Annotated in this window: 59 protein-coding genes (2 of these 59 running past the window's edge); 31 read left to right on the forward strand and 28 right to left on the reverse strand. The window is 53.5% G+C overall.

Going from position 1 to position 57,423, the window contains the following annotated elements:
- The 6 genes from Q8A57_RS06740 to tkt all read right to left on the reverse strand — a co-directional run.
- Positions 1–138 carry the 5' end (the start) of an alpha/beta hydrolase gene (locus Q8A57_RS06740; RefSeq protein ID WP_305170225.1) on the reverse strand. 879 nt of this gene lie to the left of the window's left edge, so the window shows 138 of its 1,017 coding nt (coding positions 1–138); its start codon is at positions 136–138; the stop codon falls past the left edge of the window.
- Positions 122–355: a DUF2798 domain-containing protein gene (locus Q8A57_RS06745; protein ID WP_305170226.1), complete on the reverse strand. Its 234-nt coding sequence runs from the start codon at positions 353–355 to the stop codon at positions 122–124. Before Q8A57_RS06745 ends, Q8A57_RS06740 begins: the two co-directional genes overlap by 17 nt.
- An 83-nt stretch (positions 356–438) precedes the next feature.
- Positions 439–1,509 carry a class II fructose-bisphosphate aldolase gene (gene fba / locus Q8A57_RS06750; RefSeq protein ID WP_305170228.1) on the reverse strand — a complete coding sequence of 357 codons (1,071 nt, stop codon included), beginning with the start codon at positions 1,507–1,509 and terminating at the stop codon, positions 439–441.
- 36 nt (positions 1,510–1,545) lie between these two features.
- A complete protein-coding gene (locus Q8A57_RS06755) occupies positions 1,546–2,715 on the reverse strand; it encodes a phosphoglycerate kinase (RefSeq protein ID WP_305170229.1) in 1,170 nt (389 codons plus the stop codon).
- A gap of 21 nt (positions 2,716–2,736) precedes the next feature.
- Positions 2,737–3,759, reverse strand: coding sequence for a type I glyceraldehyde-3-phosphate dehydrogenase (gap, locus tag Q8A57_RS06760; RefSeq protein WP_305170231.1), 1,023 nt, complete (start codon positions 3,757–3,759; stop codon positions 2,737–2,739).
- Positions 3,760–3,802: 43 nt separating this feature from the next.
- On the reverse strand, positions 3,803–5,797 hold the full coding sequence (tkt, locus tag Q8A57_RS06765; protein WP_305170232.1) for a transketolase: 1,995 nt from the start codon (positions 5,795–5,797) through the stop codon (positions 3,803–3,805).
- A 150-nt stretch (positions 5,798–5,947) separates the two neighbouring features.
- Here tkt and Q8A57_RS06770 point away from each other — a divergent pair, with 150 nt between their 5' ends.
- From Q8A57_RS06770 to Q8A57_RS06795, 6 genes are all read left to right on the forward strand, one after another.
- Positions 5,948–6,961: a metalloregulator ArsR/SmtB family transcription factor gene (locus tag Q8A57_RS06770; protein ID WP_305170233.1), complete on the forward strand. Its 1,014-nt coding sequence runs from the start codon at positions 5,948–5,950 to the stop codon at positions 6,959–6,961.
- Positions 6,962–6,993: 32 nt separating this feature from the next.
- Positions 6,994–8,148 carry a methionine adenosyltransferase gene (metK, locus tag Q8A57_RS06775; RefSeq protein WP_305170234.1) on the forward strand — a complete coding sequence of 385 codons (1,155 nt, stop codon included), beginning with the start codon at positions 6,994–6,996 and terminating at the stop codon, positions 8,146–8,148.
- Positions 8,149–8,183: 35 nt separating this feature from the next.
- On the forward strand, positions 8,184–9,539 hold the full coding sequence (gene ahcY / locus Q8A57_RS06780) for an adenosylhomocysteinase (RefSeq protein ID WP_439651656.1): 1,356 nt from the start codon (positions 8,184–8,186) through the stop codon (positions 9,537–9,539).
- A 43-nt stretch (positions 9,540–9,582) separates the two neighbouring features.
- Positions 9,583–10,422, forward strand: coding sequence for a methylenetetrahydrofolate reductase [NAD(P)H] (gene metF / locus Q8A57_RS06785; RefSeq protein ID WP_305170236.1), 840 nt, complete (start codon positions 9,583–9,585; stop codon positions 10,420–10,422).
- A 4-nt stretch (positions 10,423–10,426) separates the two neighbouring features.
- The gene (locus tag Q8A57_RS06790) at positions 10,427–11,161 is read left to right on the forward strand and encodes a 16S rRNA (uracil(1498)-N(3))-methyltransferase (RefSeq protein WP_305170237.1); all 735 of its coding nucleotides are present in this window, start codon (positions 10,427–10,429) and stop codon (positions 11,159–11,161) included.
- 97 nt (positions 11,162–11,258) lie between these two features.
- Positions 11,259–13,004, forward strand: coding sequence for a putative bifunctional diguanylate cyclase/phosphodiesterase (locus tag Q8A57_RS06795; protein WP_305170238.1), 1,746 nt, complete (start codon positions 11,259–11,261; stop codon positions 13,002–13,004).
- A gap of 87 nt (positions 13,005–13,091) precedes the next feature.
- Here the strand turns inward: Q8A57_RS06795 and secB are convergent, their stop codons facing one another.
- From secB to Q8A57_RS06815, 4 genes are all read right to left on the reverse strand, one after another.
- Positions 13,092–13,553 carry a protein-export chaperone SecB gene (secB, locus tag Q8A57_RS06800; protein WP_305170239.1) on the reverse strand — a complete coding sequence of 154 codons (462 nt, stop codon included), beginning with the start codon at positions 13,551–13,553 and terminating at the stop codon, positions 13,092–13,094.
- 262 nt (positions 13,554–13,815) lie between these two features.
- Complete coding sequence (locus tag Q8A57_RS06805; protein WP_305170240.1) at positions 13,816–14,316, reverse strand: acetone carboxylase subunit gamma; 501 nt, start codon at positions 14,314–14,316, stop codon at positions 13,816–13,818.
- A 95-nt stretch (positions 14,317–14,411) separates the two neighbouring features.
- The gene (locus Q8A57_RS06810) at positions 14,412–16,739 is read right to left on the reverse strand and encodes a hydantoinase B/oxoprolinase family protein (protein WP_305170241.1); all 2,328 of its coding nucleotides are present in this window, start codon (positions 16,737–16,739) and stop codon (positions 14,412–14,414) included.
- Positions 16,740–16,812: 73 nt separating this feature from the next.
- A complete protein-coding gene (locus Q8A57_RS06815) occupies positions 16,813–18,957 on the reverse strand; it encodes a hydantoinase/oxoprolinase family protein (RefSeq protein ID WP_305170242.1) in 2,145 nt (714 codons plus the stop codon).
- 462 nt (positions 18,958–19,419) lie between these two features.
- Here Q8A57_RS06815 and Q8A57_RS06820 point away from each other — a divergent pair, with 462 nt between their 5' ends.
- Positions 19,420–21,387, forward strand: coding sequence for a sigma-54-dependent Fis family transcriptional regulator (locus tag Q8A57_RS06820; RefSeq protein ID WP_305170243.1), 1,968 nt, complete (start codon positions 19,420–19,422; stop codon positions 21,385–21,387).
- Between the two features lie 72 nt (positions 21,388–21,459).
- On the opposite strand, the gene Q8A57_RS06825 is transcribed toward Q8A57_RS06820, so the two are convergent.
- From Q8A57_RS06825 to Q8A57_RS06835, 3 genes are read right to left on the reverse strand one after another with little or no spacing between them, the layout of a single operon-like run.
- Entirely contained in the window at positions 21,460–21,930 is a 471-nt protein-coding gene (locus tag Q8A57_RS06825; protein WP_305170244.1) for a DUF2721 domain-containing protein, read from the reverse strand.
- A gap of 9 nt (positions 21,931–21,939) precedes the next feature.
- Positions 21,940–25,065, reverse strand: coding sequence for an efflux RND transporter permease subunit (locus Q8A57_RS06830; RefSeq protein ID WP_305170245.1), 3,126 nt, complete (start codon positions 25,063–25,065; stop codon positions 21,940–21,942).
- On the reverse strand, positions 25,062–26,225 hold the full coding sequence (locus tag Q8A57_RS06835) for an efflux RND transporter periplasmic adaptor subunit (RefSeq protein ID WP_305170246.1): 1,164 nt from the start codon (positions 26,223–26,225) through the stop codon (positions 25,062–25,064). The genes Q8A57_RS06830 and Q8A57_RS06835 overlap by 4 nt, the downstream gene beginning before the upstream one ends.
- A gap of 184 nt (positions 26,226–26,409) precedes the next feature.
- Between Q8A57_RS06835 and Q8A57_RS06840 the strand changes: the two genes are divergently transcribed.
- On the forward strand, positions 26,410–27,219 hold the full coding sequence (locus Q8A57_RS06840) for a UDP-2,3-diacylglucosamine diphosphatase (RefSeq protein ID WP_305170247.1): 810 nt from the start codon (positions 26,410–26,412) through the stop codon (positions 27,217–27,219).
- Here the strand turns inward: Q8A57_RS06840 and Q8A57_RS06845 are convergent.
- Positions 27,216–28,571 (reverse strand): UDP-glucose dehydrogenase family protein, encoded by a 1,356-nt coding sequence (locus Q8A57_RS06845; RefSeq protein WP_305170248.1) that lies wholly within the window; start codon positions 28,569–28,571, stop codon positions 27,216–27,218. The two genes, Q8A57_RS06840 and Q8A57_RS06845, sit on opposite strands and share 4 nt — an antisense overlap.
- 351 nt (positions 28,572–28,922) lie before the next feature.
- On the opposite strand from Q8A57_RS06845, the gene gshA reads away from it, so the two are divergent.
- The 6 genes from gshA (at position 28,923) to rsd (ending at position 33,215) form a co-directional block, all read left to right on the forward strand.
- Positions 28,923–30,509 carry a glutamate--cysteine ligase gene (gene gshA, locus Q8A57_RS06850; RefSeq protein ID WP_305170249.1) on the forward strand — a complete coding sequence of 529 codons (1,587 nt, stop codon included), beginning with the start codon at positions 28,923–28,925 and terminating at the stop codon, positions 30,507–30,509.
- Positions 30,506–31,099 carry an acyl carrier protein phosphodiesterase gene (locus Q8A57_RS06855; RefSeq protein ID WP_305170250.1) on the forward strand — a complete coding sequence of 198 codons (594 nt, stop codon included), beginning with the start codon at positions 30,506–30,508 and terminating at the stop codon, positions 31,097–31,099. The genes gshA and Q8A57_RS06855 overlap by 4 nt, the downstream gene beginning before the upstream one ends.
- Positions 31,100–31,113: 14 nt before the next feature.
- Entirely contained in the window at positions 31,114–31,590 is a 477-nt protein-coding gene (locus Q8A57_RS06860) for a disulfide bond formation protein B (protein ID WP_305170251.1), read from the forward strand.
- Positions 31,591–31,592: 2 nt separating this feature from the next.
- Positions 31,593–31,949: a CidA/LrgA family protein gene (locus Q8A57_RS06865; protein ID WP_305170252.1), complete on the forward strand. Its 357-nt coding sequence runs from the start codon at positions 31,593–31,595 to the stop codon at positions 31,947–31,949.
- Positions 31,946–32,650 carry an LrgB family protein gene (locus tag Q8A57_RS06870; RefSeq protein ID WP_305170253.1) on the forward strand — a complete coding sequence of 235 codons (705 nt, stop codon included), beginning with the start codon at positions 31,946–31,948 and terminating at the stop codon, positions 32,648–32,650. The genes Q8A57_RS06865 and Q8A57_RS06870 overlap by 4 nt, the downstream gene beginning before the upstream one ends.
- Positions 32,651–32,744: 94 nt before the next feature.
- Entirely contained in the window at positions 32,745–33,215 is a 471-nt protein-coding gene (gene rsd, locus Q8A57_RS06875; protein WP_305170254.1) for a sigma D regulator, read from the forward strand.
- A gap of 90 nt (positions 33,216–33,305) precedes the next feature.
- Here rsd and Q8A57_RS06880 read toward each other — a convergent pair whose 3' ends face one another.
- Genes Q8A57_RS06880 through elbB form a run of 3 tightly spaced genes read right to left on the reverse strand, consistent with a single transcriptional unit; the run spans position 33,306 to position 35,265 of the window.
- Complete coding sequence (locus Q8A57_RS06880) at positions 33,306–34,049, reverse strand: FKBP-type peptidyl-prolyl cis-trans isomerase N-terminal domain-containing protein (protein WP_305170255.1); 744 nt, start codon at positions 34,047–34,049, stop codon at positions 33,306–33,308.
- Between the two features lie 47 nt (positions 34,050–34,096).
- Entirely contained in the window at positions 34,097–34,609 is a 513-nt protein-coding gene (locus tag Q8A57_RS06885; RefSeq protein ID WP_305170256.1) for a TIGR02444 family protein, read from the reverse strand.
- Positions 34,609–35,265, reverse strand: coding sequence for an isoprenoid biosynthesis glyoxalase ElbB (elbB, locus tag Q8A57_RS06890; RefSeq protein ID WP_305170257.1), 657 nt, complete (start codon positions 35,263–35,265; stop codon positions 34,609–34,611). Before elbB ends, Q8A57_RS06885 begins: the two co-directional genes overlap by 1 nt.
- Before the next feature lie 115 nt (positions 35,266–35,380).
- Between elbB and Q8A57_RS06895 the strand changes: the two genes are divergently transcribed.
- Complete coding sequence (locus tag Q8A57_RS06895; RefSeq protein ID WP_305170258.1) at positions 35,381–36,214, forward strand: universal stress protein; 834 nt, start codon at positions 35,381–35,383, stop codon at positions 36,212–36,214.
- A gap of 127 nt (positions 36,215–36,341) precedes the next feature.
- Here the strand turns inward: Q8A57_RS06895 and trmB are convergent, their stop codons facing one another.
- The 6 genes from trmB to ftsY form a co-directional block, all read right to left on the reverse strand.
- Positions 36,342–37,040 (reverse strand): tRNA (guanosine(46)-N7)-methyltransferase TrmB, encoded by a 699-nt coding sequence (trmB, locus tag Q8A57_RS06900; RefSeq protein WP_305170543.1) that lies wholly within the window; start codon positions 37,038–37,040, stop codon positions 36,342–36,344.
- Positions 37,041–37,048: 8 nt separating this feature from the next.
- Positions 37,049–37,438, reverse strand: a complete 390-nt coding sequence (locus Q8A57_RS06905; RefSeq protein ID WP_305170259.1) for a DUF423 domain-containing protein — start codon at positions 37,436–37,438, stop codon at positions 37,049–37,051.
- A 70-nt stretch (positions 37,439–37,508) separates the two neighbouring features.
- Positions 37,509–38,363: an RNA polymerase sigma factor RpoH gene (rpoH, locus tag Q8A57_RS06910; protein WP_305170260.1), complete on the reverse strand. Its 855-nt coding sequence runs from the start codon at positions 38,361–38,363 to the stop codon at positions 37,509–37,511.
- 101 nt (positions 38,364–38,464) lie between these two features.
- Positions 38,465–39,502 carry a permease-like cell division protein FtsX gene (gene ftsX / locus Q8A57_RS06915; protein WP_305170261.1) on the reverse strand — a complete coding sequence of 346 codons (1,038 nt, stop codon included), beginning with the start codon at positions 39,500–39,502 and terminating at the stop codon, positions 38,465–38,467.
- Positions 39,489–40,169 (reverse strand): cell division ATP-binding protein FtsE, encoded by a 681-nt coding sequence (ftsE, locus tag Q8A57_RS06920; RefSeq protein WP_305170262.1) that lies wholly within the window; start codon positions 40,167–40,169, stop codon positions 39,489–39,491. Before ftsE ends, ftsX begins: the two co-directional genes overlap by 14 nt.
- 15 nt (positions 40,170–40,184) lie before the next feature.
- Positions 40,185–41,282, reverse strand: coding sequence for a signal recognition particle-docking protein FtsY (gene ftsY / locus Q8A57_RS06925; RefSeq protein ID WP_305170263.1), 1,098 nt, complete (start codon positions 41,280–41,282; stop codon positions 40,185–40,187).
- Positions 41,283–41,341: 59 nt separating this feature from the next.
- Here ftsY and rsmD point away from each other — a divergent pair, with 59 nt between their 5' ends.
- Both rsmD and coaD read left to right on the forward strand, forming a co-directional pair.
- Positions 41,342–41,956: a 16S rRNA (guanine(966)-N(2))-methyltransferase RsmD gene (rsmD, locus tag Q8A57_RS06930; protein WP_305170264.1), complete on the forward strand. Its 615-nt coding sequence runs from the start codon at positions 41,342–41,344 to the stop codon at positions 41,954–41,956.
- Positions 41,957–41,997: 41 nt separating this feature from the next.
- Complete coding sequence (coaD, locus tag Q8A57_RS06935; protein ID WP_305170265.1) at positions 41,998–42,480, forward strand: pantetheine-phosphate adenylyltransferase; 483 nt, start codon at positions 41,998–42,000, stop codon at positions 42,478–42,480.
- Here coaD and mutM read toward each other — a convergent pair whose 3' ends face one another.
- Positions 42,481–43,296: a bifunctional DNA-formamidopyrimidine glycosylase/DNA-(apurinic or apyrimidinic site) lyase gene (mutM, locus tag Q8A57_RS06940; RefSeq protein ID WP_305170266.1), complete on the reverse strand. Its 816-nt coding sequence runs from the start codon at positions 43,294–43,296 to the stop codon at positions 42,481–42,483.
- A 101-nt stretch (positions 43,297–43,397) separates the two neighbouring features.
- Between mutM and Q8A57_RS06945 the strand changes: the two genes are divergently transcribed.
- A complete protein-coding gene (locus tag Q8A57_RS06945; protein WP_305170267.1) occupies positions 43,398–43,808 on the forward strand; it encodes an ExbD/TolR family protein in 411 nt (136 codons plus the stop codon).
- Between the two features lie 110 nt (positions 43,809–43,918).
- Here Q8A57_RS06945 and rpmG read toward each other — a convergent pair whose 3' ends face one another.
- The 3 genes from rpmG to radC all read right to left on the reverse strand — a co-directional run bounded on the left by rpmG (position 43,919) and on the right by radC (position 45,175).
- Positions 43,919–44,086, reverse strand: coding sequence for a 50S ribosomal protein L33 (gene rpmG, locus Q8A57_RS06950; protein ID WP_036858763.1), 168 nt, complete (start codon positions 44,084–44,086; stop codon positions 43,919–43,921).
- 11 nt (positions 44,087–44,097) lie between these two features.
- On the reverse strand, positions 44,098–44,334 hold the full coding sequence (rpmB, locus tag Q8A57_RS06955) for a 50S ribosomal protein L28 (protein ID WP_305170269.1): 237 nt from the start codon (positions 44,332–44,334) through the stop codon (positions 44,098–44,100).
- Positions 44,335–44,500: 166 nt separating this feature from the next.
- Entirely contained in the window at positions 44,501–45,175 is a 675-nt protein-coding gene (gene radC, locus Q8A57_RS06960) for a RadC family protein (RefSeq protein WP_305170270.1), read from the reverse strand.
- A gap of 96 nt (positions 45,176–45,271) precedes the next feature.
- Between radC and coaBC the strand changes: the two genes are divergently transcribed.
- Genes coaBC through slmA form a run of 4 tightly spaced genes read left to right on the forward strand, consistent with a single transcriptional unit; the run spans position 45,272 to position 50,397 of the window.
- Positions 45,272–46,474 (forward strand): bifunctional phosphopantothenoylcysteine decarboxylase/phosphopantothenate--cysteine ligase CoaBC, encoded by a 1,203-nt coding sequence (gene coaBC / locus Q8A57_RS06965; protein WP_305170271.1) that lies wholly within the window; start codon positions 45,272–45,274, stop codon positions 46,472–46,474.
- Positions 46,471–48,855, forward strand: a complete 2,385-nt coding sequence (locus Q8A57_RS06970) for a phosphomannomutase/phosphoglucomutase (RefSeq protein WP_305170272.1) — start codon at positions 46,471–46,473, stop codon at positions 48,853–48,855. The genes coaBC and Q8A57_RS06970 overlap by 4 nt, the downstream gene beginning before the upstream one ends.
- Positions 48,856–48,883: 28 nt before the next feature.
- Positions 48,884–49,786, forward strand: a complete 903-nt coding sequence (gene argB, locus Q8A57_RS06975; RefSeq protein ID WP_305170273.1) for an acetylglutamate kinase — start codon at positions 48,884–48,886, stop codon at positions 49,784–49,786.
- Between the two features lie 5 nt (positions 49,787–49,791).
- On the forward strand, positions 49,792–50,397 hold the full coding sequence (gene slmA / locus Q8A57_RS06980) for a nucleoid occlusion factor SlmA (RefSeq protein ID WP_305170274.1): 606 nt from the start codon (positions 49,792–49,794) through the stop codon (positions 50,395–50,397).
- Here slmA and Q8A57_RS06985 read toward each other — a convergent pair.
- Positions 50,369–50,998 (reverse strand): hypothetical protein, encoded by a 630-nt coding sequence (locus Q8A57_RS06985; RefSeq protein ID WP_305170275.1) that lies wholly within the window; start codon positions 50,996–50,998, stop codon positions 50,369–50,371. The two genes, slmA and Q8A57_RS06985, sit on opposite strands and share 29 nt — an antisense overlap.
- Before the next feature lie 118 nt (positions 50,999–51,116).
- Here Q8A57_RS06985 and Q8A57_RS06990 point away from each other — a divergent pair, with 118 nt between their 5' ends.
- The 9 genes from Q8A57_RS06990 to phoR form a co-directional block, all read left to right on the forward strand.
- Complete coding sequence (locus Q8A57_RS06990; RefSeq protein WP_305170276.1) at positions 51,117–51,893, forward strand: exodeoxyribonuclease III; 777 nt, start codon at positions 51,117–51,119, stop codon at positions 51,891–51,893.
- Between the two features lie 107 nt (positions 51,894–52,000).
- Positions 52,001–53,158, forward strand: a complete 1,158-nt coding sequence (metX, locus tag Q8A57_RS06995) for a homoserine O-succinyltransferase MetX (protein WP_305170277.1) — start codon at positions 52,001–52,003, stop codon at positions 53,156–53,158.
- Entirely contained in the window at positions 53,155–53,751 is a 597-nt protein-coding gene (gene metW / locus Q8A57_RS07000) for a methionine biosynthesis protein MetW (RefSeq protein ID WP_305170278.1), read from the forward strand. Before metX ends, metW begins: the two co-directional genes overlap by 4 nt.
- Before the next feature lie 47 nt (positions 53,752–53,798).
- On the forward strand, positions 53,799–54,239 hold the full coding sequence (locus tag Q8A57_RS07005) for a DUF4426 domain-containing protein (RefSeq protein ID WP_305170279.1): 441 nt from the start codon (positions 53,799–53,801) through the stop codon (positions 54,237–54,239).
- Positions 54,240–54,313: 74 nt separating this feature from the next.
- Entirely contained in the window at positions 54,314–54,913 is a 600-nt protein-coding gene (locus Q8A57_RS07010; protein WP_305170281.1) for an XTP/dITP diphosphatase, read from the forward strand.
- Positions 54,914–54,965: 52 nt separating this feature from the next.
- Positions 54,966–55,520 carry a chorismate--pyruvate lyase family protein gene (locus tag Q8A57_RS07015; RefSeq protein WP_305170283.1) on the forward strand — a complete coding sequence of 185 codons (555 nt, stop codon included), beginning with the start codon at positions 54,966–54,968 and terminating at the stop codon, positions 55,518–55,520.
- A 19-nt stretch (positions 55,521–55,539) separates the two neighbouring features.
- Positions 55,540–56,412 carry a 4-hydroxybenzoate octaprenyltransferase gene (gene ubiA, locus Q8A57_RS07020; protein WP_305170285.1) on the forward strand — a complete coding sequence of 291 codons (873 nt, stop codon included), beginning with the start codon at positions 55,540–55,542 and terminating at the stop codon, positions 56,410–56,412.
- 84 nt (positions 56,413–56,496) lie between these two features.
- Complete coding sequence (gene phoB / locus Q8A57_RS07025; protein ID WP_305170286.1) at positions 56,497–57,198, forward strand: phosphate regulon transcriptional regulator PhoB; 702 nt, start codon at positions 56,497–56,499, stop codon at positions 57,196–57,198.
- A 9-nt stretch (positions 57,199–57,207) separates the two neighbouring features.
- A protein-coding gene (gene phoR / locus Q8A57_RS07030) for a phosphate regulon sensor histidine kinase PhoR (protein ID WP_305170287.1) crosses the window boundary here: on the forward strand, positions 57,208–57,423 show its start. It continues 1,074 nt past the right edge of the window; the window shows 216 of its 1,290 coding nt (coding positions 1–216); the start codon lies at positions 57,208–57,210; its stop codon lies off the right edge, out of view.

Genomic DNA, 57,423 nt, shown 5'->3' on the forward strand with positions numbered 1-57,423 from the left:
ACGCCAATCCACAGACACATCAAAGGCGAGGTTCTGCAAGCTGGCCCGCAACGCTTCGAGCTGCTCCTGAGCCTTTCCGCCAGAAGCCGTCTCGACGGGATCAACCCGGTTCGGATCGTTTTCAGCGCTCGTCATCATGAACCAACAAAACCACCAGGCGCCTGACCAGGGGCGCCACCACCATCACCGAGGGGAATGCCACAACAAAAGCAAAAGCCCAAGCATGCAACCAGATCTCAAGAATATCTTCGACCAGTCCGACATTAAAAACACTGATCACCAGTGACATAAAGCAGGACATGAACAGCGCCATCAGAAACGCGAACAGAACGTGCTGATATTTACGATGAATCATCGGCTTGAAACTCCTGACTCCCGGGTTGATCTACGGCCACTTTCAGTCAAAAAAGGGCGGTTAAACCGCCCTGATGATTTGACTTACCCGGCGTTGACCTTTGGGTCCAGTGCTCCGCTCTGGTAGCGGGTAGACATATCCTCCAGCCCAATCGCGGTAATTTTTCCAGCATTCCCTGCTGTGCCAAAGGCCTCATAACGAGCCAGGCAGATTTCCTTCATGGCTTTGACGGTTTCTTTCAGGTATTTGCGGGGATCAAACTCGGCCGGATTATTGGCCAGGAAGCGCCGCACAGCACCGGTTGACGCCAGACGCAGGTCCGTGTCGATATTCACCTTGCGCACGCCGTGTTTGATACCTTCGACAATTTCCTCTACCGGTACGCCGTAAGTTTCGGGAATCTCGCCGCCGTATTCGTTGATCACCGCCAGCCAGTCTTGGGGTACCGAGGAAGAGCCGTGCATCACCAGATGGGTGTTGGGAATGCGGGCATTGATTTCCTTGATACGCTCAATCGCCAGGATATCGCCCGTTGGCGGACGGGAAAACTTGTAAGCCCCGTGGGAGGTACCAATGGCAATAGCCAGGGCATCCACGCCGGTTTTGGCCACGAAGTCAGCCGCCTCTTCCGGATCTGTGAGCAACTGGTCGTGGGACAGTGTGCCCTCGGCACCAACGCCATCTTCTTCACCGGCCTGTCCGGTCTCCAGCGAGCCAAGACAACCCAGCTCACCTTCCACGGAAACACCGCAGGCGTGAGCCATCTCCACCACCCGCCGGGTCACGTCGACGTTATAGTCATAGGAAGCCGGCGTCTTGCCATCTTCCTGCAGTGAGCCGTCCATCATCACCGAACTGAAACCGAGCTGGATGGAGCGTTGGCAGATTGCTGGGCTGGTGCCGTGGTCCTGGTGCATACACACCGGAATGTGGGGAAATTCTTCGATTGCTGCCAGAATCAGATGCCGCAAAAAAGGTGCCCCGGCATATTTTCGAGCGCCAGCAGAAGCCTGCACGATCACAGGGGAATCCGTTTCATCGGCGGCCTCCATAATGGCGCGCATCTGTTCCAGGTTATTCACGTTAAATGCCGGTACGCCATAACTATGCTCGGCAGCGTGATCCAGTAATTGGCGCAGTGAAATAAGTGCCATGAAATTATCCTTTATTCAGTAACTGTTTTTTGCTGTTCAGTTTTGGGCTCGGGCTTCAAGGACGGCTACCGCTGGCAGAACCTTGCCTTCCACATATTCCAGAAAAGCGCCCCCACCTGTTGAAATATAGGAGACTTTATCAGCGATACCATATTTATCCACTGCTGCCAGGGTGTCACCACCACCGGCAATGGAAAAACCCTGGTTGGCTGCGATCGCCTCGGCAATGGCCTGGGTACCTGCACCAAACTGGTCAAATTCAAACACCCCCACCGGGCCATTCCAAATAATGGTGCCAGCATTGCGCAGGATATCGGCCAGCTCGGCAGCGGTTTCCGGGCCGATATCAAAGATCATATCGTCCGCACCTACTTCAGAAGCCTGTTTCAGCGTCGCTGTCGCTGATTCAGAAAATTCAGTGCCCACCACAACATCGCTCGGCAGGGGAATCTGAGTTTTCGCCATCAGCGATTTAGCCTGAGGAATCAGTTCGTGCTCGCAGAGTGATTTACCCACGGGCAACCCGGCGGCAGCCAGAAATGTGTTGGCGATGCCGCCACCGACAATCAGTTGGTCCACTTTCTCCGACAGAGTTTCCAGTACGGTGAGCTTGGTGGAGACCTTGGAGCCGCCAACAATTGCCACCATCGGTCTCGCCGGGTTGGCGAGGGATTTTTCCAGGGCATCCAGCTCGGCGGCCAGCAACGGACCAGCACAGGCGACCGGCGCAAAGCGGGCAACGCCGTGGGTGGAGGCCTGGGCGCGGTGTGCCGTGCCAAACGCATCCATTACGAATATATCGCAGAGGTCGGCATAGGCGCGGGAGAGGGTCTCATCATCTTTTTTCTCGCCCGGATTGAAGCGGACATTTTCCAGTAATGCCAGCTGACCATTTTCCAACTCGACGCCATGTTGCCAGTCCGACAGGACAGCAACTTCTCTTCCCAGCAGTTTGCCCAGGTGATCGGCAACCGGCTGCATGGCGAACTGCTCTTCAAACTGTCCTTCCGTGGGACGGCCCAGGTGTGACATGACAATCACTTTGGCCCCCGCGGCAAGCGCCTGCTTGATCGTGGGCAATGCGGCGCGGATACGGACCTCGGAGGTCACCACGCCATTCTTAACCGGCACATTGAGGTCTTCGCGGATCAGGACACGCTTGCCCGCCAAGTCCAGATCCACCATTTTCAATACATTCAATGCCATCTTGAAATTACCTTCTTATACTCATCTTTTACTCGACATGGGGACCCAGTGCTTCACCAGTTCCACCATGCGATTGGCATAGCCCCACTCGTTGTCAAACCATACCAGCACCTTCACCAGCCGCCGCTGGCTGACCCGGGTCTGGCTGGCATCGACAATACCGCTGCGGGGATCGTGATTAAAGTCGCAGGAAGCCAACGGCTCCTCGGTGTAACCAAGGATGCCAGCCAACCGATTTTCCGCCACCGCTTGTAATACCTGATTCACGGTACCGGCATCCACATCCACTTGCAGCAGGATAGACAGGTCGATGGCGGACACGTTCAGTGTCGGCACCCGCATGGCCTGTGCTTCAAAACGCCCACTCAATTCCGGCAACAGTCGATCAATACCTCGGGCCAAGCCTGTGTCCACGGGAATAATGGACTGCATGGCCGCACGGGTTTTTCGTAAATCCGTGTGGTGATAGGCATCGATCACCGGCTGATCATTCATGGCCGAGTGGATGGTGGTAATCACGCCACCCTCCACACCGAAAGCCCGATGAAGTGCATCTATAACCGGGATCACGCAGTTGGTTGAACAGGAGGCATTGGAAATTATCGTTTCCTGGCCGGTCAGGCGGTGCTCGTTGACCCCCAGCACCACCGTCGCGTCAACGCTGGGCTCCGCAGGCTGTGAAAACAGCACTTTGCTCGCCCCTGCAGTCAGGTGTTGTTCCGCGGTATCGCGATCTGTGAACGCACCGCTGCACTCCAGCACCACGTCCACAGCCAGCTCCCGCCATGGCAGGGCCAGAATGTCCTCACTGTGGAATACCGAAATCGGGTCACCGTTAATGGTCAGCAGGTCATCCTCCACCGCCACGGAACCGGGAAAGCGACCGTGGGTGGAATCGTATTTAGTCAGGTGTGCAATGGTTTTACAGTCGGCCGGCTCATTGATGGCCACCACCTGAATCTCGTCACGGGCTCCCGATTCATAGAGCGCCCGCAACACCGAACGACCAATGCGCCCGTATCCATTAATGGCTGCGCGAATCATAAATCGTGCCCACTCAAAGGCGCTGTCTGACAGTCAGGCGCTATCACAATATCGCGTTGACGGCCTTGATGACGTTTTCCGTGGTGAAACCGAACTGCTCCATCAGCAGACCGCCGGGTGCCGACTCACCAAATGTGGACATACCCACGACACGGCCATCGAGACCCACATATTTATACCAGTAGTCTTTGTGCCCGGCCTCAACGGCCACCCGAGCCCGGACCTGGGGAATCAGTACGCTGTCACGATAGGTTGAATCCTGGGCATCGAACACTTCGGCGCAGGGCATGGACACCACTCTGACAGCTACACCCTGTGCACCGAGGGCTGCCGCCGCTTCAATGGCCAGGGCCACTTCCGAGCCGGTGGCAATCAGAATGGCCTGGGGTTTGCCCTCGCAGTCTTTCAGTACATAGCCACCGCGCTGCACATTGGCCAGCTGTTCATCGTTGCGAGGCATAGGCGCCAATCCCTGCCGCGAGAAAATCAGGGCGCTAGGTCCATCTTTACGCATAATGGCCTGCTTCCAGCACACGGCCGACTCAACGGTATCGCAGGGACGCCAGGTTTGCAGGTTGGGAGTGGAACGCAAGGCCGTCAGTTGCTCAACTGGTTGGTGGGTGGGGCCGTCCTCACCCAGTCCAATGGAGTCGTGGGTATAGACGAAAATAGTCTTTTGCTTCATCAGCGCGGCCATACGCACTGCGTTGCGGGCATATTCCATGAACATCAGGAATGTTGCGCCATAAGGAACAAAGCCACCGTGCAATACAATACCGTTCATCATGGCGCTCATGCCGAATTCGCGCACGCCGTAATAGATATAGTTACCAGAGGCGTCATCCGCTTCCACGCCTTTGGCTCCGGACCACAGCGTCAGGTTGGATCCTGCCAGGTCGGCAGATCCACCCAGCAGTTCCGGCAATAACGGGCCATAGGCATTGAGACAGTTCTGGGAGGCCTTGCGCGAGGCAATTTTTTCCATGGCCTGCTGGCACTCATGGATATAAGCATCCGCCTTTTCAGAAAAGTCTGCAGGCATCGCACCTTTCAGTCGACGGGAAAACTCGGCTGCCAGCTCCGGATACTCACTTTTGTAGTTCTCAAAAGCCTGCTGCCAGGAAGACTGTGCTTTCTGACCTTTTTCTCTGGCATTCCAGCCGGCGTAAATTTCCTCGGGCACTTCAAAGGGGCCGTGGTTCCAGCCCAACTGTTCTCTTGCCAACAGAATTTCATCCGCGCCTAGGGGCGCACCGTGACATTCTTCCTTACCCTGCTTGTTAGGCGAACCAAAGCCAATAATGGTTTTGCAGCAAATCAGGGTCGGTTTTTCTGTTTCCAGGCGAGCCATTTCAATGGCGGCCTTAATAGCTGCCGGGTCATGACCATCGACGTTGGGAATCACTTGCCAACCGTAGGCCTCGAAACGACCGGGTGTATTGTCTGTAAACCAGCCCTCAACTTCACCATCGATGGAGATGCCGTTGTCATCGTAGAACGCGATCAGTTTACCCAGCTTCTGGGTACCGGCCAGGGAGCAGGTTTCATGGGAAATACCCTCCATCAGGCAGCCATCACCCAGGAAACAGTAGGTGTAATGATCCACCACATCATGACCGGGGCGATTGAACTGGGCTGCCAGAATTTTTTCTGCCAGCGCCATGCCGACCGCATTACTGATGCCCTGCCCCAATGGCCCGGTGGTGGTTTCAACACCGGGGGCATAGCCATATTCCGGGTGACCGGGGGTGCGTGAATGCAACTGACGGAAGTTCTTCAACTCCTCCAGGGGCAGATCGTAGCCGGTGAGATGCAATAGTGAATACAACAGCATCGAACCATGGCCGTTGGACAGGACGAAGCGGTCACGGTTGGCCCAGGCGGGATCGGAGGGGTTATGTACCAGGTAGTCATTCCACAGCACTTCGGCGATATCCGCCATACCCATCGGGGCGCCGGGATGGCCACTATTGGCCTGTTGAACGGCGTCCATACTCAGTGCTCGAATGGCGTTGGCGAGATCACGTCTGGAATGCATCGGGGGCTTGCTCCTGCAGGATAAATCGGGGATTTCAAAAGGGGCGCTATTTTCTCGTACTCGCGCTACTCAGTAAACAGCCAGTCGGCGCCTTTTATCTATATCAATATTTTTTGATATAGATTTCCTGCTGTGATAAGGTGCTGACCCATGTCACATGCATTACTAAAAACCGACACTCCCGCGTCCTTTCCGGATGCCAGCGAACTGGCGGCCTACTGCAAGGCGGCAGGGGACGGCCTGCGCCTGGAGATTCTGCGGGTATTGCGGCAGAACGCCTACGGGGTACTGGAGCTGAGCCAGATCTTTGATATCGGACAATCGGGGATGAGCCACCACCTCAAGGTGCTGTCAAAATCCGGACTGGTGGCAACGCGCCGTGAAGGCAACAGTATTTTTTACCGCCGCGCGCCCGCTATCGAAGGTTCCGGCGGTAGGGAATTCCAGCTGGCCCTGTTCAGCGCGGTTGATCAACTCAGCATACCCACGGCAATTCAAGAACGTATACAGCAGGTACACCGCGAACGCACCGAGGCCTCACAGGATTTCTTCAGGCAAAATGCGGCACGCCTTCATGTTAACCAGGACCTGATCGCCAGTTTTGAACAGTACGGCGAACCCGCCACCGAACTCCTGGATAGCACAGCCGTCAGCCGACAGCACGCTCTGGAAGTTGGTCCGGGTGAAGGCGGTTTTCTACCAGCCCTGGCAAGCCGCTTTGAGCGGGTCACCGCACTGGACAATTCCGCTGAAATGCTCGACCGGGCCAGGCAACTTGTCACTGAGCAGCAACTGGATAACGTTCAGTTGCTTCACGGAGATACCGAGTTCGCCCTGTCGCAATCACTGCACGCAGACTGCGTCACCCTGAACATGGTGCTGCACCACACGCCGGACCCGGCAAAAATATTCTCTGACCTGGCCCAGCTATTGAACCCAGGCGGTGCACTACTGGTCACGGAACTCTGCCACCACGACCAGAGCTGGGCGAGGGAGTCCTGCGGCGACCTGTGGCTGGGCTTTGACCCTGAAGACCTTTCCCATTGGGCCGGAAATGCCAGCCTGAAAGAAGGCGAAAGCCTGTTTCTGGCACAACGCAACGGTTTTCAGATCCAGTTGCGACAATTTTTCAAACCTACAGTTGCGGCCGATACCGGCCTATAGCTTGCTGATAAGCACTAAAAGGACCACCGACCATGTCGAACTACAGTATTTTCACTTCGGAATCCGTTTCAGAAGGCCACCCCGACAAGATGGCAGACCAGATCTCAGACGCCGTTCTGGACGCTATTCTTAGCGATGACCCTAACTCTCGGGTCGCTGTAGAAACCCTGGTGAAGACCGGCATGGCTATTATTGCCGGCGAAGTACGCACCAATACCTATGTAGACCTCGAAGAGATTGTACGCGGCGTTATCCTTGATATTGGCTACGACAGTTCGGATGTGGGTTTTGATGGTGCCTCCTGTGCCGTACTCAATGCCATAGGTAAGCAATCTGGCGATATCGCCATGGGTGTCGATGAAGCAGAAGCCAAGGATCTGGGCGCCGGCGATCAGGGATTAATGTTTGGCTACGCCACCAACGAGACTGACGTGCTGATGCCCGCTCCCATTTATTACGCCCACCGATTGGTGGAGCGGCAGGCTCACCTGCGCAAAAGTGGTGTTCTCCCCTGGCTTCGCCCCGACGCCAAAAGCCAGGTAACCCTACGCTATGCCGATGGTAAGCCGGTGGCCGTTGATGCCGTGGTTTTATCCACCCAGCACGCCCCGGATATTTCCCTTTCTGACCTGCAGGAAGCCGTACGTGAAGAGATCATCAACCACGTACTGCCGGAGGAATGGCTGCACAGCGACACCCTGTATCACATTAACCCCACAGGTCAGTTCATTATTGGTGGCCCCATGGGCGATTGCGGCCTCACCGGACGGAAAATCATTGTTGATACCTACGGTGGTATGGCCCACCACGGTGGCGGCGCATTTTCAGGAAAAGACCCTTCCAAGGTTGACCGTTCTGCCGCCTACGCTGGCCGCTATGTTGCAAAGAATATCGTTGCTGCTGGTCTTGCCGAGCGCTGTGAAATCCAAGTGTCCTACGCGATCGGAGTCGCTGAACCCACGTCAATCAGTATCAACACATTTGGCACCGGGAGGCTCAGTGATGATGAGATTGCCAGCCTGGTGCGTGAACACTTCGATCTTCGCCCTCGCGGTCTAATCGAGATGCTTGATCTGAAGCGCCCCATCTACCGGCCCACTGCCAGTTACGGACACTTCGGGCGGGAGCTGGAAAATTTCACCTGGGAAAAAACCGATAAAGCCGCTGCTCTACAGTCAGCGCTGTAACCCCATACTGCGAAAGGAACGAATCCATGACTTCGATGAAAGACTATAAAGTTGCCGACATTAGCCTCGCCGAGTGGGGTTTCCGTGAAATTGCCATTGCCGAAACGGAAATGCCGGCACTGATGGCTCTGCGCGACAAGTACAGCGCCGAGCAACCTCTTAAAGGTGCCAAAATTCTTGGTTGCATCCACATGACCATTCAGACTGCCGTGCTGATTCAAACACTGGAAGCCCTGGGCGCCCAGGTGCGCTGGACGTCCTGTAATATTTTTTCCACCCAGGATCATGCGGCAGCGGCCATTGCAGCCAGCGGCACCCCCGTTTTTGCCTGGAAAGGTGAAACCGAGGAAGAATACGACTGGTGTCTGGAACAGCAAATTCTGGATGGCGGCAAACCCTGGGATGCGAACATGGTCCTGGATGACGGGGGCGATCTCACGGCCAAGCTCCATGAGAAGTATCCGGAAGTCCTGAAGAATGTCCACGGCATTACCGAGGAAACCACCACCGGCGTTCACCGCCTTTACGACATGCTGAAAAAAGGTGAACTGAAAGTCCCTGCCATCAATGTGAATGACTCGGTGACCAAATCGAAAAACGACAACAAATACGGTTGTCGCCACAGCCTCAACGATGCCATCAAGCGCGCCACCGATCATTTGCTGTCAGGCAAAAAAGCTTTGGTGATTGGCTACGGCGATGTCGGCAAAGGTTCAGCCCAATCACTGCGCCAGGAAGGCATGATCGTCAAGGTGACAGAAATTGATCCCATTTGCGCCATGCAGGCCTGCATGGACGGCTTCGAAGTGGTATCACCTTACCAAAAAGGCGACCCCGTTCAGGGCGTCAACGCCGACCTGCTGGCCACGACGGATCTGGTAGTGACCTGTACCGGCAACTACAACGTCTGTGATGCCGATGTGCTCGCCGCCCTGAAGTCCGGTTGCGTGGTATGCAATATCGGCCATTTCGACAATGAAATCGATACCGCCTACATGCGAAAAAACTGGCAGTGGGAAGAAATCAAACCCCAGGTTCACAAGGTCTATCGCAATCGTGAAGCCAATGACCACCTGCTGCTGCTCTCAGAAGGCCGCCTCGTAAACCTTGGCAATGCCACCGGTCACCCAAGCCGTATTATGGACGGCTCGTTTGCCAACCAGGTTTTGGCGCAAATACACCTGTTTGATCAGAAGTTTGCGGATGCCGATGCCGATACCCAACGCGAGATGCTACGTGTCGAGGTCCTGCCGAAAAAGCTGGATGAAGAAGTAGCCGCCCATATGGTCGCCGGATTTAATGGCGTGATCACCATACTGAAGAAGGAACAGGCCGAATACATCAATGTCCCTGTGGAAGGTCCCTTCAAGGAAGACAGCTATCGCTACTGATAGCCGTCCTCGCTGTTACTGAATGACTGGAACAAGAATGATTATGACTGACCATCACCTCAGCTTTGAGTTTTTCCCGCCCAAAACCCCAGAGGGGCAGGAAAAATTGCGAGCCACACACACGAAGCTCGCCCGCTTTCAACCGGAGTTCTTCTCTGTCACCTACGGTGCCGGCGGCTCGACCCGTGAACATACCCGTGACATCGTGTTTGAAATCCAACAGTCCGGCTCCATGGCCACACCCCACCTTTCCTTCGGCGGGGACAGTCGCGATGCAGTAAAAAGCCTTCTGGAAAGTTATCAGGCCGCCGGCATCAAGCGTATTGTCACCTTACGCGGCGATCTTCCCTCTGGCATGGGAGGCATGGCACAACTGGTATATGCCAATCAGCTGGTGGAATTTATCCGCGAACATTTTGGTGAAACGTTTGAATTACTGGTTGCCTGTTATCCGGAAATTCATCCCCAGGCCGAAAGTTACGATCGCGACATTTATTGGCTTGGACAAAAATTTGCGGCCGGTGCCAGTCGCGCTATCACGCAATATTTTTTCAATCCCGACGCCTATTTCTATTACCTGGAACAGTGTCAAAAGCAGGGAATTAACCAGCCGATTATTCCAGGCATTATGCCCATCACCAACTTCCAGAATCTGGTACGCTTTTCCGATAATTGTGGTGCAGATGTCCCTCGCTGGATTCGCCAACGGCTTGCGCAATTTGGCGATGACAGCGCCAGCATCAAGGCATTTGGCCTGGAAGTCGTCACCAAGTTATGCGAAACACTCCTGGCCGGCGGCGCACCTGGGCTACACTTCTACACCATGAACCAAGCAGATACCTGCACGGCGTTGTGCCGCAATCTGGGCTTTACTGAAAGCTGACCCCATGCGTGAGATCCGGGTTTTTACCGATCAACCCCTGACAATTGGCGCAGAGCTCACTCTGGAAGACCATGTCGCCCGTCATCTGGGCGCTGTTTTACGGCTGAAAGCAGGCGACCCGATCACGCTATTTAACGGCCTTGGTGGCGAGTATCCGGCCACCCTGACTGACTGCAGCAGTAAACGTGCCCGAGCCCGGGTTATGGATTTCGTCACTATTGAGCGTGAATCGCCACTGCAGATTCACCTTGGCATCGGCCTCTCGCGGGGCGACCGCATGGACTGGGTCATCCAGAAAGCCACAGAAGCTGGGGTCAGTGAAATTACTCCACTTTTTACCGACCGCACAGAGGTGAAACTCAAAAGTGATCGCCGTGAAAAGAAACTGGGCCACTGGCAGCAAATCGTCGCAAGCGCCTGCGAACAGTGTTATCGCAACCGACTGCCCGTTATCCACGAGCCCCGCAACCTTCAACACTGGCTGAATGAAGTTTCTTCCGATAAAAAACTGGTGCTTCACCACCGTAGCGAACAGTCCCTGCGCCAATTACAGGATGAAACATGCTCCTCTGTCACCCTGTTGATAGGTCCGGAGGGCGGATTGTCGCCGGAAGAGATCGAATCTGCCATTCAACAAGATTTTCAGCCACTGACACTGGGCCCAAGAGTCTTACGAACAGAAACTGCGCCAGTTGTCGCTATCAGCATCCTTCAGTCAATTTGGGGTGACTTTATCTAGCCACACCCGCCCTCTTTGTCTATCCTCCATGCTCTATATTAATTAGCCAAGAGCATACCAATGCATCTATTCAGCTTATACCCAAGGAAGGGGTAGCATGATGAATGTGAACTATCGTACTGTTTTTATTCTCGTTATTGTTTTCATTACGCTTGTATTCACCGGCGTTTTATCCGCGGGCTTTCTGGGTGAGAACGACGTTTTTTCGATTGACTGGAAATTCCTTACCTATACGGTGATCTCAATTTTCTCCATTTCCATGGTCGCCCTGATCACGGCAATACATCGTCTTTTTATCAAACCAATCAATGCAATCACCCAGGCGATTGAACAAAAAGCTAAGGATGAGCACAGCCCGTTTGAGCTGTCTGGTATGGCCGGCGAGGTGATCTCACTGAACAATGCACTGTTCAATGTGTTTGATGCAGAAAGCAAAGCCAAGGCACAAATCAAGCATCTGGCCTTCTATGACAATCTCACCGGCTTAGCGAACCGGCGCCTCTTCAAATCCTATCTCGGCAGCTCGATTGCCTCCTGCGCACGCAACCAGAAAAAATTGGCTTTGTTATTTATTGATCTGGATAACTTCAAAGTCATTAACGATCACTATGGTCACCAGATCGGCGACCGGGTTCTGGCCGAGTTTGCCAATCGTATCAAGCGGATCACCCGAGGAACTGACCTGGTCTCAGTCATCAATCCGGATGAAAGCAGCAATATTGCGCGCTTGGCGGGCGATGAATTCGCTATTTTACTGTCAGGACTGACAGACACCATGGCGACGGTTTCAGTTGCTGAGCGGATTCTTGAATCTACACACCAGCCTGTTGAAATTGAGAATCACAAGCTCTATGTGCAGGCATCCATCGGTATTGCCACTTACCCCGATGATGCCCTCAATGCCGACGAGCTGATTCGCCATGCAGATGCTGCCATGTACCAGGCTAAAACTTCCGGCAAACATACCTACCACTTCTTCTCCAAAACGCTGTCTAAAATTCTCCAGAGGCAACGTCAGGTTCAGGAAGCCCTGCGCACAGCATTACTTAACGATGAATTTTATCTGGAATTCCATCCCTATGTTGATTCCAAGGAATTCAAACTGGCTGGCGTAGAGTTACTGTTGCGCTGGCAGAGCCAAACCCTGGGCAATGTTTCGCCGGAAGAATTTGTGCCCATTGCCGAATCCTGCGGCTTGATGAAAGAGATCGATGCCTGGGTCATCAGTGAAGGCTGCGAAATGCTGAGCGACTGGCGAAAGCGTGGTTTGCCCCCTGTTCGCTGCTCTATCAACCTTTCTGCCAGCGAACTTCGCAACCGCGCACTTCCGGCCTTTATCGATGCGTGCCTTAAGAGCCATGATTTGTCTCCATCAGACCTGGAGCTTGAGATTACCGAGACAAAACTGGTGGATCACGATGATCGTACTATTCAAGTACTGGAAGGACTGAACAGAATGGGTCTGTCGCTCGCACTGGATGATTTTGGCAGCGGCTTTACCTCATTGAACCAGCTTGTGGCTTTTCCAGTTCATAAGCTGAAAATTGACAAGACATTTATTGCTGAACTCAATGACAAAGAACGCCTGTTTAAAATTGCCGATGTCATTCTGATGCTTAGCCGATCCTATAATCTGTCAGCGACTGCTGAAGGTGTAGAAAATATTCACCAGGCGCACTACTTGTCACAGTCTGGCTGCCAATATTTGCAAGGCTATTATTTCAGCGAACCAGTTTCTCGGCAGTCATTCGAGGCAATGCTGGCAAAAGACAACCGCACCCTTCCCTTGCCCAGCGCCAGTATCACATCTATTGATAGCGGGACTACATGCCGAACTTATTAATACTGATGAAGCTCTCGGTTCCCATAAATTTTATTCAACAAAAAGCCGCTTTCCCAAAAGAAAACGGCTTTTCTTGAGTGAAGCGGATTAATTAGTTTTTTCTTCTTTAGCCGCTTTTTTCTCCTGGTACAGCGCATCAAAATTGACAGGCGCAAGCATCAGGGGAGGGAAACCACCCTTGATCAACATGTGATCAACGGTTTCCCGAAGATAGGGGAACATGATAGCGGGGCACGCTGATCCAAGCGCCTCTTCCAGATGCTCTTTGGAGAATCCGCTGATCATAAAAAGTGCAGCCTGTTCAACAACCAGTTTGAAGGCCCCGATATTACTGGATGTATTGTGGGCTTTGATCGAGACAGTCAGAAGCACTTCATAGCGACCTTCTTCAATCGTATTGCTTTTAATATCCATATCCAGCGCAATTTCCGGTTTCCAGTCATCACGGAATACCGTCGCAGCATTTGGCGCTTCATAGTCAGTACGCTTTATATAAATTTTCTGCATTGAAAAATGCGGCCCGTTATTAGCTTGTTCAGCTTGAGACATAGTAATTTCCTCAATTTCTACACATATGAACTACGGCTCTAACAGCAGTCAGGCCATTGAATATTGTTCAATAATTTCTGGCTAGTGGTTCAGACAGATAGGCCGCTGAAGGCGGCAGGAGGGGAAGTATAGTCTCCCTGCTATCTCAAGAAAAGTCAGCTGATTATCGGGAGCAAACTCACTGGCAACACGACTATTTCAACGCTTGAGCCAGAAATAAAAAAGGTCCCGACCCTAAGGTCGGGACCCATAGCAACCACCATTAAATTTTGGCGGGAGCTGGCATTTCCAGCCACTCGAAGAAAGTCTTCAAGTCGGGCTGAATGTCGTGCATGACGGGGTACCAGGGAGTAGGTGCTTCCACGTCGTGCTGAATGCCGCAAGACGGGCAGTAGTACTCACGGTATACCTGCCAGTTAGTGTCGGGAGCCATGATGGCAGGATAAATCTGTTCCATCTTCTCTTCACTATCGCGAACGTAGATCAGAGCATTCAGCTTCCAGTTTTTACGGTAATCACCGAAGTCGTGACCACAGTCACACATAACTACGATTTCTTGGTCAGCTTTGCGCTCAACAACGTTCAGACGTGGACCCAGAGCCAGGATCACTTTGTCGTCATAATCAACGTTCTCGTTAAGCACTTCCATGTAAAGCTTGTAGCGATCGTTATCTTTCGGCATGGAAAGCATCAGGTGGACGGTATCCCAGTCCAGATCACCTTTAACCAGGTCAGCGACCTGTTTCTTAGTGTAAGTAGACATATCTAAACTCTCTTATGTTCTGTCAATTCATCAAGTGATAGAGCGGGGGCCGGGACTCGGGCCCCGCTCTTCCTATCTCGGCAAACAAGGTTGCCTTATTCTTCTACCATGACAACTGGGGTTACGTCGGGCAGGTCACCAATTTCCATGGTGATACGAGCACCGTACATAGGAGTACCCAGTTCTTCTTCAGGCAGTTCCCAAGACTCAGGCAGATCCCAGAATTCTTTGAATTCCGCCAGGAATGTGGGAGACAGATAGAAGCTTGACGCAAACATTTGTTGAACGGACAAAGACGCTTTCTTGTCGATGATGTTCTGACGCTCACCTTTCATCCACTCACGAACAGGCTGGCCGCGAGCGATACGCTCTTTGCGGATTTCAGCTTGACGAGCTTTAGTCTTGTCAGCATCAACGGTGTAAACACCTTCTTCATCTTTAGTGAATACAGCGCCGTAGATCTTGATGGCGAACTCTTCGAGAATGAAGTTTTGGTTCAGGTCATCTTCAATCGCTTCGATTTCACGATCAAGAGGATCACCCAGGCCCGGACCACCGCGCAGGTAGTTCAAGTACAGGTCACCGTTGTCATACATTTCTTCAGTGGTAATACACTGCTTGTCACGCTTAACAATAGCACCTGGCTCCAGGTGTTTTTCAAACTCTTTGTCACGAGGATCGCGATCTTGACCCAGAGGCAGAGATTTGCCTTCAGCGATACGCTGCTTCAGACCGGTTTTGTGAGCTTCAAAACGGTAGCCAGTAGCTGACGGATAACCACCCATCAGGCCCCAGTCACTGTTCATGTAGCCGTTACCCATGAAGAACATGGTCCAGTCGGTAGAGTTCCAAACCATACGCAGTGTTTCGTAACCCAGACCACCGCGGTACTTACCGTAACCACCAGTGTTAGTCTTGATACGACGACCCATGTACAGCAGAGGCTCAGCCAGTTCCCAGATCTCGATATCACCCATATCACCTTCAGGGTTCCAGATCGCAGCAGCGTGGTTCAGACCATCTTTAACAGCACATGCACCAGTACCACAAGCAGCAGTTTCGAAGCTGTTAACCGCGTGGATTTCACCGTCCTGGTTTACACCGCCGCCTTGCAGCCAGTTACAGGGGTTGGAGTTTCCAGCGTTAACTTCTTCCAGGTAACCGCGACCGAAGTAGGTACGGCTCAGGCCGCGCCACAAGGAGCTCCAGGAAGATACCAGGAAGTGCCATGCGTCAGCGTGAGCTGTACGACGGTCATCCGGGTTAGTCCAGGTGCCTTTAGGGCAACGGAATTGAGTCGCATAACGAGGACCATCATTGATACGCTCGGTAGGAACCAGGGTCTGAGTCATCATTACCCAGATACCGGAAGTAAATGCAGTCGGGTTAGTGTTATAAGTGTGCCAACCCCAACGGCTGCAGCCTTCGAAGTCCAGACGCCAGGTAGCATCAGCGTTTACAGTGATGGTACAAGGCGCGTGCATGATGCTGTCCACTTTCGCGAAGGTAGACGGAACATGTACATCTTCGTGAGTATAAGGAACGTCAACGAATGCAACGGTCTTAACTTTACCGGGGATACACATCGCTTTGATGCGGCTGATCAGACCACGACGGCCATCTTCAACCACTTCGTACATGAATTGCTCAACTGGTTCTGCACCTTCTTCTTCGATCACTTCGAGAAGCATGTCGCGGATCATGTGAGCACCAGCAATACGGGTTTTCTCATCGAGAATCCAGTATTTGGTGGTACGTACGTTACGTTGAGACTCATGCAGGTAGTCGCGCAGCGGAGTATCTTTACGGCCGGTTTTACGACAGCTGATTTGGATACCGTCACCGAAACGCTGGATTTGGCCGTTGGACATAGAGCCAGGACCTACCGCACCAGTATCGATTACGTGAGTCATACCACCGACCCAACCTACCAGTACACCATCGTGGAAGATAGGTACGATGGTTGCGATATCACAGGGGTGAACGTTACCGATTTGACAGTCATTGTTGGTGAACATGTCACCATCTTCGATGCCGGGGTTCGCTTCCCAGTTGTTCTGGATCATGTATTTGATCGCAGCACCCATGGTACCCACGTGAATGATGATACCAGTAGAAGTTGCAACACAGTCACCGATGGCGTTGTACAAGGTGAAACACAGCTCACCTTCTTGCTCAACGATAGGAGAAGCAGCAATTTTCTTAGCCACTTCACGGGCGTTTACCAGGCCCGCACGAATCTTGGAGAAGATACGCTCGAAACCGATAGGATCCGCATCTTTGAACTCCAGATCCTTCATGCCATTGTAGAAGCCAGACTTGGCAGTACGCTCCAGAACAGCATTACGGTGCTCGTTCAGAGTCAGGCCACTTTTCAGCAGTGAGCCCGGTTTTGTACCCAGGGGGTTTTGTAAAATAGTCATTTTTTATCCTCTGTATCTTTTCGTCTATTTAGTCGACGTTAGCAATTCTCTATGGATAGCTAGTACTCAGTCCTTACACTTCGATCAAGTGGTACAGACGGTGTCCGTCCAACCAGGTTTCGAAGCCAGTAGGAACAACATAAGTAGTAGCATCGGACTCAATAACAGCAGGACCAGTAATGCGGTTACCTGGCAGCAGAGATTCCATTTTGTAGAGTTTTGCTTCAACCCACTCGCGGTTGTAGTAGAACGGACGAGTACCGATGAAGGCTTCTTCCGGAGGAGTCGGACCAGCATCTGGCTCAGAAGGAACAGCAGGTTTCTTGGTTTCAACAGTACCGCGCAGAATGGCGCCAGTGATACCAAAGCCCAGCTCCGGAGAACGAGCAGCGTCGGCGTAAACACGAGCATAGGTTTCGTCGAAAGTCTCAACCAGGGTGTCCCAATCTTCCGCCTTGGAAATAGAAGGCAGAGCAGAGTTCATTTCCAGGTCGTTCAACTGACCCAGGTACTGCATGCGGTATCCGGGAGTCAGAACGACATCTTCTGGACCAAAACCGTTGATACGGAATTCTTCCAGTACTTTCTCAGTCAGCTCATCCCAGGCACTTTGCAGAGTCTGAACAGCTTCCAGTTTGTCTTGAGTAGTGGACTCTTTGGTAATACCGATATCAGTAGATTTATCATAGCGGTATTCGAAGTCAGCAGTCGCACAACCGAAGGCAGAGAAGCCAGCAGCCCAAGCAGGGATAATAGTTTCTTTAAAGCCCAGGCCTTTGGTGTAACCGTAGGCGTGAACCGGGCCACCACCACCGTAGGAGAAGCACACGAAGTCACTCGGGCTGTAACCTTTAGCAGAGATCATCGCACGCAGGTGCTGACGCAGAGACAGGTCAAGCAGCTCGATTACACCGGCAGCTGCATCTTCCAGAGACAGACCCAGCGGATCAGCAACCTGATCTTTAACACACTGCTTAGCACGCGGAACGTCCAGCTCCAGAATACCGCCGAGGAAGTTGTCGGGGTTCAGGTAACCGAGAATGATGTGACAGTCAGTTACAGAAACAGTGTCAACACCGCCGTCAGGCCAGCAAGTACCTACACGGTAACCGGCTGAGTCAGGACCCAGTTTGATGGAGTTACTGTAAGGATCGATACGTACGAAACTACCAGCACCCGCACCGATGGTGTCCATCGCTACCAGAGGCAGAGACAGTACCAGACGCGCCATATCGCCGTCCTGGTAAATAGCGAATTGACCTTTAACGATCAAGGCCATATCGAAGCTGGTACCACCGATGTCGGAACATGCGATGTTGTCGATACCCAGCTGCTGAGCCAGATATTTCGCACCGATTACACCACCGATAGGACCGGATACCAGCGTACGTGCCAGCTCTTTTGCTTTCCAGCTGATGGTACCACCGTGAGAAGCCATAACACGCAGGTCATAGTTAGCACCAACGGCTTTCATACGCTCGCTCAGAGAAGACAGAATCGCACGTGAAGGCTCAGCCGCGTAAGCTTCCAGAATAGTAGTGTTAGTACGGTGAGTTTCTTTACGTACTGGGTAGTAATCAACAGAAGCAAAGACTGGGATATCAACACCCTTCTCTTTAGCAACTTCTTTTACAACGTCACGAACTGCACGCTCGTGGTCACCGTTCAGGTATGAGCTCAGGAAGCTGATTACGATGGCTTTAACGCCTTGGTCGATCAGCTCAGCAGCTGCTTCACGGGCTTCGTCCAGACGAACGGGGAATACCACGCCACCTTTAGAGTCAACACGCTCGGTTACACCGCGAGTGTCGTGTACGTGAACCAGAGGCTCGTCGTAACGGTGAGTGTTAAGGTGCAGACGATCTTCAAAGGCATAACCCAGGTAGCACTGAATCGCACGGCCCATACGGTGAAAATCTTCAAAGCCTTTACTTACGATCAGACCAGTGCGCAGACCTTTACGGCCAACAACCCGGTTCAGCATGGCAGTACCGGAGAATACGCAGGTTACCATTTGCGGGAAAACTTCTTCTACAGACAGACCCCAGTGAGCAAGTGCATCCCTACTGGACTCCATTACTGCTGATGGCTCATCCACGTCACTTTGTGCTTTACCTACAACGAACTCGCCGTCGGCGCGCACAAAAAAGGTATCGGTCATCGTGCCGCCGGCATCGATACCCATAACTTCTACAGGATTGGTTGTTAAATCATTCAAGGTTATATCCTCTAGTTATGTTGATTTACTACTACTCCGCCCCATTCATTGGACCCATTGATGAGACCGTTAGTTATGATTTTAGGGAGGAGTGCCCTCGCTACAGCTATAGCAATAGCCGTGCCAATTTTAATTTATTGTTAAATTTTATTGTCTTATAAGGGTTTTCAAATCAATGGCCACCTAAACCGTCCGAAAAACGTTCGAATATCAGTCGCAGGCCGGACATTAATCGAACACGGATTAAACCATGGCACCTATAACATGTCTACGACCATAGTATTAATCGCCATTTACCCCTCCATATTGGCCGAATTCGGCCCCAAATTTAGCTTTTTCACCCTCCAGGCGCCCCTTAAGCCCTTCTAAAACTTGTTTTTTCACTCTCAGGAGACGAAGATACGCAGTCCTACCCTATAATTTCAGTGTGATAACTATAAAAAGTCGGCGAGTGAGAGTGCCATGAGTTACGAATCCTCCCTTAAAGGGTCGGCTGCCGTATCGCATCCGACGCGTGTAGCATCAGCCCGAGAAAAACTACTGACCGACGGAAACCTGCCCGACAACACCGTGCGTTCTGTTATCGAAGCCTCCTGGCAGCGCTGTGTAACGAGCCAGGTTGACCCTCTGGTTGCCAAGCACAGCCTGGAGTTAAGCAGTGACGAACTCATGGGTATTCGCCGGCAACATAAAGAGCTCATATCTGCGTCTGAAATTATCATGCGCGAAGCCAAGGAGCTGCTTGCCGAATCCGGCACAATCATGCACCTGGTCACACCATCAGGCATGATCCTCGATTATGAAGGCGACCCCGCCACCCTGGAGCTGGCCAACAACTTCAGCCTTATTCCTGGCGCGAACTGGAATGAACAAGCAGCCGGTACCAACGCCATCGGCACCGCTCTCAATATTGGAGCGCCTGTTCAGGTTCACGCTTTTGAGCATTTCTGTGAAAACATCAGTCGTTGGACCTGTTCTGCGGCAGTGATCCGAGACCCCTTTGAAAAACGCCTGTTAGGCGCACTCAATATCTCGGGGCTGAAAAACACTCTGCATGATTACTGCTTGGCGTTGGCCATTTCAGGCGCACGCAGAATTGAAGGCCAGTTTGCCCAATTAAAAATGGCCCAACGTGATTTGCTGCTGGGCTCCACCATTGATCACTTTACTAACTCCGGTAATGATGGGGTTTTACTCTTTGACATGGATGGCAAGCTGGTTCGCGCCAATACCATGGCAGATAAAGTGTTGGCGGCCAGAGGGATTAAGATTAACCTGACGCCATACAACCCCATACTGACTTTGAACAGTGAAGGCGTGTTTACTCCCGAGTCCGAACGCGCCCTGAACCAAATCGACTCCAACTGGGTCCAACCGGTCATTCATCAAGGCGAGCAGATTGGCTATCTTGCGATTATTCCTCTCCCCGCTCGTCAGTCACAGAGAGCTACGAACCCAGTGACCAATGTCCCACCACCGTCCCGGTCTACCGGATTTTTCCGCTTGGTCGGTCAAAGCGCCCCTTTCCTCAAAGCGGTACAACAGGCAAAACGTATTGCCAAGGCACCGATCCCGGTACTTTTACAGGGTGAAACCGGTGTCGGCAAGGAACTCTTTGCCAGAGCCATGCATGAAGAAGGGCCTTCACAGACAGGCGAGTTTGTCGCTCTTAACTGTGGTGGTTTATCGCGAGACCTATTGGCCGGCGAATTATTCGGCCATGTTGAAGGCGCTTTTACCGGCGCTCGACGTGGCGGCATGATTGGCAAGATCGAGGCCGCCAACGGTGGCACCCTGTTCCTGGATGAAATCGGCGAAATGCCCCTGGACCTTCAACCCATGTTCCTGAGGGTCCTGCAAGAGTCGGAAATCTGCCGTGTCGGTGAAACCCGCCCACGCAAAGTAAACTTTCGCCTGATTGCCGCCACCAACCGCGACCTGGCACAGGAAGTTGCAGAAGGTCGTTTCCGCATGGATCTGTACTACCGAATCTCGTCTATGACGCTGACGGTACCTCCTCTGCGCGAACGCAAGGGCGATGTCTCACTCCTGGCACAAAATATTTTTGCTCACCTGCTGGAGCAATATTCCGGCGACCAGAAAAGGCTAAGCAAAAAAGTTTTGGAACTCTTGGAACGCCACAACTGGCCGGGCAATATTCGGGAGCTGGGCAACCTAATTACGGCGGCTTTTTTCCTGTCTGACCGTGAAGAGCTCACGCCAGATGACCTGCCCAAAGACTTTCTGGCAGCCCATTCCTCTACCTTGGAAGACGACGATGCCAACCCCCTCGATCTGGCCGAAAAAGAGGTCATCATTCGTGCCATCAGGGAACAGGGCGGCAATCTGACCCAGGTTGCGAAACAGCTCAACATCGCCAAAAGCACGCTTTACATCAAGCTGAAAAAATATGGTATTGAGCGCCCATAACCAGCGACTTAAATTCGCAGAAAAAAGGCCGACAATTGTCGGCCTTTTTATTTGGCGATTTTTCAAAAACAGCTAGCTGCCTTCGTCCACGGAAAATTCCCGAGCAATACGCAGGGTTCTTGTAGCCAGCTGTACTTCCTTCAGAAACAGCATCAACGCCACAATCAGGAACACCAGTGCCAGCACGAAAAAGCCAATTATCAGGCCTCCGATATGCAGCTTCCAGAAACCACCAACAAACAAGCTGACGATTAAGGTACACACAAGTAGTGCGGCAGCCGTACACAGGCCGATGGCCCAGTTGGTGATTTTCGACCGCCGCCAGAGAATGCGCAGTTCCCGCTGACAAATGTCTTTTTGCTCCAGATCTGTGAGGCGCAGCTCCCGCAAACCCACCACTCTTGCACGATCGACGATTCGACCCAGCCTTCCTGACATGACATTTAAAAAGCCGGCGATCCCTGCCAGCAGGAACACTGGTGCAACCGCCAACTGAATAATCAGCGCCAGATCTGTGGCCGTTATGATCGGATTGATACTCAACACCACCCCCTAATTTTCATTTTCAGTACCCAACACTCCAACGCGCTGCATTTTTTCCTGCAAACGCTCCCCACAGATGTAAATGGCCGGCACCAGCAGCAGTGTCACAAACGTGGCCACCAATACACCAAATGCCAGGGAAATCACCATCGGTATCAGAAACTGAGCCTGCGCACTTCGTTCAAACAATATTGGCATCAAACCAAAAAAAGTCGTCAACGACGTCAGCACAATGGGCCTGAAGCGATCTCTGGCACCCTGCATGACAGCATCCAGAGCCTGCCACCCCTCCTTTCTGAGCTGGTTAATGCGGTCGATCAGTACCAGGTTGTCATTCACTACCACACCTGCTGCCGCCAACACGCCCATCATGGAAGGCATGCTGATTTCCTTGCCAAATAATATGTGGCCGAGAATAGCGCCGGCAATACCAAAGGGTACTGCGCTGAGAATCATGACGGGTTGCCAGTAGGAGCGAAACTCCACCGCGAGAAAAGCATAAATGGCTAACAGGGCAAGCAACATCATCTGCAGGAACCCAGTTTCAAATTCCTGTTGATCTTTCTGGGCACCGGCAATCTCCAGCGTTAACCCCGGATACTTTTCTTCCAGCGCCGGCCAGCGTTGTTGCAGCAATGCCCCGACCACCTCATTGGCCGAGGCAGCCCCCCTCGTCAATTCTGCTTCGATTTCCACCATCCGCATGCGATCGCGGCGCTTGATCTCGGTATAACCCGGCACGAAGGTCGCTTCAGCAACAGCATTGAAGGGGATTTCTCGCCCGTCATCCGTACGAATGCGCAACTGATCCAGCGAAGAAACACTAGCGCGCTCCTGCTCCGGGTAACGCACCATCACTTTGACATCTTCTTTTTCACGGGGAATTCGTTGTGCTTCAGCGCCGTAGAAGGCATTGCGCAATTGTCCTGCCACATCGCTCAGCCCGACACCCAGGGTATCAGCCCCATCCTGCAGACTGATTTCAATTTCCTGCCTGGCTGTACGCAGGGAGCTTGAGGTATTGAAAACGCCGGGATAACTGCCCAATGCCGCCTCAACTTCAGCGGTTGCAGCGCGTAAATCGTCCATGTCGCGCCCCTTTAACAGCAGATTGATGTCCTTTGGCCGCCCCATCAAGGTGTACTCGACTTCATACTCTTCGACGTTTTCCACCGGTCCAATATGTTTGCGCCACAACTCGGCAACTGCTCGCGATGACACCGAACGCGTCTCATTGCTGGCCAGCTCAAGCACCACTGAAACGACGTTTTCCTTGCTCTCGGAAAAATGGTTTACCAGCACCGAACCGCCATCTTCCGCCATCATCAGGGGTTCCTGCTTTAATCCTTCGACGCCCTGCTCGATCTGCTCCATGATATCCAGCGTGCGTTGGAAACCCACTCCCTCCTGCAGCTCGACAGTAGCCCGCAAGTACTCACCTTCCACCACCGGGAAAAATGCGACCCGCAGCCATCCGGTGAAAAACACGCCGAGAACCACAATTAACACCGCGAGAAACAGGGAAATGGTGGTCGCGCTATGGGCCAGCGCTCTCGCCAGAAGGGGTCGATAGGTATTTTCAGCGAAATTTTTTAGCGCCCCTGAGGTGTGCTGACGAGCATTGCGCAACCATCGGGTTACTAGCCAACGGGGTGGCTTTTCCGGCTTCAGGTGACGCAAATGTGCAGGGAGAATCAGGAACGACTCCAGCAGGGAAAAAGCCAGTGCAATCAAGGCCACTTTAGGCATTTCCTGCATCAGCTTGGTGGAATCCCCAGGCAGCAAAAGCATGGGAACAAATACCACCATGGTGGTTAACACGGCGAATGTCACTGGCTTTGATACGGAATGCGCCCCGAGGATGGCACTCTCCACACCTTTCAGACCCCGTTCATAATGTGCGTAAACACTTTCACCCACAACAATGGCATCGTCCACCACAATGCCCAGAATGAGCAGAAATGCGAACAGTGAAACTACGTTCACACTGATACCCAAATAGGGCATGACCCAGAGTGTGCCCACATAGGCAATGCCAATACCCGCAGCGACCCAGAAAGCCAGCGCCGGTCGCAGGAACAGCACCAGCAACCCAAACACCAACAGCAAGCCGCCCAGGGCATTTTTTAACAACAGGTCGATACGACTGTTCAGGTAAACGGAAAGGTTGCGCCAGACAACCAATTCAACACCAGGCTGTAACGTGGGTGTTTTCTTATCGATATATTGCTGAACCGCCTCGGAAGTGGTGACCACATCCGGATTGCGCGTATTGAAGAGATTGATAAAGACCGCTGGCTTGCCGTTAAACAGTGACACCAGATCCTGCTCGGCAAAACCATCATTGATATGGGCAATGTCACCGAGCGTGATTTCCGTGCCATCTGCATCAGGCAACACCACAATGCGCTCAAAATCTGCGCGGTGGTAGGCCTGTCCGCGGGTTTGCAAAACAATATCACCCGCCACTTCGCGGATTTCCCCGGCTGGCAGGTTGATGGAAGATCGACGGATGGCCGCCACCACATCCTCAAAACGCAACTGGTAGCGTCGCAATGCATCTTCCGATATCTCGACGGAAACTTCTTCCGCACGGGTTCCACCAATTTCCGCCAGGGTCACCCCCGGCAGGTTCACCACCTCATCGCGAATAGTTTCAGCCAGGCGCTTAAGATCGCCCTCATTTAACGGACCGGCAACGGCCAGGCTGAGAATTTGTGTACGGGCCAGCACTTCCTTGATTTGCGGCCTTTCAGCATCAACCGGGAACGTGTTAATGGCATCCACACGTGATTTCACATCATTGAGCAGCTTCTGGGTGCTGTAGCCATCGGCCACTTCAATTTCTATCCGGCCTCCACCCTGGTAGGCAAAGGAACGGATCTCCTCAATACCATCCAGGTCGTGAACTTCTTCCTCCACCCGAATACAGACCTGCTCTTCAACCTCCCGGGGGCCGGCACCGGGATATGGCACCTCGACCTGCACAACGTCTCTGGGAATTTTCGGGAACATTTCCTTGTCGAGCCCGGGAAGACTGGTAAACCCGCCCACCAGGATCATCCACATCAGAAGATTGGCAGCTATCGGATTGTTGACCCACCAGGCGATCAACCCTTTACCGGAAGCACTCATTGGCCTGTCGCCACATCCGAACTGATGACGGGCTCGATAGACATGCCTTCAATCACATATCCCGGGCGCTCCAACAGTACTTGCTTACCCTGCTCGATACCGGTGACCAATGCCTGCTCACCGGAGAACTGCAACACCTGAACCGTGACGATCTGTAATTGCTGTTGATCATCCAGCACCAGCAGACGATTTTTTTCATACAGCGCTGAACGGGGCACCGACAACACATTCTGGAAAGTTTTTCCGGCAATCTCGGCCTGCACAAATAGGCCCGTCACCATGGGTGGCTGGTAAGCCAGTGGCTCTGAAACCTCGACAATGCCATACAGTACGCGGCTTCGGGTATCAATACTGGCCTCTGTTCGCAGTAACCAACCCTGCCAGGTAGCCTGCTCCCCGCCAACCCACGCACTCAGTGTGACAGGCAATCGCACCTGCTGGTTGGGTTGCAGAGGCAGCTCTAACAAGGCTGTCTGATCCGCCGTCAGCGGCAACCTGATTTCCGCAATGCCAATATCAAAAATAGCGGCTACTTGCGTACCGGCGCTCACGTATTGACCGAGATCGACTTCTGTCTGCCGCACCCGGCCAGCAAATGGTGCGCGAATACTGGTGCGCTCCAGGTTGATCAGCGCCTGTTGCAAATCGGCCTCCGCCGCAGCCAACGCCGCCTTTGCCGCTTTTAGCTGGGGCTCCCTCAAAAACAGGGCATTACCTTCCGTGTTGCCCAGGTCACGCCACTCACGCTTTGCCTGACGCGCCTGACCACTTTCCATAGCCAGTGTTTTCTCTGCCTCCGCCACCCGCGACCTGGCCTGGGTGACAGCGATGCGGTAGTCGCGATCATCCAACTGCAGCAATGGCTCCCCCTGTTCGAAGAAGCCACCATCGACAAAGTTCTCAGACACGGCCACCACCTGACCGCTGACTTCTGCGGTCAGGGTAATTTCTGTCTTGGGCTGAACAGTCCCCTGCGCATAGACCTGTATCTGCCTAGGCTGGGGGTCTGCCACTTGTACGGGGATCTTTGGCGCCTGCTCTGTACCTGGCATTTGCGGTTGTGGCACCGGTTTGGCCGCCGCCAACAGCATCACCACGATAATCGCCCCCAGAAGAATGGATAGGGGGATAATCCAATTTTTGATTACAGCTTTGGGCACAGAGCGTTCCTTATTCAGAGAATCCATTATGGCAAAAATGGTTGCCATAGGGCGCAGCAATTGGTGAGAAAAGCCTGCGATAACAGGCCAGATATTGGGCACGGTTTTGTCATGAAAGTTTCTTTTTACTGCAACCGCGCAGTCATCTGCCTTATTTAGGCTTGTGGCAAATGAGGGAAATATTATGCGTTACAACACCATCTGGCTATCCGACATTCACTTGGGGTACCGGGACTGCAAAGCGGATTATCTGCTGGATTTCCTAAGCAATACCCAAGCCAACACCCTTTTCCTGGTCGGCGATATCGTCGACCTGTGGGCCATGAAACGCTCTTTCCTCTGGCCAAAAAGTCACCACGAGGTGCTGCGAAAAATTATTGCACTCGCCAACAACGGTACACGCATTGTATACGTACCCGGCAACCACGATGGATTAGTCCGCGAAGTCATCGGCAATTCCATTCTCAACATAGAAGTTTGCGCAAACTATGTACACACCACTGCCGAAGGAAAACGCCTGCTAATGATGCACGGCGATGAACTCGATCATGCAGTGCTGTGCAGCCCCTTCCGGCGCCTGGTGGGCGATGCCAGCTACAGCTTGCTGTTGCGCATGAACCGGTGGGGCAACTGTATTCGCCGTTGGTTCGGCCTGCCTTACTGGTCACTGGCCTATTACGTGAAAAACCGCGTCAAAAATGCCCGCGAAGCCATCACAGCCTTTGAAGAAGCCGCTGCCCAGGAAGCCCGCCGTCAGCAGGTGGATGGCATTGTCTGCGGCCACATTCACCAGCCGGAAATTCGCAATATCAACGACGTGCTGTACTGCAACGACGGTGATTGGGTAGAAAGCTGTACCGCATTGGTGGAACACGGCAACGGCAAGCTGGAACTGGTCCACTGGGCGGATCTGCAACAAAGCATCAAATCTGACCTGGCGGCCAACGATGAGACCATCACGGCTCCCTATGCCCTGCCACGGTTATCCCCTTAATTTTCACACTCCTCTAACATGCCCGCCTCGGCACCACGGCCGACCGCCAGGTAGTCAAATCCCAGCGCCGACATTTTTTTCGGGTCATAGAGGTTTCGACCGTCAACGATGACTTTCTGATTCATTTTTTCGGCGAGCTGAGCAAAGTCCGGTGCCCAGAAATGTTTCCATTCAGTGCAGATTACCAGCGCATCAGCACCCTTAACCGCCGCCTCCTTCGTACCCATCAAAGCAAGGTCCTTGCGGTCACCATAAATGCGCTGACACTCTTCCATGGCCTGAGGATCGTACGCCTGTACCGCAGCACCCCCCTGCCACAGGGCTTCCATTAACACCCGGCTCGGGGCCTCACGCATATCATCAGTCCGTGGTTTGAAGGCCAATCCCCACAAGGCAATCACCTTGCCAGCCAACTGGCCATCAAAGTAACTGTTTACCTTGTCAAACAGCCGTTGTTTCTGGTGGGCATTGACCTGCTGCACCGCTGATAACAGATGGGCCTCATACCCCACTTTGTGAGCGGTCGCCTGCAGGGCCTGCACATCCTTGGGGAAACAGGAGCCCCCATAACCGCAACCGGGATAGATAAAGTGGTAGCCAATGCGGGGATCAGAGCCGATGCCCTGACGCACTTTTTCGATATCAGCACCGAGGTGTTCTGCCAGATTGGCAATCTCATTGATAAAACTGATTTTTGTCGCGAGCATGGCATTGGCAGCGTACTTGGTCAGTTCCGCAGAGCGCACATCCATCACCAGCAAGCGCTCGTGGTTGCGGTTAAAAGGCGCGTACAACTCGCGCATCAACGCCTCTACCCGCCCTGAACTGGTCCCTAGAATAATGCGATCCGGCTTCATAAAATCGGCAAGTGCGGCCCCTTCTTTCAAGAATTCAGGGTTCGACGCAACCTCAAAAGAGATATCGGCCCCACGCTGTCGTAACTGTTGCTGTACGACCTCAGAGACACGATCCGCCGTACCCACAGGCACCGTAGATTTGGTCACCACCACGGAGGGTTTTGCCAGGTAGTCACCGATGGTTTTCGCCACAGACAACACATGTCGAGTGTCTGCCGTGCCATCCTCATCGGTGGGCGTGCCCACGGCAATAAAGATGACATCACCATGTGCCACAGCGAGCTGAGCATCACAGGTAAATTCAATCAGCTGTTCCTGCTGGCCTTCCAACAGATAGTCTTCCAAACCCGGCTCAAAAATCGGACAGATACCCCGTTGCAACAAGGCTACCCGAGTCTCGTTCTGATCCACACAAACCACATGGTGCCCAACGTGGGCCAGGCAAGCACTGGTCACCAGCCCCACGTACCCACCGCCAAAAACCGTCACTTTCATCCGTGTATTTCCTAAAGAATTTTCTTGATGATGTGACCGTGGCATGACATGGCCATGTCAGATAGATGACGTTTTTAAGTCAACCAAGGTAGCTCTGCTCATCGGCCAATTTCAGTTACACTTAGCGTCAGACCTTGCAGCACACCGCCACTCGACAGGCTTGGCTCCAAAAATCAGTACCGAAAAATGGCCTGCTTTTATACAGGGTGAGACCAGTACGCAGTGATTGTCAGCATTGGGAATTTATCAGTCCCTATAGAGGTCGAAGCGATCAAGCGGCATCAAATTGGTAACCGTTCGACAGACCATTTACATACGGTCAACTGACCGAATCAACACAAGGAACTCCCGTTGCCCCTGCTCAAAAGCCGACTGGATTTGCTCTCTTCCGACCCTCACTCAAAGCTGTTGTCCGGTGTTGTTCGCGGTATCGAAAAAGAAAGCTTGCGGGTGACCCCTGAGGGAACGCTGGCCAAATCTCCCCACAGTGCCTCACTGGGGTCTGCACTTACCCACCCCCAAATCACCACCGACTATTCGGAAGCGCTGCTGGAATTTATCACGCCACCGTCAAGCGATGCCGATCAGGTGTTGAAGACACTGGAGAATATCCATCGCTTCACCTACCGCCAGATTGGCGACGAGCTGTTATGGGCCAACAGTATGCCCTGCCAGCTAAGCGGCGACAGCGACATACCCGTGGGCCAATACGGCAGCTCCAATATCGGTCAGATGAAAACCATTTACCGGGTCGGACTCGGTCATCGCTATGGCCGATTGATGCAGACCATTGCCGGCATTCACTACAATTTTTCAGCGCCCTACGCGCTGTGGGAACTGCTGCGTAAACATGAACGTCCGGAGCAGTGCCTACAGGACTTTAAAACCGACAACTATTTTTCGTTGATTCGTAATTTCCGCCGCCGCTTCTGGTTGTTGCTCTACCTGTTTGGCGCATCCCCAGGTGTGTGTCGCAGCTTTGTCCGCGGTCGCGAGCATCAACTGGAGCCCTTCGGCAAGGATGATCACAGCCTTCACAAACCCTTCGCCACTTCACTGCGCATGGGCGACCTGGGCTACCAGAGCAAAGCTCAGGAACAGCTGGTGGTGTGTTACAACGACCTACGCAACTATGTTTCCACCTTGCGAAAGGCTCTGCTGCAGCCCTATCCCGAGTATGAAGCCGTTGGTCTGAAGGATGCTGATGGCTCCTACCACCAGCTCAGCACCCACCTGCTGCAGATTGAGAATGAGTTCTACAGCACCATACGCCCCAAACGAACCACTCGATCTGGGGAGGTGCCTCTCTGGGCTCTGTGGGAGCGGGGTGTGGAATATATTGAAGTGCGCTGCATTGACCTCAATCCTTACCTCCCATTGGGCATTGATCGTCAACAGATCGACTTCCTGGATATCTTTCTTCTCACCTGCCTGCTTTCAACCAGCCCGGCCACGGATGACCAGGAATACCGCAACATTCTGGATAACCAGCGGCGTACGGTCTACGAGGGTCGCAACCCTGACGTCAAGCTGCAGGATGGCAGCCAGCTACGATCTCTGGGGGAGTGGGCAAAAGCGCTATTTGATGAGATGAGACCGGTGGCTGAACTGATGGACAAACATCATCAGAATTCCGAATACAGTCTGACCCTGAGCCGCCTTGAAGCCCGACTGGATGACCCGTCGCTGACACCATCAGCACAACTGCTAGCCGAGATGGCAGAAACCGGCCAGACCTATTTTCGAGTGGCCATGAACCATGCCATCCGGCATCGCCAGCATTTTCTGGATACACCACTGCCCAAAGACATTGAACAACAGTTTAAAGATGAGGCTGAAGCGTCCCTACAAAAGCAGCGCGATATTGAAGCCAGCGATACGCAAACATTTGACGAGTTCCTTGCCAACTATTATCGGCAATACGACTTTCAACTATGAACTACCTTGCCCACCTGTACCTGTCAGGTGAAAACCCGCAATGCATGGTGGGCGGTCTGCTGGGTGATTTCATCAAGGGACCATTGAAAGGCGAGCTCCCCAGTAACATCGAATCCGGTATTCAGCTGCATCGTCAAATTGATGTATTCACTGACAGGCAGCCTGAAGTTCAGAACGCTATCGAGCGCTTCTTACCACCCTATCGCAGATTCGCCGGCATCCTGCTGGATCTTTGCTACGACCACCTGCTGGCTGCCAATTGGTCGCAGTACCATAACAGTGAGCTGGATGACTTTTGCCAGGATTTTTATCGCACACTGACCAACTATCAGAACATTCTGCCTGCGGGCGCAAAACGCTTTTGCGAGGTCGCCCCCAGGGTGAACTGGTTGCAGAATTATGCCCGGTTTGCAGAACTGGAAACCATGCTGGAACGCATTGGACAACGATTCAGGAACCCGGTGCCACTTCATGAAGCCTTCCCATTACTTGAACAGCAATATCCCCTGCTGGAGCAGGAGTTCCATCAGCTGTTTCCCCGCCTGATTGAGTTTTCGGTAAAGCAACGTCTAGAATCGAACCAACTTTGACAAGGAAATTCACTATGCCCTCTACCCGACAAGTTTTTCTGCTGATGTTTGTCGCTTGCCTGTCGCTGATACTTGTTGCCCTGTATATGCAGCATGTCATGGAACTGACGCCCTGCTATCTGTGCATTACCCAGCGGGTTTTTGTAATGCTCACCGGGGGTATTGCACTGCTGGCTTTTCTCCACAACAGCAAAATCCGACTTTACGGAATACTCACCGCACTGAGTGCTCTAGGGGGCAGCTTTTTTTCCGGCAAGCAACTGTGGTTGCAAAGCCTGCCCGAAGATCAGGTGCCGGCCTGCGGGCCACCCGCCGAGTACCTGTTCGATGTATTCAGTTTCAACCAGGCATTGAGCATGCTGCTGCGTGGCGACGGCAATTGTGCTGAAGTTCAGTGGACCTTTCTGGGCCTTAGTATTCCGGGCTGGACCATGATCTGCTTCCTTGGACTGGCTGCCCTGGGCCTCTGGCAGGTTGTTCGCAAGCCGTGAACATGTTGCGCGGCCTTGCCACGCTGGTTTGTTTTCAGGGCATCGGCGAGGCCGTTGTTTACCTGAGCGATATGCCCATACCCGGACCGGTAATTGGAATGGTGCTGTTGTTTGCGACACTGCAACTCACCGGCACAGAGACCCCGGAATGGCTGGGTGAAACGGGGCATTTCATGATCCGCTGGCTATCGTTGATGTTTCTACCCGCCTGTACCGGGCTGTTTTTTTTACCGGACATCACGACCGATCAATGGCTACCAATCATTGGCGCCATGTTTCTGGGCACGCTTTTAACCATGGCTGCGTCAGGCTACCTCATGCACCGACTGATGCCTGATCCTGACAGGGACAGCCAATGACCTCCGCGCTCACTACGTTGACCCTGTTTGCTCTGACTGGCGCGGCATTCTTCATAGCGTTTACCCTGTATCGCGCCTCTCATGCCCGCCCGGCCATACAGGCACTGTTGCATCCCCTGGTAGTCGGACCACTACTGGTGACAGGTGTACTGTTATTGACCGGGGTCAGCTATTCACACTATCGGCAGGCCAACAGTCCGTTTTTTTATCTGCTGGGCACCGCAACGGTGGCTCTGGCTATTCCCCTGCACCAACAATTTCACCATATTCGCCGCTTGGCACGCCCCCTACTGACCACCTTGCTGTTTGGGGCCAGCTTTGCGGTTATCAGTGCGCTGGGCATTGCGTGGCTGCTGGGGGGCAATAGTGAAACACTGGTCTCTCTGGCACCCAAATCTGTTACCACCCCCATCGCACTGGGCATCGCAGAAAAGGTTGGCGGCCTTCAGGGTTTGACGGCGGGGGTGGTGGTTTTCACCGGTGTCATTGGTGCCATTCTCGGCCCACTGCTGTTCAGCAAACTGGGTATCCGGGATGACCGCATCATCGGCTTTGTCACCGGCATCTGCGCCCACGGCGTGGGCACCACCCGCGCCTTCGAGATCAGCTCCCGCTGTGGCGCATTTTCCAGCCTCGGGCTGGGAATGACCGGCGCGCTGACAGCATTGATCCTGCCCTGGCTTATTCTCTGGTGGTTTTAAGCTGCGTACAGAACTGAGCCCTTTTTTCGGGCCTTGCCAGCCACCCCCCGTTTCCCTATGCTTGGTCGACCAATAACAACAAAAGCAGCTGTTTATGCTTGAAAACTGCAAGTCGGCACAGGAACGTTGGGGTGGCGTCAGCCATTTAATTGATCAATGGCTTCAGGAGCGCCAGGATATGCTGGTGCGCTTCTGTAGCCTCGGAGATATCCGTACCTTCAATAGTGATGACCTCTCTCACCGCCACAAGGTAAAAGCCTTTTGTGAAATTCTTGTGGACTATACGTCCGCCGGACATTTTGAGATTTACGACCAGTTGGTGCGGGAGGGTAAAGACTTCCGGGACGGCGATGCACTGCACACCGCTAACCAGCTTCTGAAAACTATCGATGCGACCACAGAGCGGATTCTAGACTTCAACGATAAATATCTGGAAACCGATGATCTGTCCTCACTGGGAGTCGACCTCTCTTCACTTGGGGAGTCGCTGAGCGCCCGCATGGAGGCAGAAGATATGATGATCGAAGTTCTGCACACATCACATCAGGATAAGCTGGCCCCCTGAGTCCCGCTCCAGACAGGACAACCCATTGAACGCAATAAAAAAAGGCCCAAAGGGCCTTTTTTTATTGCATTGCGACTACTCTTGTTCTTGTTATTCAGCGACCACGTTGATTAGCTCTACTTCAAAAATCAGTGTGGCATTGGGACCGACCAGACCAGAAGTACCGCTTGGTCCATAGGCCAGATCTGCCGGAATATACAACTCCCAGACCGCCCCTTCCTGCATTTTCTGCAAGGCTTCTGTCCAACCGGGAATCACCTGATCGAGACGAAGCTCAACGCTACCACCGTGATTTTCCGAGGCATCAAACTCGGTACCATCAATCAGGCGACCGCGGTATTTGACCTCAACCGTACTGGCGGCACCAGGCATGGCACCGGCACCCACCTGCAATACTTTGTACTGCAGACCCGTCTCGGTGGTTACCACACCTTCTTTTCCTGAGTTTTCCTCAAGAAATGCCTTGCCCTCTGCAGCATTGTTTTCCGCGGCCAGTCGCATAGCTTCCTGACGCTCAGCCGTGGCTTGCTCCTGCTTGGCCTGCTGTTGTTGCTGAAATTCCTGAACTACCGTCGTCAACTCCTCCTGACTGAGGCGCGGATCGCTACCTGCCAGGGCATCATCAAAGCCGGCGAGAAAAGCTTCACGATCCAGTTCAATCTCTGGCTGTGCAGAAAACCTGCCGCCCGTGTCCATACCAATCAGATAGCTCAGTTTCTGTGCCTGGTTATCCAGCGCAACCGATGAGTCCACCTGGCCAGAGTCGGCATCGTCCTGGCAAGCCGTCAACGTCAGTGACGCTGTCAAGGCCAGCAACACCAGTTTGATTTTCATAATTCATCCTTTATCAATTGCTTGTTCAGCCAGCATCTTACAGCAATTTATGCTGAGAAATGTGGCCGGTTTAAAGGCCACAGCAGTGGCGACTGGTTTACAAGGGACGGCGCACCCGCCTGGGACAGGAAAAGCTCAAGGTTGGCCTTCTGTACTCCGAGTATCTCCTGATCACAGGTCAGAGCATTAGCGCTGGGTTCACCCAGCCACCAATCGGCCAGCATATCCTGTACCACCCGCTCTGCGCTCAGCTCCAACTCCCGTACGCTCTTTTCTATCTGGCCAGCTGAGAAGGCAGAATCTTTCAGATAACGCCGCAACTGTCGTAGTCGCTGTACAACCTGCTTATCCCACTCCGCGATGACGCGTTGTGCATTGTGTATCTGCGTTTTGTTCAGCTTTTCACCTCTGGAACCGGTCCAGCAGCAAAAGAGCAGCAGGTTGATATTGACGCCATAGGCGTCCTGCAAATGGAGGCATGCCTCTGCCACCTCCCTGCGACTGTAATGCGCCAGTGAAAATTCCCAGAAGGGATTGTCCGGTCTCTTTGGGGCCGCCATCAGGTCATTGCCAACACTGCATCCACGAGCTTGTTGATACCGATGGCGGCTTCTCCAATATTTTCCGCCAACATATAGGCGGGCGTCGTTACCAGCTTGTTGGCCTCATCGATACAGACCTCATCTACACCACAATTTTTGTGAATAGCGCCCGTCGCTTCAACAGCCCGTGCAACCCCCGAGTCATTGCCAATGGTGCACGTTGCGCCATCACCAAACAGAACGCCGGTCATGGCGGGGGCGATACACATCAAACCCACCGGCTTGTTTGCCTCACGCATGGCCTGCACAAAAGCAACCAGAGAGGGGATCACCGTCAGATCAGGGCCGTTCACGGCAAAATCAGAGAGGTTTTTGGCGGCGCCAAAACCGCCGGGAAGTATCACGGCATCAAATTCGGCCGCATCGGCGTCTGACAGGTTCTGAATGTTACCTCTGGCAAGGCGGGCTGCCTCTATCAATACGTTACGCTCCTCGCCTTCCATCACTTCACCAGTAGCATGGTTGATGACATGGAGCTGCTGCATATCCGGAGCAAAACATTGCACCACGGCTCCAGCCTGATCCAGCCGCAGCAAGGTAATTACCGCCTCATAGATTTCCGAGCCGTCGTAAACGCCACAACCAGAAAGAACAACTGCAACACGCTTGGCCATAAGGACCCTCCCGAATTTGCCTGATACTGAACAAAAATAGTCTATCGTTAGAATAGAGCCCAGATTATATGGAGCAGCTGTTTAAAATCCTACGGTTCTCCGGGAGTAGCAACGCTTGGTTAATTGCCTGTCCTATCTCATTGCGATCAATACCACTGCCCCTGATCAGCCGGCCCTGGAACGGGCTGCTGCTTTGGCGATGGAAAATGGTGCCAGCCTTACCGCATTTGCCTGTTGCTATCTCGACAGGAAGGAAATGCTGCACTACAACTCTCGCCAGGATGCCAAATACGAGGCACGTAGCGAACTGGAGCAACGCCTCAGGCATCAGGTGGCAAAACTCGGATTAGCCGCGGATGTAAATTACGAAGCCGCCTGGAATGAAGACTTTCTGAAAGCTGCTTGCCAGAGGGCCCAGCATCCAGATGTCTGCATGATGTTTCTCGATCGATCTTACCAGGAGGATCTGCCACGATGGCTGGAATCCTCCCCTTGTCCCCTGTATCTGGCTTCCAGTGAAGTTAGGGTGCCTGACGGCCCTATTCTTGCGGCCATTGATCCGCGCAGTCGCGATGAACTCCACGACGGGCTGAATCACAACGTACTCGCCACCGCCAGCAATCTGGCCGAAGATCTGCACCGCGAGTTGAGCTTGGTCTGTGCCCTGGATGAGAAAGAGTCAATTGCCACCCATCTTGGCTTTGACTACCTGTCGGAACTGACCGCTGAGCAATCAGCTATTGCCCAGCGCTTTGCCCTAGACCCGTCGCGGGTTCACCTGCAAATTGGGCGTCCCTGTACGGTGATCTACCAACGGGCCCTACAACTGGAGGCCGCTGTTTTGGTCATGGGGACAAGTCGTGAAAAAAGCCTCTACAACACTTTGGTGGGCTGCAAGGTGGAACGCCTTATGGAACACTATAACGGTGATTTACTGGTAGTTACCTAGACTCTTGTTGAAAAGCTATCTGCGAGGAAACCATTGAACACTTCAAGCTCGGTTATCAGAGATAAACTCAGCTTTTTTTCAATGTGGCCTTTCATCATCGTCTTCGAAAACAGTTTTTATCCGGCTGTTAATCTCCTGAGCTTTCCTTACGATAGAGCAGATCCCAGACGCCGTGCCCCAGGCGGGCACCACGTTTTTCAAACTTTGTCACCGGGCGATAATCCGGACGCGGTGAATACTGGCCGACTCCCGCTTCATTCACAAAGCCACTGACTGCCTCCATCACCTCCAGCATATGCTCGGCATAGGGTTCCCAGTCTGTCGCCAGGTGCAGAATACCCCCCGGCTTGATATATGTTCGTAATTTGGCAACAAAATCAGCCTGAATCAGTCGGCGCTTGTTGTGCTTTTTCTTGTGCCATGGATCGGGAAAATAAATCTGAACTCGGTCAAAACTTTCAACGGGTATACAGTCGTCCATCACATCTATGGCATCTGCGAGGTACACCCGTAAATTACTTAGCTCGTGCTTCCCGGCATTATTGATCAGGCGACCCACCCCTGGCGGGTGGACTTCAATACCCACGAAATCCTTATCTGTTTCCTGCTGCAACATTTGTAGCAGCGAGTCCCCCATGCCAAACCCGATTTCCAGCACACGTGGAGCCACACGAGCAAATACCTGATCAAGATTGACCGGGCCGTCCTTGAGACTTAATCCATAGACGGGCCAGTACTTCTCAAAGGCAGCTCGCTGACTATCGGTCATACGACCCGCCCGCACCACGTAACTACGAATGGATTTTTTCTTGTACTCCGGTTTGATTTCCAACGCTAGACTCCTTTCTCGCGTCGTGCGACCCATTGCACCAAGGCAAAGGACAGAACGAGCCAACCTGCCAACAACAACACCCCGCCAATTGGGGTCACCATTCCCAGTGCCCTGATACCGGTCAAGACCAGCACATACAAACTCCCCGAGAAGATCACGGTGCCCAGTAGAAATAGACGAGCCGCCCACTTCATTAGTGGCAGCGGATCTCCCGCTGAAGCAACCACGATAGTCAGCAGGGCAAACACGTGAAACATCTGGTATTGCACCGCCGTGTGCCAAACATCCAGCAAAGAGACATCAACGCTGCCGCGCAGGCCGTGTGCACCAAAGGCCCCCAATGCCACAGCCAGAAAACCTGACAGGCCGGTAAATATCGCAATTGTTTTCATGGTATTCCTTGGTTTTCATTAAAAAAGCCGCGGAGACCGCGGCTTTTAAACGAGGCTTTTTCTGTTGGAATCAGGCTTCCATGATCGCCCGTACTTTTTTCATAGCATTCTGCTCCAGCTGACGAATTCTTTCGGCAGAAACACCATAGCGATCAGCCAGATCATGAAGTGTCGCCTTGTTATCTGTCAGCCACCGGCTGTTGATAATATCGCGGCTTCTCTCATCAAGCTCTTCCAATGCCTCGCTCATGCGCAGGCAGCTGTCCTGCTCGCTATCGGCCCGCTCCAGCTGCAATGCTGGATCGGCTGACTTGTCTTCCAGATAGAGTGCCGGCGCCTGATAGCTGCTGTCGTCATCACTGTCTTCCGGCGCATCAAAGGCGGCATCACGGGCCGATAACCTTTGCTCCATTTCATAAACCTGGGCAACTTCCACACCAAGATCCTCGGCGATGGCCTTTGCCTCATCCTGGGTCAGCCAAGCAAGCTTCTTTTTGGCCGTACGGAGGTTGAAGAACAGTTTGCGCTGGGCCTTGGTGGTGGCCACTTTAACGATACGCCAGTTACGCAGCACGTATTCGTGAATTTCAGCTTTGATCCAGTGAACGGCAAAGGATACCAGCCGCACACCTTTTTCCGGGTTAAAACGTTTTACGGCTTTCATCAAACCGACGTTGCCTTCCTGGATCAGATCGCCCAAAGGCAGACCATAACCGTTGTAGGAACGGGCAATATGAACCACAAAACGCAGGTGTGACATCACCAGCCGACGTGCAGCATCAAGATCTTCGCGATAGTAAAGATCTTCTGCCAGAGAGCGCTCTTCATCGGCAGACAACACGGCAATGGCATTCACACCCTGCATATATGCAGAGAGATTGGCACCGGGTGCCATCCATTCAACTGTCTGTAACGCTTTCTTCATAACGGCCTCGACAAATAAGGGTGCAGTAGTTTAGCAGCTTGTAGTTAGATTTTCATACCCGCAAAAAGTTGCGATAAGCACCTGATTCAGATCAATAAACCCTATTTTGGTTCAATACTCACGAGATGTCGCGCTACCGCCAGCCAGGCCCCTAGCAACCCGAGCAGAATTCCGGATCCCAACAACGCCAATAATCCACTGAACCCCAACCCCGCCAGAGAAAACGATGTCTGGTAAAGCGTTGCCAACCTCTCCACCGGGCCATCAATCCATATCAGCGCTAACATGACCAGCACCCAGGCGAGCAGACCACCCAGCTGGCCATACCAGATGCCCGTGTAGAGAAACGGCCGGCGTACGTAACTGTCAGTTCCGCCCACCAGCTTCACAACCACAATTTCATCACGGCGGTTTTCAATCGCCAGACGGATGGTGTTGCCGATAATCAGCAATACCCCCAGGGATAACACCAGGCCCAATGACAGCACCAGCCGCTGACCAATTTCCAGGATCCCCTGCAAGCGCTGCATCCACTTCATATCCAGCCGCACATCATCTACCGCCGCAAGCTCGGCGATGCGAGCAACCAGAGCTTCACTGCCGACCAGGTCGGCGCGAAAACGCGTTGCTGGCTGCACCAGCAACACCCCCGGCAGCGGGTTTTCATCCAGCAGTTCCAAAACACCGCCAAAACCCGAGAGCGCCTGAAACTCCTCCAACGCCTGCTCGCTGGAGATATAGCTGACACTCTGGATATCGGTATCCTCTCGCAATATCTTCTGCAGACCCGCCACCTCTTCCGCGGATGCAGTTTTCTTCAGAAACACCGTCATCTGCGCGGTACTGTCAACGCGCCCTGCTAGCTGCTGGAGGTTGGCCACACCCACATAAAGTGCTGCAGGCAAACCCAGTGCAATCGCAACCACCAGAGATGTCATCAGTGTCTGGACCGGCTCGGCCAGCAGTCGCCGCCCAGTACTCAGAAACAACCCTCGGTGGTGATCGACGTAGCTTTTCAGTTTGTCTGTCCAGCGGGCAATGCCATCGCTGGCCCCGCGGCGGACATCAACCCTGGGCTCACGCGACGGATTTTTGCCAGCCGTTGGCTTCCGGCGCAACAGGCGGTTACCGGCTGACATCTGCAATTGCCTCGTCACTCACCAGTTTGCCCTGCTGAAGATGCAGCTGGCGTCGATTCATACGGGTGATCAGATCCACATCATGTGTAGCGACCAGCACCGTGACGCCCAGCTCACCAAATTGTCTGAACAGCGTCATAATTTCCGCTGATAGCTCCGGGTCCAGGTTTCCCGTCGGCTCATCGGCCAGCAGTATGCGTGGCTTATGCACCACCGCTCGAGCGATTCCCACCCGCTGCTGTTCTCCACCAGACAGAGCTATCGGGTTATGTTTTTCCTTGTTCAGCAGGCCGACTTTGTCCAATGCAGCACGCACCCGCCGCCCGACTTCACGGGGCTGGTAACCGGATACCTGCAGGGGTAAGGCAACGTTATCAAAGACATTGCGATCGAACAGCAGTTGGTGGTTTTGAAAAACAACACCTACCCGTCGACGGTAGTAGGGAATCTGGCTGCGGTGAAGCCTGCCAAGGTTTTTACCATTGATCAGCAGCTGACCCTGGGTAGGACGCTCCATCAACATGATCAGCTTCAGCAGGGTACTTTTACCAGCACCTGAATGGCCGGTAAGAAATGCCATTTCCCCGGCATCCATGTGCAGACTGAGACCACTGAGCGCTTCCTGGGCTGTGGGGTAACGCTTGCTGACCTTGTCAAAGTGGATCATACAGGGAGTGCTACCTCAATCGCTTCTGCTCAGCAGTGCCTGAACATATTCCTGGGCATCGAAAGGCTGCAGGTCATCAATACCTTCACCGAGCCCCACAAAACGTATCGGCACGCCAAAGCGCTTGCAAAGAGAGAAAATAATGCCACCCTTGGCCGTGCCATCCAGCTTCGTCAACGCCACACCGCTGACATCCACCGCGTCCTGAAATTGCTGCATCTGGTTCATGGCATTCTGCCCGGTCCCGGCATCCAGCACCAGCAGCACTTCGTGGGGAGCGGAATCGTCCAGTTTGGCCATGACTCGCTTAACTTTTTTTAACTCATCCATCAGATTGCTTTTGGTGTGCAAGCGCCCGGCCGTGTCTGCAATCAGAATATCCACATTGCGCGACTGTGCCGCCTGAATGCCATCAAAAATAACCGAGGCACTGTCGGCGCCGGTATGCTGGGCAATCACCGGTACCCGGTTACGCTCACCCCATGCCTGAAGCTGTTCAACGGCAGCTGCGCGGAAGGTATCTCCCGCCGCCAGCATCACAGACTTGCCCTGTGACTGGAAACGGCGGGCCAACTTGCCAATGGTAGTGGTTTTACCAACACCATTAACCCCCACCACCAGAATCACGTAGGGACGTTTTTGTGTATCCAGCACCAGCGGCTGTTCACAAGCCTTCAGCTTTTCCACCATGGCGTTCTGCAATGCAGCCACCAGCGCTCGGCTGTGGGACAGCTCGCGGCGCTGCACCCGCTCGGACAGGTCACGAATGATCTCGACCGTGGTTTCAATGCCCACATCCGCCATCAATAGCAGGGTTTCAAGCTCTTCCAGCAGCTCATCATCAATCTCACGGTCCCCGAGAAACAGATTGCCGAGGCTACGGCTGGTTTTGGACAATGCCTGGCGAAAACGATCCCGCAAACGGGTCTTTGTCATGGCTGAAATCTCAGCGTTCTCAGACGGCACAGGTGTCTCGGAAACTGGCTCCAGCTGGGTTGCCGCTGGTGCACTCCCGGAAACACCGGGCTTTTGCCCGCGAATACGCTGCAGGAAGGAAAGCTTTTCCTGGCCCGAAAGGTTGTTTTCGTGGTTGTTTGATTCAGAATCCGACATCAGTTTTCTCAGTGGTCATGCGGCGGTGTATGCTAGCACTATAAGGAGCCAGCCCGATTTTGAAACACCACCAACGTTCAACATCATCACCCTCCGGACGCAGGGCTGCAGGTCAGCTGCGTATTATCGGTGGCCAGTGGCGCGGGCGCAAACTCCGTTTTAATGAAGTGGCCGGTTTGCGCCCTACGGGTGACCGCATACGCGAAACCCTGTTCAACTGGCTAGCTCCTGTGATTGCCAGCGCCCACTGCCTGGATCTATTTGCTGGCTCGGGCGCCCTCGGCTTGGAGGCCCTATCCCGTGGCGCGGCCAGTGTCACCATGATTGAAAAACACCCGGTGGCCGTTTCCGCATTGCGGGACAACTGCCAGTTATTGCAGGCGGAAGGGGCCGATATACTGGCAACAGATGCCATCGGCTGGCTGGAAAGCGCACGACCGGAAACGCCTTACGATATTATCTTTCTGGACCCGCCATTTGATGCCGACCTGCTGGAGCCCTGCCTGAAGCTGCTTTTCAAACAGGACTTTCTGGCCAAAGGGGCCTACCTGTATATGGAAACCGATCGCCAGCAATCACCGCCTGCCATACCGGCGACACTAGCTCTGCTAAAAGAAAAAACCGCCGGACACGTGAATTATCGACTATACCGCTTATTTGAGAATATTGATTAAAACGTTTACCATGCCCGCCCCATTCAGAGCGAAGAACCACTGTGAAAACAATTATTTACCCAGGCACCTTTGACCCCATTACCAATGGCCATATCGATTTGGTTGAGCGTGCCAGCAAGTTGTTTCACCATGTTATTGTTGCCATTGCCAGCAGTGAGCGCAAAGGTCCGACCTTTGATCTGGAAGAGCGTATTGATCTCGCAAAACAGGCTTTGTCACACCTGGACAACGTGGAAGTTCTCGGCTTTGACTATCTACTGGTTAACTTCGTCAAGGATTGTCGAGGGGACGCTATCCTGAGGGGACTGAGAGCGGTATCCGATTTTGAATACGAGTTTCAGCTGGCCAATATGAACCGCGCCCTGGAACCGAATATTGAAAGTATCTTTCTCACACCGTCGGAAAAGCTTTCCTACCTGTCTTCGTCGTTGGTCAAGGAAATTGCGTCACTGGGCGGCGATATCGATGCGTTTGTCCACCCTACGGTCAGGGAAGCACTGCACCGCAAGTTTGGTAGATCCTGATTAACGCTGACAGTCAGGGCAATACACCGTAGAACGCTGACCCTGGCGAATTTCTTTCAACAAAGTACCGCACTTCAGACAGGATTCACCGGCGCGCCCATAAACGTAGAGCTCCTGCTTGAAATAACCGGGCTTGCCATCACCCCCGACAAAATCACGAAGGGTTGTCCCACCCTGCTCTATGGCACTGGCCAGCACTCGTTTGACCTGCTCGACCAGTTCCACATAACGCACCCTTGAAACTTTGCCGGCACCCAATGTGGGGCGTATGCCCGCATGAAAAAGGGACTCGTTGGCGTATATATTGCCCACACCCACAACAATCTTACTGTCCATAATGAACTGTTTGACGGGCACTTTTCTTCCCCGCGAGAGCCGGTAGAGATGGTCACCGCAAAAGGCGTCGTCAAAAGGCTCCGGTCCGAGGTGATGTAACAGCGGGTGCTCTTCAGGGAGACCCTCCAACCACTGAATCGTGCCAAAACGGCGTGGGTCGCTGTAGCGCAACACGGTACCATCAACAAAATTGATATCCACGTGATCGTGCTTTCCCACCGGCGTGCCGGCTGTAACGATGCGCAAATTACCGGACATACCCAAATGGATCATCAAGTGCCCACTGGCAAAGCGGAACAACATGTATTTACCGCGCTGGCGACCTTCCAGCAAGGTCTGTCCGACCAGCAATGAGGACAACCCCTCCGTGACCGGCCATCGCAACCGGGGCTCCCGGACGCTAACCGAGGCAACCTGCTTTCCCAGTATATGAGGACTAACCCCGCGCAGGGTTACGACAACTTCCGGCAGTTCCGGCATAGATTACTCCCGCCATCAGGTAGCGCAAAAAAAACTCTGGCATACTAATGCACCCTTCACCCGAGGGCACCCCGTTTGTACTTTACAGGTAGCTTGTGGCCATGGCATTGGGACGTCGAAAAATTACCGATGAACCGGCGGAAATCGATATGACGCCGATGCTGGACGTTGTTTTTATTCTATTGATTTTCTTCGTCGTCACAGCCACCTTTGTGCGTGAAACAGGCATCGGCTTGCAACAGACAGCACAAACTGATCAGCCACCACCGAAAGAGTTGAAGCTTGCCACGCAAACCTTTCAGATCGCCGAAGACAATAGCATCTGGCTGGAGGGACGGCGTATCGATATTCGCTCGGTACGAGCCAACGTAGAACGGGCGCACGCGGAAAATCCCCGCTTGCAGGTGGTGATTGAAGCTCATCCCAAGGCCAGGACAGCCTCGTTTGTCATTATTTCAGATCAGGCTCGGGAAGCCGGTGTCAACGACATCGCTCTCACCACGATGCCTTAACCGGTCTTCTGCGGCTCATAATCATTCACCGTCTTTTACTCCGCCACAAAAAAGCCCCGAACTAGTCGGGGCTTTTTTAGTGATTGAACGCCTAAGCGTGGAAGCGGAACTTACTTGATTTTCGCTTCTTTGTAAGGAACGTGCTTGCGAACCACCGGGTCGTACTTGCTGAACTCCAGCTTCTCGGGCTGGGTACGCTTGTTCTTGGTGGTGGTGTAGTAGTGACCTGTACCGGCACTGGAAACCAGTTTGATTTTGTCTCGATTTGACTTGGCCATGTTAGCGCTCCTTAAATCTTGTCACCGCGCTTGCGGATATCCGCCAGCACTTGGTCGATACCCACTTTGTCGATGATGCGCATGCCTTTGGAAGACAGACGAAGTTTGACAAAACGCTTCTCGCTTTCAACCCAGAAACGGTGAGTGTGCAGGTTTGGTTCAAACCGGCGGCGAGTTCTGTTTTTGGCGTGGGAAACGTTGTTTCCGGTCATCGGCTTTTTGCCGGTGACTTGACATACTTTAGACATTGTTTTGCCTCTGCTAACTGGCGCCACCGATCTCTAGCGAGCGCACATAAATTCTGACTTTTGCTGTCGACCTGCGGGGACACCCCCGCGAAGAGCCGCGTTTTATACCAGAAGGGCCACCCTAAATCAAACAAATTTGCCGAAAAAGCACCCAAGTCAAAGGCTTTTAAAGGTGCCCTCGCTCTGCCAAAGAGACTGAATAACCGGCACCGACCACCAGATGATCCAGCACCCGCACATCTATCAGCGCCAGAGCATCCTGCAACCGCCGGGTAATCTGGCGGTCTGCCTCACTGGGCTCAGCAACTCCGGAGGGGTGATTGTGGGCAAAAATCAGCGCTGCAGCATTGTGATGCAATGCCCGCTGCACCACCTCCCGCGGATGCACGCTGGCACCATCAATTGTCCCGAAAAACAGTTTTTCCCAGGCGATCAACCGATGCTGGGCATCCAGAAAAAGGGCACCGAAAACTTCCTGTCGGCACGACCGCAATTCAGCCTGCAGGAATTCCGCAACCCGTGATGGGCTGTTCATTACGTGCTCACGCTGCAGACGCTCACCGAGGTGACGCTTGGCCAACTCCATTACGGCCTGCAATTGCACGTACTTGGCTTCGCCCAGACCACGGGCACGACAAAAGCGGGTTTTGTCCGCCGACAGCAAGGCATTCAGGTTGCCAAACTCATCCAGCAGCATCCGCGCCAGATCCACTGCCGACAAGCCAACGCACCCCGTGCGCAGAAAAATAGCCAGCAGTTCGGCATCGGAAAGCGCGTCCGCCCCCCGGGTCAACAATTTTTCCCGGGGACGTTCGCCCTCCGGCCAATCGCGAATCGACATAACACCTCCCTGTGTTTCCGATTATGTGAGCCCTGACTACGCAAACCCTGCTCGCGATGTTATCTTAGCCCCCTCGGCACGACTATGGGTAACTTCATGCTGTCATTGGCAAACAAACGGATTCTGTTGGGTGTTACCGGCGGCATTGCCGCTTACAAAAGCGCTGAGATCATCCGCCGTCTGCAGGATGCCGGGTCAGATGTTCAGGTTGTTATGACACCGGCTGCCACCGAATTCATCACGCCGCTGACCCTACAAGCACTATCAGGCCATCCGGTTCACCTGGAGCTGCTGGATACCGAGGCAGAGGCCGCCATGGGGCATATCCAGTTATCTCGTTGGGCTGATGCTGTTTTGATCGCTCCCGCCAGCGCCGACTTTATTGCCAAGCTGGCCAATGGGCAGGCGGATGACCTGCTGTCCACCCTCTGTCTCGCCTCCCGCTCACCACTGGCCATAGCGCCTGCCATGAATCAGGGCATGTGGCGCAACCCGGCAACCCAGGCAAATCTTGAGCGCCTGCGCGGTCGCGGAGTCCATATTTTCGGTCCAGCAGAAGGCAGCCAGGCCTGCGGGGATATTGGTCCAGGTCGCATGAGCGAACCCGAAGATATTGCCGAGCTGATGGCAGATATCTTTGAGACCGGAGCTCTGGCGGGTAAGAAAGTGGTCATTACAGCCGGTCCCACCCGGGAAGCCATTGATCCCGTGCGCTATATCAGCAACCACAGCTCAGGAAAAATGGGCTATGCACTGGCCGAAGCTGCTGCTGAAGCCGGCGCAGAGACCATTCTGATCAGTGGTCCTGTGAGCCTGACACCACCAGATCGCGTACGAACAATCGCTGTGACCAGTGCCCAGGAAATGTATGAGGCGGCGCTGCATGAAGCAGACGGCAGCGAGCTGTTTATCGCTTCTGCTGCCGTCGCCGATTACCGGCCGGTGCAAACCTCGCAGCAAAAGATTAAAAAAGATGCCGCAGAAATGACCATTGAGCTGGTCAAGAACCCGGACATTGTCAGCGCCGTCGCCGCATTAGCAAACCGGCCCTTTACCGTGGGTTTTGCTGCTGAAACCGCCAACCTGGAAAACTATGCCCGCGGCAAACTGGAAAGAAAAAATCTGGACTTGGTGATTGCCAATGACGTTTCTGACCGCACCATCGGGTTTAACAGTGACGATAACGAAGTACTGGTGGTCGAGATGAATACCTCGGAAGCCATCCCGAAAATCAACAAATCCATTCTGGCTCGCCAGTTGATTGCCAAAATTGCTGAAATGACTAATCCGACAAAATGACAGAGACAACAAACGGCGCATCAAGCGCCCTGCACAAACTCAAACAACACCCGTTGATTCTGCTTCTGGTAGTCCTGCTCCTCGCAGGTGCCGGCTACACCAGTTACTGGCTATTTCAGAAAACTGTAACGACGTCCCAGAAAGAGCAGGCTACCGAACACGCCAGGGAACTTGCGACCAAATTACGTAGTACTACCAATCACTACCTGAAAGAGCGCAACCAACAGCTGCTATCCTTGGCTGAAAAGTCTTTATTTACTACTGCGGCTGCTTCTGCCGATATGGCGCAGATTCTCTCCGCAGAAAAATTGCTGCTGGAATGGGCGCCGGATTTCACTGGCGGTTATCTCATTACACCGGGAGACCAACGCCTGATTGACCAGCAGAACTTTGCCGGCCATTACCTGGCAGAAAAAACCCTGGCTGGCGATCTGCAATCGATAGCTGCTGCACGCCTCGGAAAGGAGTGGCAGCTTCTCTACAGCCACCCATTGAAAGATCAGCAGGGTGAAATTATCGGCGCTATGCTGGGCATGGAATCACTGCAACCGCTCCTGGATGTATTGAAACCCGCAGTGAAAGAAAACCTGGGGCTGACCCAGTTGGTACAGACCATGCCCAAAACAAAGGGCGCTACATTTGTAACAACGGGCAATAAATCCAAGGCCCTGGAGACCATTGAATTAAAGCTCGAACCAGCCAACTGGTCACTGCGCTTTACCGGCAGCAAGGTGTTATTACAGAGCACGGAGCCATCCTATGAAGGTTTTGCCCTGTTTGGTTCAGTACTGGCTGTTTCAACCTTAGTTATCATCTACCTGCTGCTGCGCCTGACCCTGCACTTCCATGTGGACAAAGCCCCTTCCCCTCGTGCAGAGAAGAAAACACATTTGAACCCTCCAGCAACCGACCCTGTGAACGATTCCGGCAAATCTTTCCTTGATGTGATTCCTGGCAAAGGGACGACAGATACGCCAGTACAGGAGCAGGAAGATCGTCCGGAAGTAACCGGCTCCTACCCGGATGTGGTATTCCGCGATTACGATATCCGCGGTATTGCCGGCAAGCAATTAACTGTGGACTTTGCACAACAGCTTGGTAAAGCGCTTGCCCTGCGCGCCATCGCCCGGGGCGAACACACGTTGATTCTGGGCCGCGATGGCCGCCAGTCCAGCGAACAACTGAGCGAGGCGCTGGAACAGGGCATCCTCAGCACGGGCTGTCATATTATTCACTTGGGCCTGGTACCGACACCGCTACTGAATTTTGCCACCCACCACCTGCAACAGAGTGACTGTGGTGTGATGGTGACCGCCAGCCATAATCCCGCCGAATACAATGGCTTCAAAATGTTCTTTCAGCACCACGCCATGTGCGGCGAAGAAGTGAAGTCACTGCGACAGGAAATGTCTGCGGAAATCCCGGAGAAAACCCCGGGAGAGCGTAGTCAACAGGATCTCTCGGAGGATTACCTGCAGGCCATCATCAGCGACATTGTGCCGGCACAGGGCCTGAAAGTGATTCTGGATGCGGGCAATGGCGCAGCCGGTGAACTGGCCATCAGGCTGCTGGAAGGCATTGGTTGCGATGTATTGCCGCTCTACTGCGATGTGGACGGCACCTTCCCCAACCACCCACCGGACCCTTCGGTGCCCGCCAACCTCGAGGACCTGAGACTGTGGGTCAAGGAACAGAATGCCGACCTGGGGATCGCCCTCGATGGCGATGGTGACCGCATCGTAGCCATTTCCGCCAGTGGGCAGATTATCTGGCCCGATGAACTACTGATGATTTTTGCCCGTGATGTGGTCTCCCGGCACCCGGGAGCCGATGTGGTCTTCGATATCAAGAGCACCCGTCGGCTCAACAGCCTGATCAGCAGCTATGGCGGCCGCCCGGTGATGTGGAAAACCGGTCACTCGCACATGTATAACAAGATCATTGAAAGCAAGGCGCCCCTGGGAGGCGAGTTCAGTGGCCACATTTTCTTCCATGATCGCTGGCACGGTTTTGACGACGGACTCTACGCCGCAGCCCGGCTGATTGAAATCATGAGCATTCGCGAGCAGGGCCTAGATGACATCATGGCCAGTTTCGAAACCCGCTATGCCACTCCGGAAATTCTTGTGCCGACAGATGAAGAGAGCAAGTTCGACATTGTGCAGAAACTGCTTGCAAAAGAAGTCTTTCAGGATGGCAAAGTGAGCACCATCGACGGCTTGCGCGTGGAGTTCCCCAAAGCCTGGGGACTGGTGCGAGCATCCAATACCAGCCCCGCACTGACCCTCCGCTTCGAGGCGGATTCCAGTGATGCCCTGGAAAAAATCCAGTCGCTTTTCCGGGAGCAACTTCGTAGCATAGACAGCAACCTCACCTTCTAACCCGCTGATAAAAACACCAGGAACATCAATGTCACTAACCCGCGAAGCCGCCTCCAACACAGCCAAAGTGCTATCCGAGGCGCTGCCCTATATTCAACGTTTTACCGGCAAGACGATTGTCGTCAAGTTTGGCGGCAATGCCATGGTCGACGAAAAGCTCAAAGCCAGCTTTGCCCGGGATATTGTGATGATGAAACTGGTGGGCATGAACCCGGTTGTGGTTCACGGCGGTGGCCCCCAAATCGGTGACCTGCTGAAGAAACTCAATATCGAATCACACTTCATCAATGGCATGCGCGTCACCGACAGCAAAACCATGGACGTAGTGGAAATGGTGCTCGGCGGTACCGTCAACAAGGAAATCGTCAATCTTATCAACCACGCGGGCGGCAAAGCCGTGGGCATTACCGGCAAGGACGGCCAGCTGCTGATGGCGCGTAAACTCAAGGTTCGACACAGCAAGCCGGAAATGGCGGCACCGGAAATCATCGACATCGGTCACGTGGGCGAAGTGGCCTCGATCGACACCAGTGTGATCGACATGCTCACCAACAGCGATTTCATTCCGGTGATCGCCCCAATTGGCGTCGATGGCGAAGGTCGCTCCTATAATATCAATGCCGACCTGGTGGCCGGAAAGATCGCCGAGGTGCTACAAGCAGAAAAACTGATGTTGCTGACCAATGTAGCTGGGCTGCAAGACAAGAATGGCCAGGTGCTGACCGGCTTGTCTACGAAACAGGTGGATGATCTGATTGCAGACGGCACCATATACGGCGGCATGCTACCCAAGATTCAGTGTGCACTGGATGCGGTGAAGGGTGGCGCGAAGGCGGCCCATATTATTGATGGTCGGGTGAATCATGCCACTCTGCTGGAAATTTTCACTGACCAGGGTGTCGGCACCCTGATCACCAACACAACCGGGTAATAAACGTGGCAACGGATAATCCATCCAGAAAGCAGCAGATACTCCAGTCCCTGGCGAGGATGCTCGAGGCGACCCCCGGCGGCCGCATCACCACTGCTGCCCTGGCCGCCGAAGTAGGTGTTTCTGAGGCGGCCCTGTACCGGCACTTTCCCAGTAAAACCCGGATGTACGAAGGCCTGATCGACTTTATTGAGGAAACACTTTTCAGCCGTATCCGCACCATTCTCAGCGAAGAACCCGACGCCGCTACGCGCTGCTACAGGATACTGACACTGCTGCTGACCTTTGCGGAAAGAAATCCGGGAATTACCCGTCTACTGACCGGCGATGCTCTCACCGGCGAAACTGACCGGCTGCACAAACGTATTCAGCAGCTTTTCGACCGACTGGAAACACAGCTGAAACAAATTCTCAGGGAAGCTGAGATGGCAGGAAATTTGCGGCTGGCAACCACCGTTACAGCAGCAGCCAATTTTATTTTGTCACTGGCAGAAGGCCGCATCAGCCAGTTTGTGCGCAGCGGATTCAGTCGTCCGCCGACGGAGCACTGGCAGGAGCAATGGGCCGTCGCGCAAGCGGTGTTTATTCGGCAGGGGAATCCGGGGTTTTAGCTGTCAACTCTTTGAAACGCTCTACGTAGCGCTGATAGCGCAATGCCATTTGCTCACGCTCATTCTGACGCAGCTCAAGCATTTGCACGGCATCACGATTAGCTATTTCAACGCCATTCAGGCTGTTCAACAGCTTATCTGACAGCTTTGCTCCGTTGAACTGCTCCATTGCCGCCTTTTCACGAAACTCCGTCAATTGTCGGCTATTTTTTTCCCGATTGGATTCGACATTTTCGATCTCGCGATCCAGCTGTTGCAGGCGACGCTCGCCGGCTGCCTGCAACTCCTCGACGCTGCTGTAGCTGCGCAGAAGCATCTGGTCTTCTTCGCGATTCTGGGCTGCCGTTTGCACCGCCTCAGGTGCCATTTCTTCCTGGTTTTCCTGGTGGGGAGGAATTACCGCTTCCACACGCCCGGTACTGGTGATAACTTCATATCCTTGGGCGATGTATTCTGGGGGAACCTGGTGGTCAATAACCAGATTGCCATCGCTGTTTCGATAGCGGTAAAGATTGCCTGCCTCTGCTACCATAGCGCTCAGGCATAGCAGTACAACGGCGACAGCACCGATGGATTTGTAGGTTGTTCTGGTGTTTCTCACAAACGCACCCTGCCCTTACAAAGTCGAGTCCAAATGCCCAGGTCATTGAATCCTGTTTGCCAATTCATCAATGCTGGCTTGCCGGTTATCATACACTCTCCCAAAACAAGGGGCGATAATGCGCATCATAAGTCTTGCCGTCGACGGTATTCAGCAAGCAACAGAAAAAGGCCTGTTTGAATGGCTGGCATCCCAGGATGCCACCCTGATCTGCCTTCAGGACCTGCGCACCTCCGCCTACAAGCTTGAGGAGTGTCAAGACTACGTCCTGGATGGTTATTTCAGCTATTTTCTTGATGCCCCGGATGCGACTAAAAACGGTGTCGCTATCTATACCCGGGAGATGCCCAAGGCCATCATGTATGGCTTTGGCGCCAGTAATGGCGAGGATATGGAGGGGCGATACCTGCAGGCAGATTTCGAGCGGATCAGTATTTGCTCGCTTCTGGCCCCCGAAGCCATTGCCGGTACCAGCAGCCAGGAGACCAAGGATCGCTTTTTTCGCGACCTGCTCGGTCACCTCACAAAGATCAGCCACAAGCGTCGAGACTACTTTTTCTGTGGCAACTGGAATATTGCCCATCGCGAAGCCGATGTCTCAGAACCTGCCGCCTGTGAGGCCTTGTCTGGGTTTTTGCCCCACGAACGACAAACATTGGGGCAACTCTATAACGCCATTGGCTACGCCGATGCCTTTCGGCTTTTCAATTCCGACAGAGATGAATTCACCTTCTGGCCCTCCGGCGAGATTGGCAAAGGCTGCGGCTGGCGTACGGACCTGCAACTCATCTCCAATAACCTGCGTCACAGCGTGGAATATGCAGTGACCTACAAGGCCAAAAGCTTTTCCAGCCATCTGCCTGTGATCATTGATTACGACATCGAATCGCTGTGAGCAGCCTCTGCATTAACAACCTGACAGGTAATCTGGTTGCGCTGATGGCCGCCCCTATTTAGACTCCCGCAGATCCCTGAAAAAGCCAAGGAACCCTTGCCGCCCTGATGCCAGACGTTATTCCCGACAACTCAGTAGGTATCGTCACCCCTCAAGTGATTCAGTTCGATGATCCACTGACACTGGCCTGCGGCCGCACCCTGGATCAATATCAGCTGGTGATTGAAACCTATGGCGAGCTTAACGCTGATGCCAGCAACGCCATCCTGATCTGTCATGCCCTCAGCGGGCATCATCATGCTGCCGGATACCACAGCATGGAGGACAAGAAGCCGGGCTGGTGGGATAACCATATCGGCCCGGGAAAACCTTTTGATACCAACCGTTTTTTTGTGGTGTGCCTGAACAATCTGGGAGGTTGTCACGGCAGCACTGGTCCGACATCCATCAATCCGCAAACGGGGCAACCCTGGGGGCCGGATTTCCCTGCTCTTCGAGTACGCGACTGGGTAGAGAGTCAGGTGAGACTGTCGGATCGGCTGGGGATTCAGCAGTGGGCCGCTATTGTCGGCGGCAGCCTCGGCGGTATGCAGGTTATGCGCTGGTCTCTGGAACATCCTCATCGGCTGCGCCATGCAATTATCATTGCCTCAGCCATGAAGCTCAGTGCACAGAATATCGCCTTCAATGAAATCGCCCGCAACGCCATTAAATCGGATCCGGATTTTCTCGATGGCCACTACCTGGAACACCAGGCGTTGCCACGCAATGGTCTTGGTCTGGCCAGGATGATCGGGCATATCACCTATCTCTCCGATGAAATTATGGGCGATAAATTCGGCCGCGAACTGCGCTCTGGATCATTCCAGCGCGGGCAGGATACCCCCATTGAATTTCAGGTAGAAAGCTACCTGCACTACCAGGGTGACGTGTTTGCCAGCGCCTTTGATGCCAACACTTACCTGTTGATGACAAAGGCACTGGATTACTTTGATCTGGCCAGGGAATACAACCACGATCAGGTGGAGGCATTCCGGCATGCCCAGTGTGATTTTCTCGTGGTCTCGTTTTCTTCCGACTGGCGCTTTGCCCCTGAACGTTCCCGGGAAATTGTGGAAGCATTGATAGCTGCCAATAAAAACGTCAGCTATGCCGCCATTCAGTCCAATCTCGGCCACGATGCCTTCCTGTTGCCAAACGAGCGCTACGAGCAGGTACTCTCGGCTTATCTGACCCGCCTGGACAATGAGGTCGCGGCACCATGACCAACCGGACCGATCTGGACATTATCAAGCAGTGGATCAAACCCTCAAGCCACATTCTCGATCTCGGCTGCGGTGACGGTACGCTGTTAAAAATGCTGCACCAGGAAAAAAACGTTGAGGGTTATGGCCTCGAAATCGATCCGGACAAGATCACCGCCTGCGTGGCCAACGGGGTTAATGTACTGGAGACCAACCTGGACGAAGGCTTATCCCAGTTCAGCGATAAAAGTTTCGATACCGTTGTCATGACGCAGGCTCTGCAGGTCATGCGCTTCCCGCATCTGGTGCTGGATGAAATGCTGCGTGTCGGCAAGGAATGCGTGGTCACGTTTCCTAATTTCGGCAACTGGCGGGCGCGCTTCTACCTGCTCACCCGTGGCCGCATGCCGGTTACCAAACAGCTGACCTATCAATGGTACGACACCCCTAACATTCACTTCTGTACCGTGGATGACTTCGAAGCCCTGTGCGCGGAAAAAAGCATTCGCCTGTTGCACCGTGAATTTGTTGCCACCCGCTTGCCCGACCGGCAAATCAAGGGAATTTGGCCTAACCTTTTCAGTGAAACTGCAATTTACCATTTGAGCAAATAGACATTGCAGCGCCGTTAATCTGTTATTGAGACTGCGAGGGAATCACCATGAAATTGACCCGATCCATCTGTTTCGTCTTGCTAACTGTGTTCACTGTGACGGCTCAGGCCAACGACAAACCCTACCGTGAATTTGGCAATATCAAAGTGTTTTACAGCGTGTTCAATAGCAGTTTCATACAGCCTGACATCGCCAGCGCCTACAAAATCGTTCGCGGCAAGGATCGTGGACTGGTCAATATTGCCGTACTGCGGGACGACAAGACAGGCGGCACCACTGCACTGGTCAAGGGCACTGTCTCCAATATCCTCGCCCAGCAGCAAACCCTGGACTTTTTTGAAGTCCGGGAAGGAGATACGGTTTACTACCTTGCGCCTTTTCGTATTGATAACAAGGATTACATGACATTCAAGATTGAAGTCACACCCGATCCCAACAAACCACCACTCTCCGTCACCTTTCAGAAAACCCTGTATCAGGACGAGTGAGATCAGCTTCAACTGTGGGCCACTGTAGTAGTGGTGGCCCGCAGAATTCATTGATGTAACAGGTACCCACAGTTATGAAAGTCGTCCTCGCCACCGGCAATAAAGGCAAGCTCACTGAATTCCGGCAACTGCTCGCGGAACTGGATATGGACGTTGTGCCACAGTCCGACTTTGACATTCCCGATGCCATAGAAGATGGCTTGAGTTTTGTTGAGAACGCCATTATCAAGGCACGGCACGCCGCCAAATTGACTGGCCTACCCGCTATCGCTGACGATTCTGGCCTTGAGGTGGATATGCTCAACGGGGCACCCGGCATCTATTCCGCCCGATTTTCCGGTGAAAACGCCACAGATGAAAAAAACAACTTGCGCCTGCTATCCCTGCTACAGGAGATACCGGAGGAACAACGCACCGCCCGTTTCCAATGCCTGCTGGTGATGATGCGCAATGCCGAAGACCCGACACCGCTGATCTGCCAGGGAACCTGGGAAGGTAGAATCAGCTTCGCGCCACAGGGTGACAATGGCTTCGGTTACGACCCCCTTTTCCTGATACCAGAGCTGGGTGTGACATCGGCGCAGCTGGAGAAAACCGAGAAAAACCGCATTAGTCATCGCGGACAGGCCATGGGACTGTTACTGGAAAAACTGTCACCCCAAACACGAACCTAACTGCCTTCTCAGCCGTTAGAATAGCCACCACACCAGCGTTACCAGGACCCCCATGTCGTTCACGTCAGAACCCCGTTGGCATCGCCACAAGCGCGGCCCCGCTTCACCGGCCAACGGCCCGCTTCGCAGCTGGCTGCTGGATCGGGGTTCCCTCACCGAGCGACTGATCAAACTCAGTCATGGTGATTTTGGTGTACAGGTCATCCGCCAGCAGATGTCACTCCCCAGACCATCCGAGCGCAAAGCACTGGCTATGAGGCACCACCAGCTGGCGCTGATTCGCGAAGTGATTCTGCTCGGCGGTGGCAGACCCTGGGTCTATGCGCGCAGTGTCATCCCCCAAACCTCACTAAACGGGCGTCTGCGCGGTTTACGCAAACTGGACAACCGACCACTGGGAGCGCTGTTATTCAGCGACCCACACATGCGCAGGGGTGCCATAGAGCTCACCTGCCAGGATACCCGCCAGCTACCTCTACCCGGTCCCCTGCAAGGGATACAGGCCACAATACCGGGGCGACGCTCCCTGTTCTGGCTGGACAACAAACCGCTGTTGGTGTGTGAGATGTTTTTACCGGAATTTACCCCTTACAATACCCCGCTTTAGCCCGGTATTAACGCCTAACATGAACTCATTGCGGGAAAGATTGCCAGACTTCATCAGCCTGATGCGCCTCAACAAGCCCATTGGGACGCTGTTGCTGTTATGGCCCACCCTTTGGGCCCTGTGGCTAGCGGCAGAGGGCGTTCCCTCCATCAAGAATCTGCTGGTATTTGTTCTCGGCGTGTTCCTGATGCGTGCCGCCGGTTGTGTCATCAATGATTTTGCCGACCGCAAAGTCGACGGTCATGTAGCTCGCACCCAGCACCGTCCCATGGCCACAGGCGCCATCACCGCCAGGGAGGCACTGATACTGTTTTCCGCCCTGTGCCTGTTATCTTTCCTGCTGGTGTTGCTAACCAACGCGCTCACCATTCAGCTGGCCTTTGTCGGCGTGGCGCTGGCATTCTGCTATCCGTTTATGAAGCGCTACACCCACCTGCCCCAGCTGGTACTTGGCGCGGCATTTGCCTGGAGTATCCCCATGGCCTTTGCAGCGGAAACCGGCTCACTGCGCCCTGAGCTCTGGGCGCTTTACGCTGCTGTCATCCTGTGGACCATCGCCTACGATACCTTCTATGCCATGGTTGATCGTGATGATGATCTGAAAATCGGGATCAAATCCACGGCCATTCTGTTTGGCGACATGGACATCGCCATCACCGCCACCCTGCAGGTACTGGTGGTGATTGCATTGCTAATGATAGGTACGAATTTTGGCCGCGGCCTCTGGTTTTTTCTGGGGCTGGCTGTTGCGGCCTTGCTGTTTCTCTACCAGCAGTACCTGATACGTAACCGTGACCGGGACGGCTGCTTTAAGGCCTTCCTCAACAACAACTACGTGGGTGCCGTTATTTTTATAGGACTGGTGCTCGACTATCAGCTGGGCGGCAACTAGTTCACCATGTCGTGCCAACCACTGTCATATTTCTGTCATACCTGAGTCATGTAATACACAGATATGAAAAGAGACGATAGGGATATGAGCGAAAAAACCATTCTCATCGTGGATGACGAACCAGCCATCCGCGACATGATCAGCACAGCTCTCGACGTGGCGGGATTCAACTGCATTCAGGCGGAAAACGCCCAGCAGGCTCACGCCATGATCATCGACGAGCAACCAGACCTGGTGTTACTGGACTGGATGATGCCCGGCACCAGTGGCGTCGAGCTGATTCGTCGCCTGCAACGTGACGAGCTGACCAAAAACGTTCCGGTCATCATGCTCACCGCCAAGGCCAGTGAGGACAATGTTGTCCAGGGACTGGAAATCGGTGCCGATGACTATATCACCAAGCCTTTCTCTCCCCGCGCTCTGGTAGCCAGGATTAACGCGGTTCTGCGCCGCGCTGAACCGGCCCTGCCACAGGAACCGATCCAGGTGGAAAGCTTGCTGTTTGATCCCATCAGCCACCGAGTGACCATCAATGATCAGACCGTCTCCATGGGGCCGACTGAATTCCGCCTGCTGAGTTTTTTCCTGACCCACCAGGAGCGGGTCTACTCCCGCGACCAAATTCTGGACCACGTCTGGGGCGGCAATGTGTACATGGATGAGCGCACCGTCGATGTCCATATTCGACGGCTGCGCAAGGCAATAGCCCTTGAAGGCCATGACCGCTTCATACAGACTGTGCGGGGCGCGGGCTACCGCTTCTCCACACGGGTTGTAGAAGAGTAAGGACTACACTTGCACAGAGGGCTACAGGCAGAAATACGGCGGATTGTCCTGATCACGCTGCTGCTGTTATTCATCGGCTTCATGCTGGGCGAAATACTGTTCACCCTGCTGGCCGGTGGCAGCATCTATATGCTCTGGACTTTTTCTCATATCGCCCGCCTCTACGACTGGCTGGATCAGGGGGCTAATGGGCTGCCGCCAGATGCCAGTGGTGTCTGGGGTGAT

It is taken from the genome of Porticoccus litoralis, from assembly GCF_030676955.1.
GTDB lineage: Bacteria > Pseudomonadota > Gammaproteobacteria > Pseudomonadales > Porticoccaceae > Porticoccus > Porticoccus litoralis.

Coding starts and splice junctions, on each gene's coding strand:
- Q8A57_RS06745 (WP_305170226.1), bottom strand. CDS start 355: ATGATTCATCGTAAATATCAGCACGTTCTGTTCGCGTTTCTGATGGCG.
- fba (WP_305170228.1), bottom strand. CDS start 1,509: ATGGCACTTATTTCACTGCGCCAATTACTGGATCACGCTGCCGAGCAT.
- Q8A57_RS06755 (WP_305170229.1), bottom strand. CDS start 2,715: ATGGCATTGAATGTATTGAAAATGGTGGATCTGGACTTGGCGGGCAAG.
- gap (WP_305170231.1), bottom strand. CDS start 3,759: ATGATTCGCGCAGCCATTAATGGATACGGGCGCATTGGTCGTTCGGTG.
- tkt (WP_305170232.1), bottom strand. CDS start 5,797: ATGCATTCCAGACGTGATCTCGCCAACGCCATTCGAGCACTGAGTATG.
- Q8A57_RS06770 (WP_305170233.1), top strand. CDS start 5,948: ATGTCACATGCATTACTAAAAACCGACACTCCCGCGTCCTTTCCGGAT.
- metK (WP_305170234.1), top strand. CDS start 6,994: ATGTCGAACTACAGTATTTTCACTTCGGAATCCGTTTCAGAAGGCCAC.
- ahcY (WP_439651656.1), top strand. CDS start 8,184: ATGAAAGACTATAAAGTTGCCGACATTAGCCTCGCCGAGTGGGGTTTC.
- metF (WP_305170236.1), top strand. CDS start 9,583: ATGACTGACCATCACCTCAGCTTTGAGTTTTTCCCGCCCAAAACCCCA.
- Q8A57_RS06790 (WP_305170237.1), top strand. CDS start 10,427: ATGCGTGAGATCCGGGTTTTTACCGATCAACCCCTGACAATTGGCGCA.
- Q8A57_RS06795 (WP_305170238.1), top strand. CDS start 11,259: ATGATGAATGTGAACTATCGTACTGTTTTTATTCTCGTTATTGTTTTC.
- secB (WP_305170239.1), bottom strand. CDS start 13,553: ATGTCTCAAGCTGAACAAGCTAATAACGGGCCGCATTTTTCAATGCAG.
- Q8A57_RS06805 (WP_305170240.1), bottom strand. CDS start 14,316: ATGTCTACTTACACTAAGAAACAGGTCGCTGACCTGGTTAAAGGTGAT.
- Q8A57_RS06810 (WP_305170241.1), bottom strand. CDS start 16,739: ATGACTATTTTACAAAACCCCCTGGGTACAAAACCGGGCTCACTGCTG.
- Q8A57_RS06820 (WP_305170243.1), top strand. CDS start 19,420: ATGAGTTACGAATCCTCCCTTAAAGGGTCGGCTGCCGTATCGCATCCG.
- Q8A57_RS06830 (WP_305170245.1), bottom strand. CDS start 25,065: ATGAGTGCTTCCGGTAAAGGGTTGATCGCCTGGTGGGTCAACAATCCG.
- Q8A57_RS06840 (WP_305170247.1), top strand. CDS start 26,410: ATGCGTTACAACACCATCTGGCTATCCGACATTCACTTGGGGTACCGG.
- Q8A57_RS06845 (WP_305170248.1), bottom strand. CDS start 28,571: ATGAAAGTGACGGTTTTTGGCGGTGGGTACGTGGGGCTGGTGACCAGT.
- Q8A57_RS06855 (WP_305170250.1), top strand. CDS start 30,506: ATGAACTACCTTGCCCACCTGTACCTGTCAGGTGAAAACCCGCAATGC.
- Q8A57_RS06860 (WP_305170251.1), top strand. CDS start 31,114: ATGCCCTCTACCCGACAAGTTTTTCTGCTGATGTTTGTCGCTTGCCTG.
- Q8A57_RS06865 (WP_305170252.1), top strand. CDS start 31,593: ATGTTGCGCGGCCTTGCCACGCTGGTTTGTTTTCAGGGCATCGGCGAG.
- Q8A57_RS06870 (WP_305170253.1), top strand. CDS start 31,946: ATGACCTCCGCGCTCACTACGTTGACCCTGTTTGCTCTGACTGGCGCG.
- rsd (WP_305170254.1), top strand. CDS start 32,745: ATGCTTGAAAACTGCAAGTCGGCACAGGAACGTTGGGGTGGCGTCAGC.
- Q8A57_RS06880 (WP_305170255.1), bottom strand. CDS start 34,049: ATGAAAATCAAACTGGTGTTGCTGGCCTTGACAGCGTCACTGACGTTG.
- Q8A57_RS06885 (WP_305170256.1), bottom strand. CDS start 34,609: ATGGCGGCCCCAAAGAGACCGGACAATCCCTTCTGGGAATTTTCACTG.
- elbB (WP_305170257.1), bottom strand. CDS start 35,265: ATGGCCAAGCGTGTTGCAGTTGTTCTTTCTGGTTGTGGCGTTTACGAC.
- Q8A57_RS06905 (WP_305170259.1), bottom strand. CDS start 37,438: ATGAAAACAATTGCGATATTTACCGGCCTGTCAGGTTTTCTGGCTGTG.
- rpoH (WP_305170260.1), bottom strand. CDS start 38,363: ATGAAGAAAGCGTTACAGACAGTTGAATGGATGGCACCCGGTGCCAAT.
- ftsX (WP_305170261.1), bottom strand. CDS start 39,502: ATGTCAGCCGGTAACCGCCTGTTGCGCCGGAAGCCAACGGCTGGCAAA.
- ftsE (WP_305170262.1), bottom strand. CDS start 40,169: ATGATCCACTTTGACAAGGTCAGCAAGCGTTACCCCACAGCCCAGGAA.
- ftsY (WP_305170263.1), bottom strand. CDS start 41,282: ATGTCGGATTCTGAATCAAACAACCACGAAAACAACCTTTCGGGCCAG.
- mutM (WP_305170266.1), bottom strand. CDS start 43,296: ATGCCGGAACTGCCGGAAGTTGTCGTAACCCTGCGCGGGGTTAGTCCT.
- Q8A57_RS06945 (WP_305170267.1), top strand. CDS start 43,398: ATGGCATTGGGACGTCGAAAAATTACCGATGAACCGGCGGAAATCGAT.
- rpmG (WP_036858763.1), bottom strand. CDS start 44,086: ATGGCCAAGTCAAATCGAGACAAAATCAAACTGGTTTCCAGTGCCGGT.
- rpmB (WP_305170269.1), bottom strand. CDS start 44,334: ATGTCTAAAGTATGTCAAGTCACCGGCAAAAAGCCGATGACCGGAAAC.
- radC (WP_305170270.1), bottom strand. CDS start 45,175: ATGTCGATTCGCGATTGGCCGGAGGGCGAACGTCCCCGGGAAAAATTG.
- coaBC (WP_305170271.1), top strand. CDS start 45,272: ATGCTGTCATTGGCAAACAAACGGATTCTGTTGGGTGTTACCGGCGGC.
- Q8A57_RS06970 (WP_305170272.1), top strand. CDS start 46,471: ATGACAGAGACAACAAACGGCGCATCAAGCGCCCTGCACAAACTCAAA.
- argB (WP_305170273.1), top strand. CDS start 48,884: ATGTCACTAACCCGCGAAGCCGCCTCCAACACAGCCAAAGTGCTATCC.
- Q8A57_RS06990 (WP_305170276.1), top strand. CDS start 51,117: ATGCGCATCATAAGTCTTGCCGTCGACGGTATTCAGCAAGCAACAGAA.
- metX (WP_305170277.1), top strand. CDS start 52,001: ATGCCAGACGTTATTCCCGACAACTCAGTAGGTATCGTCACCCCTCAA.
- metW (WP_305170278.1), top strand. CDS start 53,155: ATGACCAACCGGACCGATCTGGACATTATCAAGCAGTGGATCAAACCC.
- Q8A57_RS07005 (WP_305170279.1), top strand. CDS start 53,799: ATGAAATTGACCCGATCCATCTGTTTCGTCTTGCTAACTGTGTTCACT.
- Q8A57_RS07010 (WP_305170281.1), top strand. CDS start 54,314: ATGAAAGTCGTCCTCGCCACCGGCAATAAAGGCAAGCTCACTGAATTC.
- Q8A57_RS07015 (WP_305170283.1), top strand. CDS start 54,966: ATGTCGTTCACGTCAGAACCCCGTTGGCATCGCCACAAGCGCGGCCCC.
- ubiA (WP_305170285.1), top strand. CDS start 55,540: ATGAACTCATTGCGGGAAAGATTGCCAGACTTCATCAGCCTGATGCGC.
- phoB (WP_305170286.1), top strand. CDS start 56,497: ATGAGCGAAAAAACCATTCTCATCGTGGATGACGAACCAGCCATCCGC.